A 56,100-nucleotide genomic window follows, 5' to 3' on the forward strand; every position below is an offset into this window, starting at 1 on the left:
ATGCAGCAAGTGGTGGTAGAATCACGAGTGGAAGAAACACCAGTGCAACAAGTGGTAGTAGAACCACAAGTGGAAGAAAAGCCAATGCAGCAAATGGTGGTAGAATCACGAGTGGAAGAAACACCAGTGCAACAAGTGGTAGTAGAACCACAAGTGGAAGAGAAACCAATGCAGCAAGTGGTGGTAGAATCACGAGTGGAAGAAACACCAGTGCAACAAGTGGTAGTAGAACCACAAGTGGAAGAGAAACCAATGCAGCAAGTGGTGGTAGAATCACGAGTGGAAGAAACACCAGTGCAACAAGTGGTAGTAGAACCACAAGTGGAAGAGAAACCAATGCAGCAAGTGGTAGTGGAACCACAAGTGGAAGAACGCCCAGTGCAACAAGTAGTGGTAGAGCAAGTACAAAAGCCAATTTCAAGTACGGAAGTACAAGAGAAAGCATATGTTGTAAATCAAAGAGAGAACGATATGCGAAATGTATTGCAAACACCACCGACATATGCAATTCCACCATTAACATTGCTATCGATTCCGCAACAAGCAGCGCTAGATAATACGGAATGGTTGGATGAGCAGAAGGAATTATTAGATACAACGTTTAATAATTTCCATGTTGGCGCACATGTTATTAACGTATCGCAAGGTCCAGCAGTAACTCGTTTTGAAGTACAGCCAGACCCAGGTGTGAAAGTAAATAAAATTACAAATTTAAGTGATGATATTAAGCTGAGTTTAGCAGCAAAAGATATTCGTATTGAAGCGCCGATTCCAGGGAAGAGCGCGATTGGAATCGAAGTTCCAAATAAAGAAAGTAAGCCCGTATTTCTTCGTGAAATTTTAAGAAGCCCTGTGTTTACAAAGAGCGAATCACCGCTTACAGTTGCGCTAGGACTTGATATTTCAGGTGATCCAATTGTAACGGATATTCGAAAAATGCCACACGGACTTATTGCGGGGGCAACAGGTTCTGGTAAAAGTGTGTGTATTAACGCAATTTTAACGAGCATTTTATATAAAGCGAAACCGCATGAAGTGAAATTAATGTTAATCGATCCGAAGATGGTTGAGCTTGCACCATACAATTCTGTTCCACATCTTGTAGCACCTGTTATTACGGATGTAAAAGCAGCGACAGCGGCTTTAAAGTGGGCAGTTGAAGAAATGGAGCGTCGTTATGAATTGTTTGCGCACGCTGGTGCTCGTGATTTAACTCGTTACAATACGATTGTAAGTGAGCGAGAAATTCCAGGAGAGACATTACCTTATATCGTTATTGTCATTGACGAGTTAGCCGACTTAATGATGGTAGCACCTGGTGATGTTGAGGAAGCAATTTGTCGTATTGCGCAAAAAGCACGTGCTTGTGGTATTCATTTATTAGTAGCGACGCAACGTCCATCTGTAGATGTTATTACAGGTTTAATTAAGTCAAACATTCCAACGCGTATTGCGTTTACTGTATCATCTCAAGTTGATTCGCGTACGATTATTGATATTGGAGGCGCGGAGAAATTACTTGGCCGTGGTGATATGCTATTTTTAGGGAACGGTACATCTAAGCCTGTTCGTGTACAAGGTGTATATGTATCGGATGATGAGATTGAAAAGACAGTTGATCATGTGAAAAAGCAAATGAAGCCGAATTACTTATTCAAGCAAGAGGATTTATTAGCGAAAACAGAACAGGCTGAGTCGGAAGACGAATTGTTCTTTGAAGCATGTCAATTTGTTGTAGAACAAGGGGGAGCGTCCACATCTTCTGTACAGCGAAAATTCCGCATCGGTTATAATCGTGCAGCACGTCTCATTGAAGAGATGCAATCGCAAGGAATTATTTCTGAAGCAAGAGGAACGAAGCCAAGAGATGTCCTTATTTCTGAGGATGAATTCGCTGCTATGCAGGAAACAAATGTATAGTAAACGGTTTTGCTGTATACTAAGAGAAAATGTTGGATAGTAAAGTAGGGAGTAAAGCGACATGAAAGAAATTGAATTAAAATTAAAAGGTGAAATAAATAGACTAACAAATAGAACATTTAAATTTGACGAACGTGTTGGAGAAGGTTGGTTCTCTGCCGTTTACTTTTTAAAGACTAGAGAAATCATTGAAGAATTTCGCCCGAAAAGTGTTGTAACGATGCAATTTTTCCAAAAGGAAAATGCAGTTCTTTGCGGAACAGATGAAGTGATTGCATTGCTACAAACATTCGCTAAAAATCCTGAGGAACTTGAAATTAACTCTTTAAAAGATGGCGATAATATTAGTCCGTTTGAAACAGTGTTAACAATTCATGGTCCTTATGAAAATTTCGGATTTTTAGAAGGTGTCATTGATGGGATTTTAGCTCGTCGTACATCAGTTGCGACAAACGTATATAACGTTGTCCAAGCTGCGCGTAGCGTAGATAAAGAAAAACCAGTTATTTTCATGGGAGACCGTGACGATCATTATACACAACAAGCTGGTGACGGTTATGCAGCATACATCGGAGGTATGAGCGCACAAGCGACGCATGCGATGAATGAATGGTGGGGCAGAAGTGGTATGGGGACGATGCCTCACGCATTAATTCAAATGTTTAATGGTGATGTTGTGGAAGCGGCAAAAGCATATCATAAGAAATTCCCAGAAGATGAATTAGTTGTATTAATTGATTACAATAATGATGTCATTACAGATGCACTTCGCGTAGCGCGTGAATTTGGATCAACATTAAAAGGTGTACGTGTAGATACGTCGCGCACGATGATTGATCAATACTTCATTCGCCACCCAGAAGTACTTGGAACATTCGATCCACGTGGTGTAAATCCATCGCTTGTATTCGCACTTCGTAAAGCGCTTGATGAAGAAGGATTCCAGCATGTAGATATCGTTGTAACTGGTGGATTTGATGAGAAGCGTATTCGTGAATTTGAAGCTCAAAACGTACCTGTTGATATATACGGAGTAGGAAGTAGCTTATTAAAAATGAATATTGGCTTTACTGGTGATAACGTAGAATTAAATGGAAAACCCGAAGCGAAAGCTGGTCGTAAATATCGTCCAAACCCACGTCTAGAGCGTGTTCAATTAGAAAAAAGAGAAGATATGTAAAAGAGAGAAAAACTGATAGGTGATTGACCCTATCAGTTTTTCTGTTATCATAGTATAGCGGCTTCTTTTTTGCTATAATGGATTTGTTATGGACATAAAAAAGAAGTACGTACGAGTTTATCCTGATAAGTGAAGGGAAGAATAACTTCACTACATCAAAAATGTATGATGATTACCAAAATAAGAAAAGATTCATATACTGTCTTATAGATAGGCCGTTGTATTAGTTCGAAATGTTGGAGGTTCTTTAAGATGACAGTTTACCATTTTGTAGGAATTAAAGGAACAGGAATGAGTTCATTAGCTCAAATTCTTCATGACATGAAGCATACTGTTCAAGGGTCTGATTATGAAAAGCGTTTCTTTACACAAACAGCGTTGGAAAAGCGTAATATCTCGATCCTTCCTTTTGATAAAAATAATGTAAAAGAAGGACAAGTGATTATTGCAGGAAATGCATTTCCTGATACGCATGAAGAAATCGTAGCAGCAAAAGAATTAAACATACCGGTACATCGTTACCATCACTTCTTAGGTGACCTTATGAACCAATACACAAGTGTTGCTGTAACTGGTGCACATGGAAAAACATCAACAACTGGTTTGTTAGCCCATGTAATGCAAGGTGCACATCCTACATCTTACCTTATTGGAGATGGAACAGGGCATGGGGTAGAAAATAGTAAGTATTTTGTATTTGAAGCTTGTGAGTATCGTCGTCATTTCTTGTCTTACAATCCAGACTATGCGATTATGACAAACATTGATTTTGATCATCCAGATTACTTCTCAGATATCAATGATGTATTCAATGCATTCCAAGAGATGGCATTGCAAGTGAAAAAAGGCATTATTGCATGTGGAGATGATGAAGAACTTCAAAAAATTCAAGCGAAAGTACCTGTTATTTTCTATGGATTTGGAGAAGATAATGATTTCCAAGCACGTAACATTCAAAAGAGAACAGATGGTACTATTTTCGATGTATTCGTTCGTAATACGTACTATGACACGTTCAAAATTACAGGATACGGCAACCACAGCGTATTAAATGCATTAGCAGTAATCGCACTTTGTCATTATGAAAACGTTGATGTAGAAGCAGTTAAGCATCAGCTAACAACTTTTGAAGGCGTAAAACGTCGCTTTAATGAAAAGCCAATGGGAGAGCAGGTTATCATCGATGACTACGCGCACCATCCGACAGAAATTAATGCAACGATTGAAGCAGCTCGTCAAAAACATCCAGAGCGTGAAGTTGTCGCTGTATTCCAGCCGCACACATTCTCACGTACAGAAAAATTCTTAGATGAGTTTGCTGAAAGCTTAAGCAAAGCTGACCAAGTATACTTATGTGATATTTTCGGATCAGCGCGCGAAAACAAAGGTGAATTAACAATCGAAGATCTGCAAAAGCGTATTGACGGTGCAGAATTAATTACAGATACAACAACGGATGTATTAAAGAAACATAAAAACGGCGTTCTAATTTTCATGGGCGCAGGCGACATCCAAAAATTCGAAGCAGCTTACGTAAAAGAAGTTCAAGTTGCAGAGAAGTAATAGAAAAGACGCATAGCTGTGGCTGTGCGTCTTTTTTGTTGTGTTCAATATATTTTAAAAAGCGTTGATATGTTGGTATTGTTCATTCTTTTTGTATAGTTGTTTTAATAAGAAGATATATAGTGAACTAAAAAGTACATATCCAATTAAATAATAGAATGAAAACATATCGAATTGTTTTGTTATCATAATTCGAATCGCGAAAAATGCAAATGGAAGTGCGATTAAAACGCTAGTACTAAAGGAAATCATTGTTTTTAAAAATTTTAATTGCTTTGTATTCCAATGGTTTTCTCTACAGATGAACCAAATATTGCTTGCGATAAAGGCTAATAAAAATGGTAAATTAGCTGAAATATTTATAAAGCCAAGTGCGATAGGTACTGATAAAGCCACAAGTGGAGCAACAGATAGTCCTGTAAAGTATTTAATAAATGTATTTGTAGATTGCTGTGCATCTTGAATAACATCTGTATATTCTACTGCAATTTCCTTTGCTAATTCTTTTGGAGGAAGAAATTCTTCAATCACGTGTGAAGGGATGATTTCTAATGGTACCCCTTCGCTGTCTTTACTTAATGCATTTTCATATAAATCTGATTTGATTTCTAGTACATGTTGTTCTCTTGCTGATATAGGTAAGTTTATTAAACCTTTGTCGAAATCCTGTAAGAAAGAAGTAATGAGTTCATTTGCAAAGAATTGTTCCTTGTTCATTTTTTATCCTCTCCTTTAGCTAGTAACATTAGAGCATGATACACTGCATCATAATCATGTAGGCGACTATTTAAAATTTCTCTCCCTTGGTCTGTAATTCGATAGTATTTTCTTTTTGGACCATCACCGGACTCTTCCCAATAGGAAACAGCCCAATTGTTTTTCGTGATTCGATTTAATATAGGATAAATCGAACCGTTTGGGATATGAAATACAGGGATATCTTGTAATGCACTTGTAATTTCGTATCCGTACATAGGTTGTTTACTTATTAAAGACAAAATAGCGAGATCAAAAACACCTTTACGTAATTGAATTATAAAATTATCATTTTTTTCCATACTTTAACTATATATGATTCGTATCTAGATATCAATCATATATAGTAGTTGTTCATATATAAAATTCAAAAGGAAGTGTGAATATTTAACAATTTATACCTATAAGTGTTAGAATAATAAGAAAACTAAAAGGGAGCTAACAAGTATGTTCACACTTCGAGTAGACGATGAAATCGAATTACAGTTATTAGAGAAGCATCATAAAGAGGACCTATATCAATTAATAGACCAGAACCGTAATCATTTACGAAGATGGCTTCCTTGGGTAGATGGGGTAAAATCTGCTGGTGCGTATGATGAGATTTGTCCGATGTGGTTAAAGAAGTTTGCAGAGGGAGACGGTTTTGAAAGTGGCATACGTTACAAAGGAAAGCTCGTTGGGATGGTAGGTATTCATCCGGTAAGCTGGGGGAAGAAAGCGGCAAGTATCGGGTATTACCTTGCAGAAGATGCTGGCGGGAAAGGTATTATGACGCGTAGCGTGAAGGCTGTACTTCACTATGCATTTGAGAATTTAAAATTAAATAAAATGGAAATTAGATGCGGTGTTGAGAATGTGAAAAGCCGCGCTATTCCAGAGCGTTTAGGTTTTAAGTTAGATGGTATTTTAAGAGATGATGAATGGCTATATGATCATTTTCAAGATATTGCTGTGTATAGTTTACTAGCTTCAGAATGGAAGGAGATTCGATGAACGAGAAGATACGCATTATTCCGTATGAAAGTACGTTTCAAGATGAAGTAGTAGATCTTATCGTTCATATTCAGCAAAAAGAGTACAATGTTCCCATTACGAAAGAAGAGCAGCCAGACTTACTTGAAATAGAAACGTTCTACCAAAGGGATTATGGAAACTTTTGGGTTGCAACTTATAATGATAAAGTAATTGGAACAGTGGCGTTATTAGATATTGGGAATCAGCAAGTAGCGCTAAGAAAAATGTTCGTAAAAAAAGAATTTCGCGGAAAAGAGTGGGGTGCATCACATAAGTTGCTCCAAACAGCAATTTCGTGGGCTGAGAATAAAAAGCTGAAAGATATTTACTTAGGAACGACAGTGAAATTTTTAGCAGCACATCGCTTTTATGAAAAGAATGGTTTTCAAAGTGTGAGTATAGACGAGTTGCCGAAAAATTTTCCAGTGTTAGAGGTAGATAAGAAATTTTATAGGTACATCGTGTAAAAGGTCATTCAGAAATGGCCTTTTTTATGGACTAAAACGGAAAAAGTGGTATAATTTAGGTTGGGTGGTGCGTGTATGAACATTCCGATTCAAAGAAGTAAATCGGCAGTAATTTTCGTTTGTCTCACGTTAGGTTTTATGTTCGTATATCCACTTGTCATGCTTTTCGCAAATAAAGAGCAGTGGATGTCAGCGTTAATTGGGATGGGTTTATGTTTCCTTGTAAATGTGCCACTCGTTTGGGAAGTATTTATTAAAAAGCATAAAGTAGAAAATGGCGTGTTAAAGTACGGTATTTTAAATGACGATATCGTATTGAAAGAGATAAGAATCATTCGTCAAGTTGGGAAATGTCTTGAAATTACAACAAATGCGTATAAAGTACATATGGTTGCGATACCGCAACAAATGGAGCAGTTTTTATTGCTTATAGAACAAGAGAATCCACATGTAAAAATAGAAATGGCAGGTAAGAAATGAAATATGTAAAACCTTTGTTTTGTTTGGAAATATTGCTGGTGCTTGCTATTTGCACTAGAGTATATATGAAATGGGATCTGCCCTTATATGAACCAATATTAATAGGTACTATCGCAGTGGTGCTTTTATATTATTTTCATTTTCAGCAAACAAAAAACGAAAAAAGTAGCTCTATGTAGTTAGGGGGATTAGAAATGAAAAAAGTCCTTATGTTATTTGTACTTCTGCTAACCGCATCCGTTCTTTTAATAGGGTGTAGTGCGAAGAAGGAAAAGGCTGATATGAACTTTGAAAAGGCACAAAGGGTTGAGATTGAATCACTTACAGATTCAAGTGATAAAAAAGTAATTACCGATAAGAAAGAGATTGAAAAGCTGTTTGAAGTCATGAAAATGGATAAGTGGGAAATGCAGTCGGCTCCTTTAGATACTCCGCAAGGGAAGACATTTAAAATGTACCAAGAGGATACAACAAAATTATCAGAGTCGAGTAAAGATAAAAAGGAATTACATGAAATTGGTACGATGACAGTATATAAAGATGTTCCGTATATTGAAGTTGAAATGAAAAATAAGAAAATGAGTTTTAAAGTGCCAGAAGATGTGGCGAAAGACTTATTAAAGTATTAAAAAACGCTCGGAGAAAATTCCGAGCGTTTTTATTATTATTTTAAGTTCTCTGGATTTAAAGCTTCTAATTCAGATACAACGAAGCGTCCGTCTTTACGGATTAGTACGTCATCGAAGTAAATTTCGCCGCCGCCGTATTCAGGGCGTTGGATGCATACTAAATCCCAGTGAATGTTCGAGTTGTTGCCGTTCCATGCATCGTCGTAAGCTTGTCCAGGAGTGAAGTGGAAGCTGCCATCGATTTTTTCATCGAATAGGATGTCTCCCATTGGATGTAAGATGTATGGGTTTACGCCGATTGCGAACTCACCAACGTAGCGCGCGCCTTCGTCTGTATCGAAGATTTTGTTAATGCGCTCTGTATCGTTTGCAGTTGCTTCAACGATTTGACCGTTCTCAAATTTAAGTTGTACATTTTCAAATGTATAACCGTTGTAAGGAGATGGTGTGTTGTAAGAAACTGTACCGTTAACAGAATCGCGAACTGGTGCAGAGTATACTTCACCGTCTGGAATGTTTAAATGACCTGAGCATTTAATAGCTGGAATGTCTTTAATAGAGAATGTTAAGTCAGTTCCAGGGCCAGTTAGACGAACTTTATCTGTTTTATTCATTAATGTAACAAGGCTATCCATCGCCTTATCCATTTTACCGTAGTCTAAGTTACAAACTTCGAAGTAGAAGTCTTCGAAAGCTTCTGTGCTCATTTTAGCAAGCTGTGCCATAGAAGCATTTGGGTAGCGAAGAACAACCCAGCGTGTTTTCGGAACGCGGATGTCTCTATGAACTTTCTTACCAACTGTTTGACCGTGAATTTGCATTCTTTCACTTGGCACGTCAGCTTGTTCGTTAATGTTATCGCCAGAGCGAAGACCGATATAAGCGTCCATATCTTTCATTACGCTTGCTTCATATGCAGCGATTTGTTCGAAATGTTCTTCAGTAGCACCCATTAATAAAGAGCGATCTACTTGATGATCTTTTAAAGAAACGAATGGGAAACCACCAGCTGCATATGCTTCTTTTACAAGTGCAGTTACAAGTTCTTTTTGTAAGCCAAAGTTTTCAATTAATACTTTTTCGCCTTTTTGTAAGCGGATAGAGTAGTTAATTAAATTGTATGCTAACTTTTCAATGCGTGGATCTTTCATATGTAAAGCCTCCCTACTAATTATGTATCCTCTCCTATTGTAACCTACTTAGTGGAATTTGTTGAATCATTTATGTTAAAGTTAACGAATAAGTATGAAAATTCTAATGAAAAGATAGGGATTAGAACGAAACGGAAAATGATTGTATAATAGGAGAAAGTATGAAAAAGATAAAGGAAGTGATGAAATGCAAGTTCTTTTATATGTAAGTGCGGCTATTATCGCGGTTGCTTTCGCTGTATTAGTAGTGTATGTATGCAGAACGTTGTTATCTGTTCAGAAGACGTTAGAAAACGTTGCAAGCACGTTAGAAGGTTTAGAAAAGCAAATGCAAGGGATTAGCGTAGAGACGGAGCAATTATTACATAAAACAAATGCGTTAGCTGATGACATTCAACAGAAGTCACAATCATTAAATAAAGTAGTATCGGGTGTAGATGGAATTGGAACGACAATCCATTCCTTAAATACGAAACTTCGTAATGTATCAGAGTCTGTTACGGACGAAATTGAAAATAATGCAGATAAAGTAGCGCAAGTTGTACAGTGGAGTAGCGCAGCAATTGAAGTATACAATCATTATCGTGCGACAAGACAAGAGAAAAAGGTTGAAAAAGAAGAGCGTAAATTAGAAAGACTTGAGAAAAAAGCTGAAAAGAAAGAGAAGCGCTCTAGACTTCGTATGAGAGGTGAATCATGATGAATATGACAAAAGTTGAAACAATTGAAGAGCTTGAAGTATTAGTAGAAAAAAACGAGCCTTATGTTCTTTTTAAACATAGTACGACATGCCCGATTAGTCATGGTGCATATACAGAATTTCAAGCGTATTGTAGTGAAGAAAGAGCAGTACCAGCGTATTACTTATACGTACAAGATGCGAGAGATGTTTCGAATCGTGTTGCAGAACAGTACAGCATTAAACATGAATCTCCGCAAGTGTTATACATAAAAGATGGGATGGTAGTGTGGAATACGTCTCATTGGAACATTAAAAAAGACGCTTTAGAAGAGAATATTAAGTAAAAAGAAGCAAGCTAAAGGTGCTTGCTTCTTTTTTTTGTTTTTGTTGAAATATATTTAATGGTACACTGTTAATAGTTCAAATTAAATAACTAGATTGTTGAAAGTAGGTTTTAAGTAATGAAGAAAATGGCATTATCCTTCGCGGTCGTAAGTTTATTACTAGGAGCTTGTAGTAATAATACGATTAGTAAGAAGGATGAAGTTATACAGAAGGATACGAAAGAAAAAAGTATGATTCCGAGAACTGCTGTTTCTAAAGATTATTATAGAACTGTAATTCCTTTAAAAGAACAAAAGGTTATAAATACAGCCAATATAAAAACAAATTCTAAATTAGATTTAGCAGAGTATGAAAATGGTTTAATGAGTATTGCAAAAGAGCAATTTGATACAGAAAATCATGTACTGCAATTAAATCAGTATATTCCAGAGAAGTTAATTGATGAGCTAGTTGCGAAAGTAGAAGCGCCAGTTTTGACAAATATTATAGAACAAGACTATTTCGGGAAGCAGAACTCAAATGAATTAAGTTTATCTGGTGTGGTGATTGGGTTAGCGATGTCTTCAAGTGTATCGAATGAAGAAGCAATGTCTAAGGGTGCTGAAGTTGCCAAGCAACTTACTGAAGCTATTAATAAAAATGACAAGTATAATAAATCTCAAATTACGTTTGCTATCTTTAAGCAAGAAAGTACAAGTTCTTTAAAAAATGGTACGTATATTGCTAGTGCTACCGTTCAAAAGAATGATACGAACCTTGGAAATTGGAGTACGATCGATGAACAAGCGTATTCATATCCTTCTGATGAATTCACAAAGACATATGGTGAAGATAATACAAAAATAAATGAATTTGCGGATTTAATAAAAAAGTTTTCTCCAGCAGATTATATCCCAGTCAATGCTAAAGTTTCTTACAAGAAAAACCAGATGGATACATTAAATATGAATATCGTTATTAAATACAATGGTAAAACAGAATTAATGGCTCTTACCCAAATGGCTGCTCAAAGTATGTTAGAAAAATTACCTAAAGATGCAAAAGTGCAATTGCAGATCAAGTCTGAGAGTAAAATTGAGGCAATTATTATAAAAGAGAAAAACAGCGATAAACCGTTTGTTTCCTTCTTATAAAAAAGACAGTGTTTAAACTGTCTTTTTTTATTGTAAATGAAAGTGTATGTTGGAAAAGAACGATGCGTAATACGCTTCATATTTCCGCTGTGCCGATTTTAAAGAAGGAAACACATTTACCTGTCGTTGCCGATGTAACGTATTCTATAGGGCGATGTGACCTTCTATTATGAGCTGTAAAAGCAACGATGACAATTGATACAGATACGATTATTGCTGAAGTACTTCCAGATCCAGCACATCAAATTAATATCATTGTCGATTTTTATTGGTAAGTCGATATATTTAAAAAATCGCTGATATAAATTTCATTAACGTACGGCTTAATATACAGTTTCTACCCATAAGATATCTATTTTTTTACAAAAAATGCCCTTTTTTTCATAAAAAATACGAAAATACGAGAAAAGAAGCGAATTTTTTCGAAACTTTTGCGGGAAAATATTGTATGAGCCTGCGTTTTTATCGTATCATTAGTAAAAGGAAGAACTCGGGACGATTGGTGGCATCTGCAAATAGAGTTGATGTCTTTTTTTCATTCAAGTAACCGATACATAAAAATAGATAACAAAAATAGAAGGAGTGTGCGATGAGATGAACGTAACAATCTATGATGTAGCGCGCGAAGCGAACGTTTCAATGGCTACCGTATCACGCGTTGTGAACGGTAACCCAAATGTAAAGCCTACAACAAGAAAGAAAGTATTAGAAGCAATTGATCGTTTAGGATACCGCCCAAATGCGGTAGCACGTGGACTGGCAAGTAAGAAGACAACTACAGTAGGTGTTATTATTCCTGATATCTCAAATACGTTTTATGCAGAACTTGCTCGTGGAATTGAAGATATCGCAACAATGTACAAATATAACATCATTTTAAGTAACTCTGACCAAAACAAAGAGAAAGAGTTCCATTTATTAAATACGATGCTTGGAAAACAAGTGGACGGAATTGTTTTCATGGGTGAAGATATTACAGACATTCACATTGAAGAATTCAAAAAGTCTCCAGTACCAATCGTATTAGCAGCGTCATTTGATGAGCAAAATGAAACGCCATCAGTAAATATTGATTACACACAAGCAGCTTACGACGCAATGAAACACTTTATTGAGCAAGGACATACGCGTATCGGTTTCGTTTCTGGTCCTTTCATTGATAAAGCTGGAAGCGCGAAGAAGTTACAAGGTTACAAAAAAGCTCTAGAAGAAGCAGGTATTTCATATGATGAAAATCTTGTAATCGATGGAGATTACACATATGATTCAGGTATCGAAGCATTCGAAAAGCTTTGGAGCAGTGATGAAAAGCCAACAGCAATCTTCGTATCTTCTGACGAAATGGCACTAGGTGTAATCCATGCAGCACAAGACGCTGGATTAAATGTACCAACTGATGTAGAAGTACTTGGTTTCGATAATACACGCCTTGCATTAATGGTTCGTCCACAACTTTCAACAGTTGTACAACCAATGTACGATATTGGTGCAGTAGCAATGCGTCTATTAACAAAGTATATGAACAAAGAAAAAGTGGAAGATCACACTGTTATCTTACCTCACCGTATCCAATTTAGAGATTCAACGAAGTAAGTATAAAAAAGCTCACAGCGATTGCTGTGAGCTTTTATTCGTAGTCAGGATAGTATGTTTTAACTACTGTATCTACCGTTTCATTTTTCTTAACGTGTAAAAATCTTGCGTACAATTCTTTTCCAGTTTCAAATGGTGTATCGTCTAATTCAAACACATGCAAAACTGTTCGAAACTTCCATGTGACTTGCTCACCATACACATTGTCGTACGATTCTTCAGACTGTATAGCTATCTTTTCACCTAGTTCATGAGCTTCTTTTAAACTGTTTGCTTTAACCAGAATAATACTTTCTTCAAAAAGTGTATCGTTACTTTCTTCATAATGCTTATCCATTTTCGTAGGATCAGGCTCACCTGAATGAACAGATTCAAACAATAATTTTACAGCGTACATATTATGCTGCATGTTTCACTCTATAAATAATACTTGCGACAAGCGAAGCAGGTATTGTAAATACGTTACTTTGGTAATGATAATGTATTTGGGATTCTTCATAAGACATGTTGTCATATAGCTCGTTTTGTGACACGTTCATTTTTTTCTGTTTTGTCTTTAGCATCTTAATATAGTTATACTGTATTGGGACGAGAATGATGAAATAGGCTAATACGATTAGTGAAATCCAAAGCATTATGAACACTCCCTTATAAATAATATTTATATATAGTAATTATATCGATTTATATGAAAAATATCCATTTATTTCTAGTGGTCAATTTCCTTTCCAAAATGCAAAAAGTTCTTCAGGACTTCGTAAATTATGTTCCAGGCATGTTTGTGCAGTGCGTTTGAAGCTTTGTATTAATTGTTCTAACCTAGAAGGATTGTATTGTTTCACATTGCCAGCAATAATAGTTTCATCCTTGTCTAAGTTAAGTGATACTTTTAGCAAAGTTATATTTGTTTCTAGTTGTACAACTTCGATATAAAAAAACTTTTTGTCTAAGTCGATTGTAATATAATCGAATCGCTCTACTTGTTTAAAATATCCTACATTATCATCTTCCAATTGAAATCCTCCCTAGTATATAGCTTATCTGGAAGACTTCTCTATAGATTGTATGATTCCTTGTTATATGTCACATAAGTGCAAATTTAACTATTATAGGGCAATGTCATGTATAATAGAAAGAAAAGGCTTGTGAGGGGGGAGAAGAGATGATCGTTCTTTGGATAATTACGCTTTGTATGACTGCTATTTTTGCATATATGACGTTAAAACAAAATGGCTTAAAGCGATTAGTTCCAGGAAGTATTCTTGCAGGAATTGCCCTTATCACGTATGTAATTTCTATTTTTATTGAAAGTGTATCAGTGGACATGAGCACAAGTTTAATGTTCATCGGTATTACACTATTTGCAGGTAGTATTATGGTACTTATGGTTGCAGGTATAATTTTATTTATTCATATGAATTCGGAAACGTTATAGCATATAGAAAAGGCATGTCCCCGAGGGACATGCCTTTTTATCCGTTCAATTATGCTCTATCTTTAGAAGAGTTTTGTTGTTTTAATAAGTCGCGAATTTCGCTAAGAAGAACTTCTTCTTTTGTTGCTTTTTCTTCTTTCTTTTCAGCTTCTCTTTTTAAAGTCATTTTGTTAAAGACTTTAACGAAAATGAAGATTGCAAATGCAACGATTAGGAAGTCGAAAATCGTTTGGATAAAGTTACCGTATTTAACAGAGGCCTCGCCTACTGTAAATTTTAATCCTGTGAAGTTAATTCCTCCCATTAATAAACCGATTAATGGTGTAATGATATCTTTTACTAAAGAACTAACGATTTTACCGAATGCAGCACCGATTACAACCCCGACAGCTAAATCAATTACGTTTCCCTTTAAAGCGAACTTTTTAAACTCGTTCCACATGTGTTAATCCCATCCTTTCCACGATTCAATATGAAGTTTATAATTCCTATCAACATATTCTATAGAAATTTGCGAGAGAAATAAAGAGGAAATGGGAATGAAAGTAAATTCTGAAAAATGTATCCGTTTTAATTTTTATTTATATCATCTAGTAGAGATTGCAGCAGTTGTTGCGTTTTTAATCCTTCTAATCCATCTACAACAGGCTTTGTATCACCGTGTACACATTCGATAAAATGATGAACAGCATCTTCAAAACCGCGCTGTTTCAACGTCGTATCCCATGATGGGGAAACGCTTTGTGAAACTGAATTTTCCTGCTCAATTTCAAATGTGTTCATATTTTTTACGCGAATGATTTTCCCTGTCGTTACAAGTTCAATTTGTTCTAAATTTGTACCAGCATGGCGATGCATTGCAGTAGAAAGCAACAGTCCACTTGGCGTTGTATATGTATGATGTCCGTACAGAAGTTCATTCTTTTCATTAGTTTGCATCATATTATGAACGACGTTAAGATCATCGTTAGCTAACCAGCGAGCAGTATCTACAATATGTAAGTAATCATCTAACATAGTAAAGTCATACGTATATGGTCCTACTTTATTTGTACGATGCTTTTCAATTCGAACCCATGAAATATTATGAGCTTGCTCTTTTGCAGCAACATACATAGGAACGAATCGGCGATTAAATCCGACCATTAACTTTCGGTTATACTTTTCGCTCAACTCGACTAGTTTCTCAGCTTGTTCTACTGTAGCTGCTAGCGGCTTATCAACATAAACGTCAATTCCTTTTTGCAGAAGTTCAGAAACGATTTCATAATGTGTAGCAGTTGAACTATGAACGAAGATTGCATCACATTCCGACGCTAACGTTTCAATAGAATGGAAGTCTTGAATCCGGTATTGTTGGCAAATGTGTTTCCTTTTCTCCGTGCTAGGTGTAAATGCCCCTACAAAATTCCAATCTGTTTCTTTTGTAAGTGTTGGAAGGTAGGCTTTTTGCGCAATGCTTCCAAGTCCAATCATCCCAATTTTAGGTTTGTTCATGTGTATTCCCACCCTATTAATAGTAATGTAACGGGTTAAATGTAGCATAGGGCGGGGAGGAAGGCAAAGATTAGCTTTTTTACTTACGCCCTTCTAACAAAATCTTCTCTATCTCTTCAAAGTTATGAGCGCGAGCATGCTCTAACGGGGTAATCCCATCGTTGTCTGGAATATTCACATCTGCACCGTGCTCAATAAGAAGGCGAATGACTTGTTGCTGTGTTTCGTTTCCGTTACTTAGTACGATGGCTTCCATTAAAGCGGTCCATCCGAGATTATTTACATGGTTAACATTAATAGATGTCCGGGTGAGGAGTTCGTTAATAACATCGATATAGCCATGTTCTGAGGCGGGGATAAGAGCTGTTCCGCCGTAACGATTCGTAAGTGATGGATCTGCGCCAGCATCAATCGTTAGTTTTAAAATATCCAAGTACCCTTCAGCACCGGCGTATAGAAAAGGATTATTTTTCACATCATCTTGGATGTTTACGTCAGCACCAGCTTCGATAAGTACTTTTGCGGTTTTTACATCATTTTTGTATGTAGCAATCATAAGAGGGGTACGTCCTTTACTGTCCGTTATATTTATGGCAGCCCCTTTTTTGAGTAATGAGATAACAGTATTTGTTTCTTGTTTCTCAGTAGCTGCTAGTAGCGCTGTCTCCATGTTTGTCATCTCCTTTTTAACTTCTTGTTCTTGTGAGCAACCTTGCAAAAAAATTACGCAACAGATCATGCTTAATGTTTTTTTGAACATGGAATTTCAACCTCCTCAATTCAACTGTAAAAGAAGAACATTAAATTTTTATAAACTGACGCTAAAATTACTATAAAATCGCTTGAGTATTTGAACATATATTTTTATGCTTAGGAATAACAAGGTTTGATAAAGTGAGGATGTAATATATGTCTATTAAAACAAGATTTTTATTCTCTTATATCGCTGTTATTCTCGTTTCCATCACGCTCATATTAGTCGCGGGGTTTTTAATTGTTTTTTCCATAACAGGAGACTTGGAATCAGTGAAAAATTTCTATAAAAGTTCCTATATTCAAAAGCCGCTTACGCCAGAAGAAGAGAATACGTATATTGAGTTGAAATTAGCGGCAAAGAAAAATCAATCACAACTATTAGATGAATCGTTCGTTTCATCACTTGAAAAAGAAGGTGTGAAAATAGTTGTAAGAAAGGGAGAAACCATTTCTTATGCTACAAAAACATTTGAAAGTGTATCTTTAAAAGAAGCCCTTCCGAAATTTGAATCAGCAAATATTAATAGTCGTGGTACAACGGAACTAGGCGATACATTTTATCGATATGTAAAATTTGATTTTTATTTTCCCGGGGATGAAGAAGGGAGTATATTTGTACTAAAAAGACAAAGTTCATTTGTAGATCTTACACAAAAGTTATTTCCGATTTTGTTCGTAGCGCTTTTACTGTTAGCTATTTTACTTATAGGGCTAGTAAGCTATTTCGTCTCAAGAAGCGTGATAAAGCCAATCTTTGTATTGAAAGATGCGACTGGGAGAATTAAAGAAGGGGATTTAGATTTTCAAATTCCAGTTACATCTCATGATGAGATTGGGCAATTAAATCAAGGGTTTGAGGAAATGAGAAAGAGATTAAAAGAGTCAATAGAGATACAAACACAGTATGAAGAAAATCGAAAAGAGCTCATTTCAAACATATCTCATGATTTAAAAACACCGATTACATCTATTATCGGATATGTAGAAGGCATAAAAGATGGAGTCGCAAATACGCCAGAAAAAATGGATAAGTATTTAACAACGATTCATACGAAGGCAAAACATATGGATACACTCATTGATGAGCTCTTTTTGTTTTCGAAGCTAGATTTGAATCGAGTTCCTTTTCAGTTTGAAACGATAAAACTAAACGTGTTTATGCAGGAATTATTAGAAGAGATGCAAATGGATTTAAGTGAGGAAGGTATAGAAGTTCACTTACAATTACATTCATCACCACTATATGTAACGGCCGATTGCGAAAAGATAAATAGAGTGATATCCAATTTAATTCATAATAGTGTGAAGTACATGGATAAAGAAGAGAAGAAAATTACTGTAACCGTATTAAATGATAAAAGTAAAGCTATTGTGAAAGTAATGGACAATGGATCAGGTATAGAAGCTGATACGCTGCCGTATATATTTGAGCGTTTTTATCGTGCGGAGCAATCGCGAAATTCTAGCACAGGTGGAAGTGGACTTGGCTTAGCGATAGCGAAGCAAATTGTTGAAGAACATGGCGGGGAAATTTGGGTGGAAAGTAAGCTTGGGGAAGGTACAAGTATTTTCTTCTCATTGAAAAAAGTACAGGAATGTGGTGAGTAGAATGAAGAGAATTTTACTAGTAGAAGATGAGATAAGTATTGCAGAATTACAGCGAGATTATTTAGAAATTAGTGATTTTCAAGTGGATGTAGAACATTCAGGGGAAATAGGTCTACAAATGGCTCTTCAGGAAGACTATGACTTAATTATTTTAGATATTATGCTTCCGAAAATGAACGGATTCGAAATTTGTAAACAAATACGTGCTATAAAGGATATTCCAATTTTACTTGTTTCAGCAAAGAAAGAAGATATAGATAAAATTCGCGGACTCGGTTTAGGGGCGGATGATTATATAACGAAACCGTTTAGCCCGAGTGAATTAGTCGCAAGGGTAAAAGCGCATATTTCTCGTTATGAAAGATTATCAGGAAATGTGAGTAAGCAACGCGATACATTATACATTCACGGAATTTCTATTGATCAGCGAGCGAGAAAAGTTTTTATAAATAATGAAGAAATCGCGTTTACAACGAAGGAATTTGATTTATTAACATTCTTTGTAACGCATCCAAACCAAGTATTAAATAAAGAACAGTTATTTGAACGTATTTGGGGACTAGACTCAGCTGGCGATTTAGCTACTGTCGTTGTTCACATTAGAAAACTACGTGAAAAAATTGAAAGAGATCCTGCTCACCCGCAATACATTGAAACAGTGTGGGGAGCTGGTTATCGTTTTAATGTGTAATATACCTGCCGAGTAATTGGCAGGTTTTTTTATGTTATTCTAACGAAAAGGAAAAAATAGGTAATTTATGTTAAAATATAAAGAGAGATAAAACATAGGTGAGTATGAGAGGGCGTGCTGCATTTTGGGAGATACATTAAAAGATAATAAATTAAACAAGGCTTTAAAGATTGGAACTAATATCGTACTTATTTTATTAATTATTGGTGCAATACAAATGTTTTATGATGAAGACCCTACAAATGATCATTTCGGTGGGTTATTTATGATGGTCTTTTTTGGAATTAAAATAATTTCTAATTTTATGATGAGTATAAAAGAAGGAGATAAAAAGTCGATATTCATTGATGTAGGTTTAATGATTTTTTTGTTTTTCTTGCTGTTTTTAGTATGAAATATTTCTTTTGAAAAAAGCTCATAGTCTTATAGAGAATGTGAGCTTTCCTTAATAATAACGGTACTGGCGTAATGATTTATAAAATGTTTGAGTAGTAGAAGTAAACTGAGCAGCTTCTTCTAAAAAAGGATAATGGTTGCTGTTCTCAAATGGAATGAAGATAGAATTACGTATACCCTTATGCATTTCGATAGAATATTGAATCGGGCACTGTACATCATATTTTCCGCAGATAATAAGTGTCTTTGTTTGGATGGAAGGTAAATGCTCTCTTAAATCAAATGACGGATATTCGTTGGCGAAAGCGTTCATCCGGCTAGCGGACATAGTTTTTTGGATTGGTTTACAAAAATAAGAGTTGTAGTTTTCTGGTTTATGCAATGATAATTTTGTTCTCTTAGTAGATAGCTCTTTCCGTTCTTCACTTGTAAGGTGAGGGCTTTTTAAGTTTTCGATGAGTTTTTGCATATAATGAAACTGTGGATGTGCTGGGTGATAAATGGAAAATGATGTTTCGGTATAATTACTTGCTGCAGCTCCGGCGACGACTAATGATTGTAAGGAATGTGGATATGTAATTGCGTATAAAAGTCCAAGCATACCACCTGTTGAATGACCAGCGAAATGCCATGTTGGGAGTTGTAATGCTTCTCGTATTGCGTCTAAGTCGTGAACCGTTTCAACCATACTTAATTCGTTTTCTGAATTGGCTTTTGCGGATTTACCAGCATCTCGTAAATTAATAAGAAATACACGATGCGTAGCAGTGAAAACATCCGCAAAGTAATCACCAGTTTCATTAAATTGTGAATAGTGATGTGTAATACAAAGTGGTTCGCCATTTCCTTTTGTAAAGAGTTCAAATGTGCCACGTTGTGTGTGAATCATTTGTTGCTTCCACATAATATCACGACCTTTCCTCATAAAAGTTGGACCGGCTAATTCTTAAATAAAATATATCAGCGATTTTCGAAATATATCGACTTACCGACAGAAGTCGACAATAAATAAAAGGAGGCTATTAAAAAACGAGCCTCCTTTTCGTTTAGTACAAAGATTTTGTCATATTATTCCGAATAATCTCAAGGGATTTCGCTACAGTTAATGCATTCTTTTCTTCAATTTCTGGTTTACGGGGGATAGGCTTATACATGTTGTCTGGATCTTCCCATGTGAGGGGAAGTTCTGTTTCGGCTTGTCCTTTCCAAGCGTCAATCCATTCTGGAGGGAGATAACCTGAGATGTTTTGGATGTTGTTCATTTCGAGCCAAATGAGTGCCCAAGCTCTTGGGACGACGCGCCAGTGGTCATAGCCACCGCCGCCGACAGCGATCCAGCGACCTTCGCAATATTCATTAGCGATTTCGCGAGCGAGCTTCGGTATTTCACGGTAAATATTCATCGTTGCGCAAAGGTGTGTAAGTGGGTCGTAATAATGTGCGTCAGCGCCATTTTGCGTTAAAATAATATCCGGTTTAAAGTATGCGGCAACTTCTTTTACGACAGTTCGATATGAATCTAAAAACGATTCATCTTCTGTAAAAGCATCGAGTGGAACGTTAAAAGAATAACTATAGCCATTACCTTGTCCGCGTTCATTTACAGCGCCAGTTCCAGGGAATAAATAACGCCCAGTTTCATGGAGTGAAATAGTGCATATGTTAGGATCATCGTAAAAGGACCACTGTACACCATCACCGTGATGAGCATCTGTATCAATATATAAAACACGTAAACCATATTTCTTCTGTATATATTTCATTGCGATGGAACTATCGTTATAAATGCAAAAGCCAGATGCCTTGCCGCGAAAGCCGTGATGTAAGCCGCCACCCAAATTAAGTGCGTGTTTTACTTTCCCGGAAAGAACAGCATCGACAGCAGTTAACGTACCGCCAACGAGTAATGCGCTTGCTTCGTGCATATTTGGAAACATCGGTGTATCTTCTGTTCCAAGTCCATATGTCATCGCAATTGATTTTTCTAACTTACCTTCTCCAGCACGTTTTACCGCATTTATGTATTCCTCTGTATGAATGTAGGCAATCTCTTCATCTGTAGCCATCCGTGGTGAGATGATTTGGGAAGGAGAGATAAAACCACCCTTTTGTAATAAATCATACGTGAGTGTGACACGCAGTTGGTTAAAAGGATGATCAGGGCTAAATGAATAGCCCCGAAAGTCATCTGAATAAATAAATGCGCTACTCATGCTTGCATCCCCATGATATTTGGCCATAATACGCGGTAGCCTTCTGCTTCAAGTGCATCAATCACTTTTAGCGGATTCATCGTTTGAATGCGGAAAACGAGTACTTTATCATTCTCATCTTTTGCTGGGTAGACGAGAACGCTCACGATATTGATTTGTAACTCACTAAAAATGGCAACGACTTTTCCAAGAATACCAGGTTCGTTCTTTACTTGAATTTCAATTTGTGAACTCGGTTGATGTGCTCCTGTTAACTTCACTAACGTGTGCAGTACAGTAGATTCAGAAATAATTCCAACTAACTTCCCAGCCTTTGTAACAGGAAGACAGCCAATTTTATTTTCAAAAAATAAAGTAGCAATTTCCTCAACGAAATCGAGAGGATGGCAAGTCATAACAGGATGTTTCATAATAAGTTCAAGTGGTTGCTTCAGCATATCGAGTGAAACTTGTTCATCTAAAATAGACGGACTTGCATCTCTTACATCCCGATCAGAAATAATGCCTACGACATGATTATTTTGATCGACAATTGGAATGTGCCGAATGCCTTTCGTGCGTATCGTTCGGATTGCTGTTTCGATTGTATCGTTTGGATGTAGTGTCACCACAGCTTGATTCATAATTTCTTCTACAATCATTCCAGTTGCCCCCTTTATTAATACATAAAACGATTGTGAAAACGTAGACGATCAAATGCTTGAATAGAATCCGTATCAACACGTTTACCGATGCGGACCATTAAACAATTAGCAGGATGTGAACAAATTTCAGGATCATCTGTAGCCATCCATTGTAACCCGCCAGCATTCATCATTTTTTCCATTACTTTTCGGTACTCCCAAACATTTAAGCCTGTTTGTTTTAAATCCCAGTGCCAATAATATTCAGTCGTTAATATAATGTAATCTTCCATATAATCGTCCATCATTGAAACTTCTAATAAGTTTTTTCCGACAGCGCAACCGCGGAAGGCAGGGACAACTTCAATCGCCCCGAGTTCAATTAAGTTTTCTATCTTTCCTTCTGACCATCGCTCGAGTGGATCAGGATACAAGTATGTAACATATCCAACAATCGTTTGGTCATGTCTAGCAATAATGAGACGAGCTTCTGGTAATTTAGAAATTTCGACAATTGCTTTATATTGTTGCTCGGCAGGACGAAACGCAACTAAATCTGGATGAAATTCATACATTTCTAAGTTATGTGTAGAGACAGGACCTTCAATAATTAAAGTGCCTTTCGCTGTTTTCAAGTTTCTGGCATTATATATTTTTTTATGAATCAATGTATTGCTCACCACCTTGAGGGTTTGTGAATCTATTAATATCGTACTTTATAATATATGCGATGTGAATCGAAATTTGTCATTAAAAATTTGTCTAAAAATCAACAAATATACTGAAAATTTTAAATAATGTTATTATAATAGATAATAGAATACATAGGAGGGGGATGTAAAGTATGAAAGTAGAAACGCTTCCTGTCATTAAAGGAGAAAATAATTTGCCGAATTATGATGAGGCATACGCGAATTTTAACTGGGAAGAGGTTAATAAAAACTTTACTTGGAATGAGACAGGCCGAGTGAATATGGCGTATGAGGCAATTGATAAGCATGCGAAATCCGATCGTAAAAATAAAGTAGCCCTTTATTATCAAGATGGATCGCGAAAAGAGAAGTATACATTTAAGGAAATGAAGGATTTTTCTAATAAAGCAGGAAACGTCCTGAAAAATTATGGCGATGTAGAAAAAGGCGATCGCGTTTTTATTTTTATGCCGCGTTCCCCAGAGTTATATTTCGCACTTTTAGGTGCAGTGAAATTAGGGGCAATCGTAGGTCCACTATTTGAAGCATTTATGGAAGGTGCAGTCCGCGATCGTTTAGAAGATAGCGAAGCGAAGGTGTTAATTACAACGCCTGAATTGTTAGAGCGTGTACCATTAAATGATTTACCTGCTTTAAAAACAGTCTTCCTTGTTGGAGATAATGTAGAAGAAGGCGGTAAAACGGTAGCGTTCAATCCTTTATTCGAACAAGCTTCAAAAGAATTACATATTGAATGGTTAGGCCGTGAAGACGGTTTGATTCTACATTATACGTCTGGTTCTACCGGTAAACCAAAAGGTGTTCTACATGCGCAGAACGCAATGGTTCAGCACCATCAAACGGCGAAATGGGTATTAGATTTAAAAGAAGACGATGTATATTGGTGCACAGCTGATCCAGGCTGGGTAACTGGAACGGCTTACGGTATTTTCGCACCGTGGTTAGTTGGGGCATCAAATGTTGTTTTAGGTGGCCGCTTTAGTCCAGAAGCGTGGTATGAAGCGCTGCAAGATTACGGTGTAACAGTTTGGTATAGTGCGCCGACAGCGTTCCGTATGTTAATGGGAGCTGGACAAGACGCAATTAAAAAATATGATTTATCACAAGTTCGTCACGTATTAAGCGTGGGTGAACCGTTAAATCCAGAAGTAATTCGCTGGGGTATGAACGCATTTGGACTTCGTATTCATGATACGTGGTGGATGACAGAAACAGGTGGACAAGTTATTTGTAACTACCCTTGTATGGAAATCCGTCCAGGTTCAATGGGGAAACCAATTCCAGGTGTGAAAGCAGCGATTGTTGATAATGAAGGAAATGAAGTGCCTCCATACACAATGGGTAACTTAGCAATTGGTAAGGGGTGGCCAGCGATGATGCGTGGAATCTGGAATAACAAGCAAAAGTATGAATCTTACTTTATGCCGGGAGATTGGTACGTATCGGGTGACTCTGCTTATATGGATGAAGATGGATACTTCTGGTTCCAAGGACGCATTGATGATGTAATTATGACGTCAGGTGAGCGCGTTGGTCCATTTGAAGTAGAAAGCAAATTAATCGAGCATGCTGCTGTTGCAGAAGCTGGTGTAATTGGTATTCCTGATCCAGTGCGCGGCGAAATCATTAAAGCATTTATCGCGCTTCGAGCAGGATACGAACCATCTGATGAATTAAAAGAAGAGATTCGTCAATTTGTAAAGAAAGGCCTAGCGGCTCATGCAGCGCCAAGACAAATTGAATTTAGAGATAAATTACCGAAAACGAGAAGTGGTAAAATTATGCGCCGCGTATTAAAAGCGTGGGAATTAAACTTACCAACAGGTGACTTATCAACGATGGAAGATTAAGAGAGGAAGGTCTGAACGAAACAACGTTCAGACCTTTTTTTATGTTATTATAAACTTATATATATAAGTTGTAGGGGGATAGTATGATGAAAACAGAAAAAGAAAAGATGATACTTGGGGAAATGTACATACCAGCTGATCCTGTTTTGATTCAAGAGAGGGAGCAAGCTCGTATACTAACGAGAAAATTAAATGAAACACCAGAAGTGCATTTAAAAGAGCGTAGCGAAATCGTAAAAGAATTATTCGGAACGACTGGAGATAACATTCATCTTGAATCTTCTTTCAGATGTGATTATGGCTATAACATTCACGTTGGTGAAAATTTTTACGCGAACTTTGATTGTACAATTTTAGATGTATGCCCGGTGACAATCGGAGTGAACTGTATGTTAGCTCCAGGTGTTCACATTTATACAGCAACACACCCGCTTGATCCAGTAGAGCGCATAAGCGGATCAGAATACGGAAAACCAGTTACAATTGGCGATAACGTATGGATTGGCGGAAGAGCGATTATTAATCCTGGTGTCACAATTGGAGACAACGCGGTGATCGCATCGGGTGCTGTTGTAACGAAAGATGTGCCGGACAATGTAGTAGTTGGCGGAAATCCTGCAAAGATTATTAAAAAAATAAAATAATATTTGAACGAAGCGCCTTCCTCGTCTGTATACATTTATGAAAGAATAGATGAGGGAGGCTTTTTTATGTCTAATAAATTACTTCTTGCTTTTGCTTTACTTGGAATTATAGTCGTATTTTCTTGTGGTTTGCTATTACCGATGCCAATCGGATTTAAAGTATCAATGATTACAGCCGGTGTCATGATGATTGTTATGTTTTCAATCATTATTCCGTTTGATAGAAAACATATAGTACGGAAAAAAGGATATAAAATTGATTTTACAAAAACAAAAGTGTATTTTCGCTGGAATGTATTTGATACGATTTCGGCTTGTCTTGCAGTGTATGCATGTATATGTGTGCAAGCATTAAATATTTTAGTTTCAACGGGACAGACAATTCAAAACCCGTATGTTCAATTTTTTACGAATCAATCACAAGTATGGATTATTGTCGCAAGTTGCTATTTAATTTCCCGCATTTCATTAACGTTAAAAGGAATAAAGGAGATCAAAAATCATGGCGCAGATTGGGATTGAGGAGGAACTCATGCTTGCGTATCAAAATGGAGATAAACAGGCGGGAGAAAAACTATATGTTTTGATCAAACCAGCGCTATACACATTTTTATATCGATTTAACCGAGATGAACAATTAAGTATCGATCTCGTGCAAGATACATTTTTGACATTAGAACGAAAGAAACATATGTATGAACTTGAAAAAGGAAAAATAAAAACGTATTTATTTCAAATTGGTTATCGGCTTATGATTAATAAATTAAATAGAAGAAAAAAGTGGCGTACGCTTTTGCCATTTTTAGTGCCGATTCAGGAAAAAGAATTTTCTCACGAAGATCGGCTCACAGTAAGAGAAGCAATTTTGAAAGTTCCGGAAGAGCAGCGAGCTGTCCTTATTCTTTCTTATTATCATGATATGCAGCAAAAAGAGATTGCGGAGATATTAAACATTCCGATTGGAACAGTGAAATCGAGACTTCATAACGGGATAAAGAAATTGAAACAATTGCTGGAGGTGGATGAAATTGAGCGAAAATCCCTTTAAGAGTGAATATAAATTAAAGCAGCATTTAGATAGTGATCATGTAGAAATACCGGATTTTTCAAAAACGGTAAGTCGCTTCGACCGATTAATCGGATTTCTTGGTTCTCCAGCGAAAGACCCTGTGGAGGCGACGATTGGGAATGATTTATCGGTTGTGTTTCATGTATCGCTATTAGTTGGGGTTCCAATTCTTTCTCTTATTACGATACTCTTTGCGACGTTGTAAAGGATTGGTAAGAAGAGAACACCTGCCTCTATTTGACACGCCTATATAAATGATGGTATAAAGAAAAGTATATGAATAATTGAGCGTGGAAAGGGAGAAGTAGTGATCATTTCCCTGTTTTAGAGAGCTGATGGTCGGTGGAAATCAGCACATAGATGATCGCGAATTACGCCCCTAGAGCATCTTTTTTCGATTGAATTGTATTCAAAAGGGAAAAGACGGTGCTAAGCCGTTATGTAAATAAGGTGGTAGGCTTTTTTGGCCTGCAACTAGGGTGGTAACGCGATAATCAAAATCGTCCCTTATTTGAAGGGGCGATTTTTTTATGTTTTCAACCTTCACGCCAGTAATGAACTTAAAGGAGAGTATGTAGGATATGGGTATTTTACAAGATCTTGAATTTCGCGGTCTAATTAATCAGCAAACAGATGCTGAGGGACTTGAGCAATTATTAGAAAAAGAAAGCGTTAAATTATACTGTGGTTTCGACCCGACAGCGGATAGCTTACACATCGGTCATATGTTACCAGTATTAATGTTACGTCGTTTCCAATTAGCTGGTCACCAACCAATCGCACTTGTTGGCGGTGGTACTGGTATGATCGGTGACCCAAGTGGTAAAAAAGCAGAGCGTACATTAAATACGAAAGATACAGTTGCTTACTACACAGAAAGCATTAAAAACCAACTTTCAAACTTCTTAGAGTTCGAAAACGTGGACAACCCAGCAACAATGGCTAATAACTATGATTGGCTTGGTAACTTAGATGTAATTTCATTCTTACGCGATATCGGTAAAAACTTCGGTTTAAACTATATGTTAGCAAAAGATACAGTAGCATCTCGTTTAGATACTGGTATTTCATTCACTGAGTTTAGTTATATGATTTTACAATCATACGACTTCTTAAACTTATACCAAAACCATAATTGCCGCTTGCAAATCGGTGGTAGTGACCAATGGGGTAACATTACAGCTGGTCTTGAATTAATCCGTAAATCAGAAGAAGATGCGAAAGCATTCGGTTTAACAATTCCACTAGTTACAAAATCTGACGGTACGAAGTTTGGTAAAACAGAAGGCGGCGCAATTTGGTTAGACCCAGAGAAAACAACTCCTTACGAGTTCTACCAATTCTGGATTAACACAGATGACCGCGACGTTGTTAAATACTTAAAATACTTCACATTCTTATCTCATGAAGAAATTCTTGAGCTTGAAAAACAAGTAGCTGAAGCACCAGAAAAACGTGCAGCACAAAAAGCATTAGGTTCTGAAATGACAAAACTTGTTCACGGTGAAGAAGCGTTAGAGCAAGCGATTAAAATTTCAGCTGCATTATTCAGCGGTTCTGTAGCAGAACTGACTGCAAGCGAAATCGAGCAAGGATTCAAAGACGTACCATCTGTAGAACGTACTGCAGAAGATACAGTATTAATCGACTTACTAGTAGAAAGCAAAATCTCTCCATCAAAACGTCAAGCACGTGAAGATGTAACGAACGGCGCAATCTACGTAAACGGTGAGCGTACACAAGCATTAGACTACGTTGTAACAGAAAACGATCGCATCGAAGGTAAATTCACAATCATTCGCCGCGGTAAAAAGAAATACTTCTTAATTCGCTACTAATCAGAAACGAATATAAAACAAATAGTACCCCGAATTGTAGGATGAAAAGTCTATGATTCGGGGTTTTTTATGTATGAATTTAGATTGCCTTACGAGTTCTTGTAAATAGAATATGAAGAATTAATACGATCATATAAAGTAAGCTAATGAGCATAACAATAAATGCTGTTGGATAAAACTTTGCCGCATATATAAAGAAATCGATTTGATAAATATCTTGGTAATTTGAAACGGTGCCTTTAAAGTAATTCGTAAATTTAGCGCTATATTTCCATTCATCAGGATAATCTATTAAATTACTCCCCTGATACCAACTCATAAGTGCTGAAGTAATAAACAACATAAATGAACTTCCGAGTTGAACCATTTGGTTTATTGTCAAAAAGAATCCACCTCCTATTTTATGGTTATTATAGCGTGCATTCATATTTCTGTAACCTTTTTGTTGTAATCTCCTTTTCGAGTTCATACGGAAATCACATGTAAGCGGTATGATAAATGTATAACAACTAGAAAGGAGTGGTAAAACAAAATGTCACTAGAAGCGCTCATTATTTTTTCTTTGCTAAACGCGGGTCAGCTTGCAGAGAATTCGAAGGTGGATGTACATAAAGAGCAGAAAGATGCTTATGTATATGTTCAGAAAGAGGAAAATAAATAATTTTATTTTATATATAAACGAAAAAAGCCAATCCACAGGATTGGCTTTTTGTCATTAACGAGAGTAGAACTCTACGATTAATGCTTCGTTGATTTCAGCTGCTAACTCAGAACGCTCAGCGTGACGAGTGTAAGTAGCTTCTAATTTATCAGCATCGAAAGTTAAGTATTCTGGTACGAAGTTGTTAACTTCGATCGCTTCTTTAACAACAACAAGGTTGTTAGATTTTTCGCGAACGCTGATTGTTTGACCAGGTTTTACACGGTAAGATGGGATATCTACGCGAGCGCCATCAACCATGATGTGACCGTGGTTTACTAATTGGCGAGCTGCGCGACGAGTGCGAGCTAAGCCCATACGGTAAACTAAGTTGTCAAGACGAGCTTCAAGAAGGATCATGAAGTTTTCGCCGTGCTTACCAGGCATTTTACCTGCTTGGTCAAATGTGCGACGGAATTGACGCTCAGTCATGCCGTACATGTGACGAAGTTTTTGTTTCTCTTGTAATTGTAAACCGTATTCTGAAAGTTTCTTACGTTGGTTAGGACCGTGAGGACCTGGTGCGTAAGGGCGTTTTTCTAATTCTTTTCCTGTGCCGCTTAGAGAGATTCCAAGACGACGAGACAGTTTCCAAGCTGGACCTGTATAACGAGCCATAGTTGACTCCTCCTTTAAAAATGTTTTTATTTACGTAAAATAAAAACAGACGTAATCGATATTTACGGGCATTTTGTTTTCATGTACCTTCGCTCCAGCAGCAGGGAGTTACGAGATACACCTCCGTAGAGGAACAAAATACAAACGATAAACTCACATTACAAGGCTGCCTTTTTATTTTACACAAACGCTATTATATCTTTTACCCAGAGTTTCGTCAAGCAAGTACGTTTTTGTTTTATGCATATAAATTTTGGAAATTAATAAGAAGGAATTTAAAACGATATAAAAGAAGTGATAGAAACACAAATAAAACGCTTACATAAAATGTAGTAAAAAATGTTCATTAATTTTTTGTTGATGAATATGCGGCAGTAAAAACATAAAAGGGGATGTTTTTATGAAAAAGAAGCATATGGAGACAGCGTTAATTCATCACGGGTATACATCAGAGGAACATAAAGGAAGTTTAACACCACCGTTATTTCAAACGTCTACATTTACATTTGAGACTGCGCAGCAAGGGGAGGCGAGTTTTGCGGGAGTGGATCCGTCTTATATTTACTCAAGACTTGGAAATCCAACCGTAAAATTATTTGAAGAACGTATGGCGGTGTTAGAAGGAGGAGAAGAAGCTCTTGCTTTCGGATCCGGTATGGCAGCTATTTCAGCAACGTTAATTGGTTTTCTAAAAGCTGGAGATCATATTATTTGTTCAAATGGATTATATGGGTGCACGTACGGTTTTTTAGAAGTGTTAGAAGAGAAGTTCATGATTACGCATTCGTTTTGTGATATGGAGACAGAGGATGATGTCGAAAATAAAATCCGTCCAAATACAAAGGTTATTTTCGTTGAAACACCGATTAATCCAACGATGAAATTAATCGATTTAAAACAAGTGATTCGGGTTGCGAAGCGAAATGGCTTACTTGTCGTTGTTGATAATACGTTTTGTTCACCTTATTTACAAAGACCGCTTGAGCTTGGTTGTGACGCTGTTGTGCATAGTGCGACAAAATATATTGGCGGTCATGGCGATGTAGTGGCGGGTGTAACGATTTGTAAAACGAAAGCGTTAGCTGAAAAAATTCGCCCGATGCGAAAAGATATCGGTGGTATTATGGCGCCGTTTGATGCATGGTTATTGTTACGCGGGTTAAAGACGTTAGCGGTAAGAATGGACCGTCATTGTGATAATGCCGAAAAAATTGTATCGTTCCTGAAAAATCATGATGCGGTAGAAGGCGTTTGGTATCCAGAAGGTGAGTTAGCATCTCACCAAATGAAACGAGGCGGCGGTGTGATTTCTTTTTCAGTAAAAGGAGGAAAAGAAGAGACGCAAGCGTTTATCAATGACCTTCACTTTATTACAATTGCGGTAAGTTTAGGGGATACAGAAACGTTAATTCAGCATCCGGCAACGATGACGCACGCTGCGATTCCAGCTGAGCTAAGACAAGAAATGGGCATTTATGATAATTTAATACGTTTATCTGTCGGTTTAGAATCATGGGAGGATATCGTTTCTGATTTAGAGCAGGCACTAAAGAAAATATCTACTGTTAGTAATCAATAAAAAAGAGTGAGCTATCGGTTTCGTACGTGATGTACGCAATCGATAACTCGCTCTTTTCTTTTTTAAATATGTTTTAGGAGTGTTTCCACAAACTTTTCTAAATAGCGCTGATCTACTTCATCAAAACGATTTTTTTCAGGGCTATCAATATCAAGTACACCAATGACAGTTTCTTCTTTCACGATCGGTACAACGATTTCTGAATTCGAAGCACTATCGCAAGCGATATGTCCTGGGAATTGGTGAACATCTGCTACAAGCTGCGTTGTTTTCGTTTCAGCTGCAACGCCGCAAACGCCTCGCCCAAATGGAATGCGCACGCAAGCAGGCATTCCTTGGAATGGTCCAAGAACAAGCTGATTTCCTTCTGTTACGTAAAAGCCAACCCAATTCACACGATCTAAAAATTGGTTTAATAATGCGGACGCATTTGATAAGTTTGCGACTACGTTCGGTTCGCCAGTTAATAATGCATCCAGTTGTTTAATTACTGTCTCATATTGCTGCACGCGAGAACCTGCATAACTTTCTTTTGTAAACATGGAAACAACTCCCTTTTTATCGAGATGTGTAAAATATTAGCAAAATACGATGTATTTCACATGACTTTGTCGATAGAAAAATAAAGGAATTTGTCTTAAAAGTCAAGAAATTTACACTATAGCTGTTCAGTGAGAGGAAGTGAGCGCATGAAACAGACGAAACAAAAAGTAATTGATGCGGCAATATCGTTGTTTAACACGAAAGGTTATGATGGAACGTCGGTGCGAGACATTGCAAAGCGAGCGGATGTGAATGTAGCGAATATTTCATATTATTTTGCTGGAAAGCAAGGCCTATTAGAGCAGCTTATTACGGATTTTTTAGAAGGGTATATTCATGTGATTGAAACGTCCTTTGAACAGAGAGAATATTTGCCGGCTAAAGATGTGATGGTGCAAATGGTGCGTGGGATTTTACGATATCAATTTGAAAATAGGGAACTGACACGTTTCTTCTACCGAGAGCTTTCACTAGATACGACATTAATTCGCGAAGTGATGACCATTTACTTTTCTAAAGAAAGATATTATATAGAGCAAATCATAAAGCAAGGACAAATGAAACGAGAGTTTAAAAAGGTATCTTTTACAATGTTTATGACGCAATTAAAAGGCATGATAAATATGCCGTTTTTATATCCGCAATATATATCAGAAGTGCTGCACTCTTTTCCGTCTGAGACATTTTTCATAGAAATGTACACGAAGGAAATTGAACAATGGATGGAACAAACATTATGTATAACGAATATGTATCAAGAATGGCCAAGAGCTGTTCATATGTGAAAAATCCCCACCTAACGAACTGAGGTGGGGATTTTTGTACTTTCTTTTCTTTGCCATATATTGTTGCATAATAGCGCGATAATTGTTAAAGCTGCTCCGGAAATTTCAATTTTGTCGACTGTATAACCTCGAAAGATGGAACCGATAAGTGCAAGTACAGGAACTAAATTCATAAATAATATGCCGTTAATAGATGAAATATAGCGATTTCCTGTGTTCCAGCAAAATACAGCGATAACACCTGCAATAATCGACATATAAAGGAGCTCAAAACGAACGTTCATAATTGTACGAAGTGACGGCACAGTAACGATGTTTGTATAAGTGAAGAAAGTGACAATAACGCTGAGTGAAATCGAGCCGAATAAACAAGTTAACGTCGTGTACCTAAGTGGTGACCAAGATTGAAAACGAGCACCGCCGTTCGTGTAAATGACCCAGCAGGTAACGCCGCATAGCATAAATATATTTGTTGAGAGGTGACTCGCAGCTCCAAATAATAAGTGAATATTTCCCTTTGAAATGACAAGCATAACACCGAGCAATGCAACAAACATACAAAGGAATGTGTAGTTTTGTGGGCGTTTGTTTTTCGTTATCCACTGTAATAATAAAGCGATGAGTGGCATAAGAGATTGAATCATCGCGGCATGGATGGCTCCAGCAGGTCCGGCAAGTTGTTGACCGTAAAAAATGAGAAAACCATATCCAGCGAAACCGACAGTTCCGTAAAAGAATAAAGGAAGTGTTCTTTTTTCTAGGCGGAGTGAAGCTTTTCCTTCAGTAATGAATAGCAACATAAGAAAAATAATAGCTGCTGATCCGTATCGGATAGTTGTGAAGAAGAACGGATCGATAAACTGCAGGGCATTTGCCATGACAGGAAACATAAATCCCCAAGCCGTTACAGCAAGTAAGCATAGGAGGGATCCGAGTAGTATTTGTTTTTTGTCCAAGAGTATCTTTCCCCTTTACATTTCGTTATAGTAAGTTGATGAAATAAGTATAAAGAGTAATTGTTTATAGAAGGAAATATCGATTTTTTATGACAGTTATAACTTTTTGTTAGAGGTGTGTACGATGGATTTAGAGGCAGTACGATCGTTTATTGAAGTGAAGAATACGCGAAGCTTATCGAAGGCGAGTAAGCTTTTACATATTTCTCAACCGGCGCTTAGTAAGCAAATTCAAAGGTTAGAAGCGGATTTAGAAGTTATTTTACTCAAGCGTTCCGCGCAAGGAGTAGAGTTAACAAGCGCTGGAGAGTTATTCATAACAAGAATGTTACCGGTTTTGGAACACATACATGAAGTGAAAACCGAAATGAAGAATTTTCAAGAAAAGCGGAAAATTTCTATAGGCATATTGCCAAGTTTAGCGGCGCATTATATATCAAAATTTAAAGATGTATTAGGTGATGGGTTCGAAGTAGAATGGAAAATTGAGCATACGAAAGTATTAATGGGACTCTTTAAAGAACGAAAGATTGAAGCGATGTTCATCGATTCGGTAGTAGAAGACGCTGCGTGTATAAAAGAAATACGAGAAGAAAAAATTGTTTGTGTCGTTTCAAATGATCATCTTTATAAAGAGAAAATAGTAATTCAAATGGAAGATTTGCAAAATGAAAAGTTAATCGTATATCCAGAAATCTGTGATGTAAGAAAAATGATTATGAACATGTTTCATGGGATAGGTGCGAAACCAATCATTGCATTTGAAACTTCTTATGCAGAACCGATGCTTGCGATGGTCGGTGCTGGACTTGGTATTACGTTACTTCCAGAAATGTCAGTAGAGCAAGCAGTAAGGCAAGGAAATGTGCATGCGATTTCTATTGAGCCACCACTTGTGCGCAAAATTTATTTCGCATCTCATATGGAAGAGTACCTATTATTACAATCATTTGACGATGAGAGGTAATCCAAACGGAATATTGAGAAAGATTACAATTGCATTGAAAGAAACATGAAATTTTAAAAAAAACTAGGTCAAAAACAAGCCATTACATGGTATGATTAGTACATTGTTAGTTGTTAAATATAGGGGAATTCCCTTTTTATACATAATGCCTTCCATTTCATAAACGGAACGGACAAAAAAAGAGATATAACTAGGAGGCTTTTTTGCATGGATTCTATCCTGACGATCGTTATCATTGTAGTAAGCTCTATTCTAGTGCTGCTCATGATAGAGCTTGTGATAAGAAATCGTTCATATAAAGATATTGAAGCACTGGAGCAGTGGAAGCAAGAGATAAAAGATAAACCTGTGGCAGATGAACTAAAACGGGTAAAAGATTTAAATATGACGGGTCAAACAGAAGAGCTGTTTGGTAAATGGCGTGAAGAATGGGATGAAATTGTATCAACAACCCTTCCGAAAGCTGACAAAGATTTAGCGCAAGCGCGAAAATTCGCCTCGCAATTCTCCTTCCGCAAAGCAAAGCATGCGATGAATGAATCCATAAGTGGTTTAGATGACGCTGATAATCGTATTACAGATATTTTAAATGAATTACAGCAATTGTTAGAAAGCCATGAAAAAAATAGCTCGGAAATTGAAGAGTTACGTGATACATATCGTAGTATGAAGAAGAGTGTTCTTGCTCATAGACATATGTATGGAGCAGCAGAACAGAAAATTGAAGAGATGCTAGACGCTGAATCTAATAAATTTAAAAGCTTTGAAGAGGCAACAGATAATGGTGACTATTTAAAAGCGAGAGAAATTGTTATTAGTTTAGAAGAAGGTTTGGCAAGCTTAGAAATCATTATTCACCAAATTCCAGATTTATTGGTAGAGTGTCAAGCGACGTTACCAGTACAGCTGGAAGATTTATTGCACGGACATAATGATATGGTAAGACAAGGTTATGTATTAGAGTATTTGGAAGTCCCTAAAGAAGTTCGTGATATGACGACACAACTACAAACATGTTTAATGGATATACAGGAGCTTCATATAACGGAAGCAGCTGAAAAAGTAGAAAACTTAAAAACGCGTTTAGATGGCTTCTATGATCAACTGGAACAAGAAGTACATGCGAGACATTATGTGGAGCAAAAAACACTTTCTGTTTATGAAGACTTAGAAGAAATTCGCACAGAAACGATTGAAACAAAAGCAGAAACACAACTTGTGAAACAAAGTTATCAGTTACAAGATAAGGACATTGAGTCTCAAAAAGTAATTGAAAAGCAAATGCACATTTTAATGAAACGTTTTGAAATGTTGCAATTACGTGTTGCTGAACAAGATATTGCCTTCTCTATCATTCGTGAGGAACTAGAAGAAGTTTATGAGCAATGTGAAACGTTAAAAGTACTTCATGCAGAATATAAAGAAATGCTGCAAACGATGCGTAAAGAGGAATTTGAAGCGCGTGAGAAGTTGCAAGAAATGCGGAATATCATTTTTGAAACGAAACGTTTTATGCAAAAGTCGAATTTGCCAGGTCTTCCAGAAAGCATTATGGAAGATTTAAAAAGAGGACAAATGGCAATGCAAGCTGTATATGAACAGTTAGAAGTGAAACCGCTAAATATGAACGCTGTAAATAGCAGTTTAGAAGAAGCGTACACAACTGTTAATGGTGTAGCTGAAATGACAGAAGAGTTAATTGGACAAGCGTATTTAGTTGAAAAATTAATTCAATACGGTAATCGTTACCGCAGTCATGATGAGAGCCTTGCAGAGAGCTTAAATTATGCGGAGAAATTATTCCGTGAATATCAATACGATGCAGCTTTAGAACAAGCGGCTTCTATACTAGAGCAACTTGAACCTGGCGTTGTTCAAAAAATAGCTGAATATGTAGACAATGAACAAACCCTTTCATAAGGGTTTGTTTTTTTGTGTAATTTTGGGGACGATGTTGCTATAATGAATAGCGGAATACAGTAAGGTTATTCGTTTTAATATAAGGTGAAACTGTAATCGGTAGAGCCATCCTCACTAATTATTGGCATTCACAATCGGGATAAAATGGAACCTTTGAGTAGTCTTAGCGTAATTACACGTATTTGTGATATGATTATATGATGTGATAGCGCTGAAAGGGGAAGAACGATGATCTATTTTGATAATAGTGCGACGACAAAGCCATATCCAGAAGCTCTTCAATCGTACGTAACGGTTGCAGGGAAATATTTTGGGAATCCTTCTTCTATTCATTCGCTTGGAGGAGAGGCAGAGCGTCTATTAACACAATCAAGAACGATTGCAGCGCAGCTTCTTCACGTTAAACCTTCTGAGATTATTTTCACATCAGGTGGAACGGAAGGGAATAACCTTGCGATTAAAGGAATAGCGATGAGGAATCGTTCGCGCGGTAAACATATCATTACAACAAATATTGAACACGCGTCTGTGTTTGAAGCATATAAACAACTAGAAGATCTCGGTTTTGATGTAACATATTTACCGGTTAATGAGCATGGTGTTGTATCGGTAGAGGATGTAAAACGAGCACTTCGTGAAGATACGATTCTTGTGTCAATTATTCACGTGAACAACGAGACTGGAGCAGTTCAGCCTGTTGCTGAAATTGGAACGTTATTATCGAATTATCCGAAAATAAGATTCCATGTGGACCATGTACAAGGGATAGGAAAAGTACCGCTTGATTTATATGCTTCTCATATTGATCTTTGCTCAATATCTGGACATAAATTCCACAGTGTAAAAGGAACGGGTCTTCTTTATGTGCGTGATGGCGTAAGGTTAGATCCAATTTTATCAGGTGGTCAACAAGAGCTTAAGTATCGCTCTGGTACAGAAAATTTACCTGGCATTGTAGCGATGGTGAAAGCACTTCGTATGACAATGGAACAAGTGAAAGAAAAGATAGCTCATTTGCACAATTTACAAACAGAGCTTGTCCGTTTTTTTAAAGAGATGGAAGATGTAACGATCAATACGTCGCTTGCATATGCAGCACCGCACATTTTAAATGTATCATTTGTTGGTTTAAAACCAGAAGTGGTTGTTCATGCTTTAGAAGAGCACGGTGTATATGTATCGACGAAGTCTGCTTGTTCTTCAAAAGCAAATGAAGTGAGCAGAGTGTTAGTGTCAATGGGAGTACCGCATGCCGCTGCTGCAAGTGCCATTCGCATTAGTTTGGCACCAGAAAACACGATGGAAGAAGTAAAACAATTTGAAGGTATTGTGAAAGAGACGATGCCAAAATTATATGAAGTGATGAGGTAAAGAAATATGATGACATATGAATATATTTTAGTTCGTTATGGAGAGATGACGACTAAAGGTAAGAACCGTTCTAAATTTGTAAGCACATTAAAAGATAACGTAAAGTTCAAACTGAAAAAGTTCCCAAATATTAAAATCGATGCAACACATGATCGTATGTACATCCAATTAAATGGCGAAGACCATGAAGCAATTTCTGAAAGATTGAAAGATGTATTTGGTATTCATAAGTTTAACTTAGCGATGAAAGTACCATCAGAATTAGAAGATATTAAAAAAGGTGCATTAGCAGCTTTCTTACAAGTAAAAGGCGATGTGAAAACATTTAAAATTACAGTGCACCGTTCTGATAAACGCTTCCCAATGAAGACGATGGAGTTACTTCCAGAAATCGGTGGGCACATTTTAGAAAACACAGAGGATATCACAGTAGATGTTCATAATCCAGATGTGAATGTACGTATAGAAATTCGCAGTGGTTACACATATATTATGTGCGGTGAGCATATGGGAGCTGGCGGTTTACCAGTTGGCGTTGGTGGAAAAGTAATGGTACTTCTTTCTGGTGGTATCGATAGCCCAGTAGCAACGTACTTAACGATGAAACGCGGCGTGTCTGTGGAAGCAGTTCACTTCCATAGCCCACCTTTCACAAGTGAGCGTGCAAAACAAAAAGTAATCGATTTAGCACAAGAGTTAACGAAGTACTGTAAACGTGTAACACTTCACCTTGTTCCATTTACAGACGTGCAAAAAACGATTAATAAAGAAATTCCATCTAGCTATTCAATGACAGTTATGCGCCGTATGATGATGCGTATTACAGAGCGTATCGCAGAGGAGCGTAATGCACTTGCAATCACGACTGGTGAAAGTCTTGGACAAGTAGCAAGCCAAACGTTAGATAGTATGCATACAATTAACGAAGTAACAAACTATCCGGTTATTCGTCCGCTTATTACGATGGATAAATTAGAAATTATTAAAATCGCTGAAGAAATCGGCACATATGATATTTCAATTCGTCCGTACGAAGATTGCTGTACAGTATTCACACCAGCAAGCCCAGCGACGAAGCCGAAGCGTGAAAAAGCGAATCGTTTTGAAGCGAAATACGATTTCACATCATTAATCGATGAAGCTGTAGCGAATAAGGAAACCATGGTATTACAAACAGTAGAAGTAGTGGCGGAAGAAGAAAAATTCGAAGAACTTTTCTAAACCCATAAATTACCATATATAAAACGTGTATGAAGTCATGTTATTTATCACACTCTATACTCACAAGGAGGTGATATAACATGTCACGTAGCACAAATAAATTAGCGGTTCCTGGTGCTGAATCAGCATTAGACCAAATGAAATACGAAATCGCTCAAGAGTTTGGTGTTCAACTTGGAGCAGATGCAACAGCTCGCGCTAACGGTTCTGTTGGTGGTGAAATCACTAAACGTCTAGTTTCACTAGCTGAGCAACAATTAGGCGGTTTCCAAAAATAATCCCATATATGATGGCTTAGAAAGAGCGGGTTCTCCCGCTCTTTCTTTTTGTTGTTTGCACCGTTATACATTCATTTCGACATAGATATGAAAAATTTGTCAAAAGAAGAGGGTTCAAAATAGACAGAAAATTCTTTATTATATAAGGGAGGCATAAAGAAAAAGGAGGATGTTTATGAAGAGAGAGGAATTGTTGGCGCCGCCGTCTTATAATTTAGTTTCTGAAATAGAGAAATATACAGGTGATAAAGGGAAACTAGCTTTAATTTGGCAAGATGATAAAGGGAATAGACGAGAAGTTACATACGCTGAGTTAATGAAAGGTGCGAATAAAATTGGAAACGCTTTTATAAAGAGTGGCCTACAAAAAGGGGACAAGCTTCTTATTATGATGCCGCGTTTAATTGAAGCGTACATGACGTATATCGCTGCAATTAAAGCAGGATTTGTCGTAATTCCGAGTTCGGAAATGTTGCGCAAAAAGGATATCGAATATCGCATCGGGCACGGGGAAGTAAAAGCAATCGTAAGTTATGAGCCGTACATTGGACAGTTTGATGATATAGAAGCGATGGAATCTCTTCAAAAATTCGTTCTGAGCGAGCAGTCAGTAGATGGATGGATTAATTTAAAAACAGCGTTAGAAACAGAAAGTGACCTGTTAGAAATGGCGAAGACAGATAAAGAAGATATGGTCTTTTTATCTTACACGTCAGGGACGACAGGAAATCCAAAAGGTGTTGTTCATACGCATGCGTGGGCATACGCTCATTTACGTACGAGCGCTCCAAACTGGCTCGGAATTGAAGAAAATGATGTTGTATGGGCAACGGCTAGTCCAGGTTGGCAAAAGTGGATTTGGAGCCCGTTTTTAGCAACTCTCGGATCAGGGGCAACAGGATTTGTATACAACGGTAAATTTGAACCAAAAACGTATTTAAATTTATTAGATAATAATAAGGTGAATGTGCTTTGTTGTACGCCGACTGAGTATAGATTAATGGCAAAGGTAGAAGATTTAAGTGAATACAATTTAGAGGCGTTACATAGCGCTGTATCCGCAGGTGAGCCGTTAAATAGAGAAGTCATTGAAACATTCCAAAAGCACTTTAAAATTACAGTGAGAGACGGCTATGGGCAAACGGAAAATACATTGCTTGTTGGTGTAATGAAAGGAATGGATATTAGACCAGGATCAATGGGAAAACCAACGCCAGGCAACCACGTCGATATTGTAGATGAGGAAGGTATTCCGGTACAGGTAGGAGAAGTTGGTGATATTGCAGTTCACATTGAAACACCAGCCCTCTTTAAACAATATTATAAAGACGATGAGCGCACAGCGATGCAATTCCGCGGTGATTATTATATTACTGGTGATAAAGCGAAGAAAGATGAAGACGGCTATTTCTGGTTTGAAGGGCGCGGTGATGATATTATTATTAGCTCTGGTTATACAATCGGACCGTTTGAAGTAGAAGATGCACTTGTAAAACACCCTTACGTAAGAGAGTGCGCAGTTGTCGCGAGCCCTGATGAAATTCGCGGAAGTGTCGTGAAGGCATTTATCGTATTAAGAGAGAATATAGACAAGAACGAAGAAACATTAATTCCAGCACTCCAACAACACGTCAAAGAACTCACTGCACCATATAAATACCCTCGCAAAATTGAATTTGTAGATGAACTACCAAAAACGATTTCTGGAAAAATTCGCCGTATTGAACTTAGAAAACAAGAGATGGAGATTCCGTCAAAATAATTTCGAAAATAGTTGAATGAACTGTAAACAATATGATATTATAAAAGCGAACATTAGTTCGATTTTATAAATTAAAAAAAGAGGTGTCCGTATGATTTTAGGTATTAATCCGTACTTAGTTTTAGATGGTAGTGGGCAAGAGGCTGTACAGTTTTATAAAGAGGCGTTAGATGCAAAAGTAGAAGTCATGCAAACTTTTGGTGACATGCCTGAAAATCCAGAATATCCGATTCCAGCTGAAGCGAAAGAGCGCGTTTTACATGCTACTTTAAAAGTTGGGAATACGGACCTTATGATTTCTGATACATTCCCAGGTCAAGGGCATGCAATCGGATCTCAAGTAACAATCGCAATTCAAATTAGTAATGCAGAAAAAGCAAAAGAAGTATTCGAAAAGTTACAAGAAGGTGGCGAAGTTATTATGCCACTTCAAGAAACGTTCTGGAGCCCAGCATACGGACAACTAAAAGATAAATTTAGCATTGAATGGCAAATTACAACGTCTACTACTGAACAAAATTAATTTTTGGAAAAGCACCATTTTTAATTGAAATGGTGCTTTTTTTATACGGACTAATTTCGTAGACTAAGGAAAAAGGGGATGAGCATATGGGAGAAATTTGGTATGGCGGCACCATTTACACAATGCGAGAAGAGAATGAAAAAGTGGATGCTGTTTATGTTGAAAACGGTATGATCGTTGATGTCGGAAGTAAAGAAGAGTTAGAAGACCGATATGCTACGGTTAAATTGCACGATTTAGAAGGCAAAACGATGATTCCAGGTCTCGTTGATAGTCATATGCATCTTATTGGGCATGGAGAGAGGTTACTCCGTCTAGATTTATCAAGTTGTACATCGTATAGCGAAGTGCTGACTTTCGTTCGGAAACGAGTAGAAGAAGCGCCAAAAGGTTCTTGGATTATTGGAGAAGGCTGGAATGAAAATAACTTTACAGATACAAAACAAGTTCACGTACATGATCTAGATGAAATTTCTAAAGAACATCCGATTTTATTAAAGCGTGTTTGTCGCCATGTGACATGGGTGAACTCATACATATTGCAAGAAGCGAACATAACAGAAATGACGCAAGACCCGAAAGGCGGGAAAATCGGCCGGGATTCATCAAATATGTTAACAGGCCTTTTATATGAACAAGGGCAAGAGTTAATTAAACATGTGCAGCCAGAAATTGATGAAGCTTATTTACAAAGAGCCCTGCAAACAGCAATTAAAGATTGTTGGCAATATGGACTTGTTGGCGGACATACGGAAGATTTAAATTATTACGGTGGCTTTAGAAAAACGCACAATGCGTTTTCTTATGTTATAAAGGAAATGCCATTTAAAGCACATTTACTCGTTCACCATGAAGTAGCACATGAACGAAAAGAATATGAAAATGAACACTATATTGAATTTGGGGCGATGAAAATTTTTTCAGATGGCTCTTTTGGCGGAAGAACAGCTTTATTAAGTGAACCGTATGAAGATGCGCAGGAAACAAATGGAGTTGCAATCTTCTCACGTGAAGAGCTTGCGGAGTTAGTGAAAAAGGCACGAGATTTACATATGCCAGTTGCGATTCATACAATTGGTGATTTGTCGCTTGAATATGTCATTGATGCACTTGAATTATATCCACCAGCAGAAGGATTACGCGACCGCATTATTCATTGTCAGCTAGCTCGTGAAGAGTTGATTGAGAGAATGAAACATTTGCCGGCTATTATTGATATTCAGCCCGTCTTTGTGTCATCGGACTTCCCATCAGTCAGTGAAAAACTAGGCGAGCATCGTCTTCGTTATGCATACGCGTGGAAGACGTTACTAGAAGCAGGATTACACTGCAGTGGTGGATCTGACGCACCAATTGAACAAGTGGATCCGTTTTTAGGCATATATAGCGCTGTTACACGCAGAAGTTTTATTGACGGTGTATGCTATATGCCGGAGGAAAGATTAACAGTATACGAGGCTATCTCTCTGTTTACAACAGGAAGTGCCTATGCAATTGGAAAAGAAGCGAAGCGAGGACAAATCGCGAAAGGATATGAAGCGGACTTTACGATAGTAAATCGCAATATTTTTGAAATAGAGGCAGAAGAAATAAAAGAAGTACAAGCAGAAATGACTGTAATTGATGGCCAGATTGTTTATAGAAAAGATGCGTGAAAATATAGCGACTTACCGATAAGAAATGATAAGAATAGTGGCTGATAGCGAGAGAAATAAAAAACCGCTGAATTATCGAATCTCATAATTCAGCGGTTTTTTTCATGCTATAAAAACGTTCTCTGTACTTTTTCCCAGAAGGAATTGTTTTTTAATTTAACTGTTTTAATTTGTTTATCGCTTAAGCGTACAACAACTTTTTCCACTTGTTTAATGCTAAGTGCTTCGTTATCCATACCGATAACAGGATAATCGTTACCGTCTGGTTTTAGTTTTAAAGTTAGTGTACGCTTGTGATTTAAAATGAACGGTGAACCGAGCGTACGGTATGTGTTGTTATTTAATGATGCTAGTTCGCTTATTTGGAAGCATGGGATGAGCGGATCAACAACCGCACCATGTAATGATTTATTGTAAGCTGTACTTCCTGTTGGGGTAGAAACAACTAAACCGTCCCCTCTAAATGTTTCGAAATATAGATCATCAACGTGAACATCTACAACGAATGTTTTAATAATACTAGAACGCAATGACAACTCATTTAAACAATGGAAAGATGTACCGTGATCTACATCTACCTGAATTGTTGGATATTTTCGCACTTCAATTTCATTTTTTGTAATTTCTTGAAGGGCTGTATCAATGTGATCAATATGGAAATCGCAGTAGAACGAAATTTCATCTTTCGTAGAAATCCCTGCATATAAGCAATCTTCTCTAAAACCAGTTTTACGAACGGCTTGTAAGAAAGTTGCATCATCTCCAACACTGACGATAGCGTTTGCATTTTTTGGATGATCTAATATGGTAAATCCATTCTCTTCTAAAATACGATAGATTGGTTTCATTTTTTCAACGAGCGTTGCTTTTTCATCACCATAAAAGAAAAATAAATTGCGACGATCTGCCATTATGTATCCCTCCACTGCAGTTAAATTTTCTGTTTTTCGTGCTACATATCATCCAAATACGTTCCCCGACGATATGTTCAAATAATATATTTCGATATAAAATGTCAAAATCCCTTTTTATTTTTAGAAAAATTTTTATATTCAATCTTATGGGATTCTGTTTAATGATGAATAAACTTGTCGATAATGGGTACGGAGTGAAAGGATGATACGTATGAAGTGGCTCGTAATTGGAATAATAATTCTTCTCCTTTTTATTTTGCTTATACTATTGTCGAAAATAAAGCTTAAAGTGACATTTTTATATTCAGAAATGGAAAAGCAATGTTTGTTTCAAGTGAAAATATGGATGATTCGATATACATTCGATGTGTTGGAAAGAATGGAAAAGCAACAGAAGAAGACGGGACAAAAGATTAAGAAGGCTGAAGAGGATGGCGGATTAGATAATAAAATTATGGCGCAACTTGATAGTATGGGGGAGCTGATAAAAAAGCTGCAAGAGGTTCATACTATTGTTAAAGATTTTCTCAAACGAGTGAAAATCAATGGTTGGAGATGGCATACGCAAATTGGTGCAGGTGATGCAGCGAGTACTGGAATTGTCACTGGATATGCATGGGGGACAAAAGGAATGGTTGCTGGAGTTGTAGGACAATATATGCATATTGTCGATGTACCAGAGTTTGAAATTACCCCTGTTTTTCAAGGGAAAGGATTCGCGTCAAGATGTGAGTTAACGGCATCTTTTCGTATATTCCGGGCTATAAAAACAGCGGTGAAATTGCTCATGTTTATGAGAAAGCAAAGATCTGGTATGACAGAAAAATCTGTTCAAGCATAGGGGGGATATAGAATGGACCATCCAATTCAAGGTTTAATGACAACCGCAATGCAGCATTTAAAACAAATGACTGATGTAAATACAATTGTGGGTGACCCAATTAAAGCGGCAGATGGAAGTGTAATTCTTACCGTTTCGAAAGTTAGTTTCGGCTTTGCCGCTGGTGGAAGTGAATTTGGTAAAGAACAGGCAGGCCGTCATCCATTTGGCGGAGGAAGTGGTGGAGGAGTTTCTATTAATCCTGTTGCTTTTCTTGTTATAAATGGAGACGGTGTAAAAGTGTTACATTTAGATAAGCAAACACACGTCATCGATAAAATAATTGAATTAGCGCCACAAGCTGTTGATAAAGTGAAAGAAATGATGGATAAACGAAAAGAAGACGATCCTGAATTTCAAATTTAACGAATAAAGAAGCTGATCAATGGATTAGCTTCTTTAATTTTTTTGTAAATAAAGCGATTTTATTTGCATTATCGATAGGGACAAACTATCATTTACATTGTACATATTTTGTTTAAATAAGGGAGGATTTTCAAGTGGCAAACGTAACTTTTAAAGGTAATCCAATGACTTTAGTTGGAACAGAAGTTAAAGTTGGCGATCAAGCGCCAAACTTCCAAGTATTAGCAAATGACTTATCTCCAGTAAGTTTAGAAACATACAAAGGCGAAGTGAAATTAATTAGTGTTGTACCTTCAATCGACACAGGTGTGTGTGATGCACAAACACGTCGTTTTAACCAAGATGCAGCAGGTATTGAAAATGCGAAAGTATTAACAATTAGCGCTGACTTACCATTCGCTCAAAAACGCTGGTGTGCGGCAAACGGTTTAGAAAATGTTGTAACACTTTCTGACCACCGTGACCTTTCATTCGGTGAAGCTTATGGCTTAGTAATGAAAGAGCTTCGTTTACTTGCTCGTGCAGTATTCGTAGTAGATAGCAACGACAAAGTAGTTTACGCAGAGTACGTAAGCGAAGGTACAAGCCATCCAAACTATGAAGCAGCATTAGAAGCAGCTAAATCTGCAAAATAATGTGAAGGAAATGACCTCTTATAAAGAGGTCGTTTTTTCTCATATATTGCTGCGCAACGGTGCCAATATATGAGAAAAAACGTTATATCGTATATAACTGAAAGGGGAGCTCTTTGCAGGAGGTCGCTTTTTCTTTTTGGAAAAAAACACTTTGTGGTATGATATAAGTTATGTGTAAAAGAGAGAAGGAGGAATGTACGTGAGTCAGACAGTAGAAACATTATTTTCTATTTTTGATTCTTCTGCGGTAGTTTTACGTAAAGAATTAGATGTAACATATTTAGAGGCGCTTGTAGAAACAGGTGATAACTTGTTTGAAGGAGCGATTTTACAAGAGGAATTATCTGAGTCAGCAATTGAAAGGCTGAATCGTGAATATAGTACGTTTAATGAAGAAACATATAAAGGTGAAGAAATTCGTAAAGCATTTCAGTTAGCCATTTTAAAAGGAATGAAAGAAGGCGTACAAGCAAATCACGAAATGACGCCTGATGCAGTTGGTATGTTCATGAGCTACTTATTCCATAAATTTATGCAAGGTCAAAATGAAATTACGGTGTTAGATCCTGCAATTGGAACAGGTAACTTAATGACTACAGTGTTTAACAGCGCCAAAGAAGGACTAACAATGAGTGGGTTTGGTGTAGAAGTGGATGAAGTGCTAATTAAACTTGCTTTAGTAAATGCGAATTTACAAAAGCATGCAATCGAATTCTTCCATCAAGATGGACTAGCGCCACTTTATATCGATCCGGTTGATGCAGTCGTTTCAGACTTGCCGATTGGTTACTATCCAAATGAAATCGGTGCAAGCGAATATAAGTTAAAAGCAGATGAAGGAATGTCGTATGCACATCACCTATTTATTGAACAAAGTGTGAAACATACGAAAGAAGGCGGGTACTTATTCTTCCTAGTACCAAACTTCATTTTTGAAAGTGATCAAGCACCAAAATTACATGCATTTATTAAAGAAACATGTTTTATTCAAGGGCTATTACAGCTACCTGTTTCCATGTTTAAAAACGAGAAAAATGCAAAAAGTATATTTGTTCTCCAAAAGAAAGGTCCTAGTGTAACGATGCCAAAACAGGCGTTATTAGTGGAGTTACCTAAATTCTCCAACATGAAGGCGATGGAGAACATTATGGATCAATTAAATACTTGGTTTGCAACGCATAAATAAGGCAAGGTATATGTAACAGAGTTAGTAATTCATGTAGTACAGTTTTATATAATATGTCATATTTTTAAATATATACTAGATTAAACTGAATTTTTTTGAAATCTGTAATATATATTTTTTCTTGGTGTTACAATTTTTTCACTTGAAATATATGTCGGACGATGTTTAAATTAAAATCGTGAGTATAAAATTTGCTAATGATGAAACGTTTTCATATGTAGTAAATTTGATCAGATAAAATCGAGCGATTTGTGGACATATCCACACAACTACCAAGAGAAAAAGGGGCGAAAGACTAGATGTCAAAAATCATCGCGATTAACGCAGGAAGCTCTTCCTTAAAATTCCAATTATTTGAAATGCCAAGTGAAACAGTATTAACAAAAGGTTTAGTAGAACGTATCGGTTTAGAAGATAGTATCTTCACTATTACTGTAGATGGCGAAAAACAAAAAGAAATTACAAACATTCCAGATCACGCAGTAGCAGTTAATATGCTTCTTAAAAAATTAACTGAAAACGGAATCGTTAAATCTCTTGATGAGATTGGCGGTATCGGTCACCGTGTTGTTCACGGCGGCGAAAAATTTGCTGACTCTGTTTTAATTACTGATGAAGTATTAGCTGATATCGAAGAGTTAAGCGATTTAGCACCACTTCATAACCCAGCAAACATTGTTGGTATTAAAGCATTCCAAGAAGTATTACCAAACGTACCAGCAGTAGCAGTATTCGATACAGCATTCCACCAAACAATGCCGGAATCTGCATTCCTATACAGCTTACCATATGAGTACTATGAGAAATTTGGCATCCGTAAATACGGTTTCCACGGAACTTCTCATAAATACGTAACTGAGCGTGCGGCTGAATTATTAGGTCGTCCACTTGAAAGCTTAAGCTTACTTTCTTGTCACTTAGGTAACGGTGCAAGTATCGCAGCGGTAGAAGGCGGTAAATCTATCGATACTTCTATGGGCTTCACTCCACTTGCTGGTGTAACAATGGGTACACGTTCTGGTAACCTTGACCCTGCGTTAATTCCATACATCATGGAAAAAACAGGCCAAACAGTAGAAGAAGTAGTTAACGTATTAAACAAGAAGAGTGGTATGTTAGGTCTTACTGGTTACTCTAGTGACCTACGTGACATCATTGCAAAAGAAGAAGAAGGCGACCACCGTGCGAAAGTAGCACTTGATGTATTCGTAAGCCGTATCCACAAATACATCGGTTCTTACACTGCTCGTATGAAAGGTGTAGACGCAATCATCTTCACAGCTGGTGTAGGTGAAAACAGTGCGATTATTCGTGAGCGCGTATTAGAAGGCCTTGAGTACATGGGCGTATACTTCGACGTAAAACGTAATAACGTATTTGGTGAAGAAGCATTCATCAGCTTCCCACACTCTCCAGTAAAAATTATCGTAATTCCAACTGACGAAGAAGTTATGATCGCTCGTGACGTACTACGTCTAGGAGATATTGGTTAATATACTATATGAAAAAGACGAGATCCTATAGGATTTCGTCTTTTTTCTTTTGGATATAGTTTAAAATTCCATCTGGATATAGTACTTTTTCCTTCTGAATAAAAGCTGTAATGGGAATCCATTTTGCATACGATACGGTTTGCGCATCTTGTATATTCATTTTTTTCATTTCATATAGTGATGTGTCTAATAAGCGTACAGAATATAGCTGAATGATTTCATGACCAATTTCTTCATCAAGATGAAAGATGTTTTCTAAGCAGCCTAAATAATTGCAGATTTCCACTTCTGTATGAAGCTCTTCTTGAAATTCACGAATAACGGTATGTGCTGATTTTTCACCAAGTTCAATTGAACCGCCAAGAGGTCGGTAATATGTTTCATCGGTTGTATGATATTCTTGTACGAGAAGGCAACCTTGATGTGTAGCAAAACCAAAGGCTTTTGCACGCGGATACATATACAATCACTCCTTATTTATTTTGTATAAGGATGATTATAATGTATTTTGTAATAAAAGGTGTCGTGTATTTAAGAATGCGGTCTAATCGTAATTCCATCAAATAAGTCATTCCAAAATGCTTCATTATACTGAAATACATCCATAATAGGGCATTTTATAGCGCAAATGTTTTGCAATCCCCAATCTTCTTCTACAACAGTGGGTACATCTTCAGGAATGAGTAACAGGACAGAGAATGTATGTTTAACTATTTGAGATAAAATGTGTTCCAAGGAACGTGCTTCTTCGTATGTTCCTCCAGTTCGAATAAACAATATGGATTCTTCCGTTTCAATTGTAGTTAGAAAACGATGAACTCGATGCTCATAGTTTAACTTAATTTCTGTATAAGAAGGCCAAGAAGTTGGTGTGTTTACATCTGTTTTAAAATCGTGGCAGGAGTCGATTTCATATAGGTTATCACGGAGTCTTAATTTCACATTATCATCCCAAAATGAGATGAAGGATAAGTTTTCCAACTGTAAAAAACGGTCAAATCGATTTTGTAATAATACATTCACTTTTTCTAATGAAGGGCTTAGCATAAAATCGATAACACCAAAAAATGGTGATAATTCGAATTGATATAAAGCCCAAGCAGGCCAGCAGTTTTGTCCTAAGCTGAATACTGCATGATATTCTTTTTTTATATTGGATAGATTCATGTGATTTATCTCATCCTTTTTGCTAATATTTTATGTCATTTAAAAATGGTATGTGAATAAAGATAGACAAGCATATTTGCAAAGAATAAGCAGAAATATGTTACAATAGAAAAAAATCGAACGAGGTGGTTGTTACGATGCGATCGAAGCGAGAACAAGCCATTTTAGACAATATAAAAGAATGGGAATTGCAATTAGTTGAGCAAGAGGCGACTGATTTTCAAAAAATGTTTGATAAATGGGTACATACTACAATTGCGAAACTACCTGAGAAAAAACGAAAAGATTTCTTTACGAAAGCAGATGGATGGCTCTTTCATTTGCATGCATTGATTCAAAGTTCACAATCACAGTTAGATGCGCGTAATCGTATTTTAGGAACGTCGAGATTGTTTGATGAATCGATTGAACAACTGGAAGATTTGAAAGCATTATCTATTGATCAATTAACATACATAGCAGAGCAGCAAACAGCACGACATCGTTTATATTCATTCGTACAAGGCGGAGCAACGGGGGCTGGAGGTTTATTATTATTAACAGCTGATTTTCCGATTATGATTGCGTTAAATGTGAAGGCTGTCCAACTTATTGCCACTTCATTTGGACATGATGTGAACAAGCCTTATGAAATGATGCTTGCGTTAAAGGTGTTTCATGCGTCATTACTACCAGGAAGGCTTCAGCAATACGCATGGTACAATTTACTGCAAGAGCTAGAGCAAGAAGATTCTTTCTTCTACGAAGGAGACGAAGCGGTATTACAACCAGCTTCTACTGAAGTTGTGTTAAAACAAATTTTGAAAACATTTTCGATTTATGCTCTTCGTCGTAAATTATTCCAAGGTATTCCGGTAATTGGAATGGCAATTGGGTCTACAGTGAATTATCGTTTAACAAGAAACGTTACTGAATTTGCAAATAGATTTTATCAAGTGCGCCACATAGTCGAGAAGGAAAAAAGAGCATAAAAAAAAGCGAGAGGCCGAAGCCTTTCGCTTTTTTAATTTGTTGCATGCTTTTTGGACATTGGAATAGATACTGGTTGCTTTTCTTCTGCTTTTTCTGTTTTTGGATAATAAATTAAATCCAATGTTTTTGCCTGTACGGCAATCGAAAGAATAGTAAATGCAATTTCTGTCCAATTTAAATAATATAATGAAAGCGCAAGAACAATCGCGTCAAAGACGAAGAAAATTTGCCCAATTGTAAAACGAGTTCGTTTACTTAATACAATTGTTAAAATATCGTCTCCGCCGGTTGCACCGCCAAATCGCAATATAAAACCGAGTCCAATACCAGCTAATGCACCGCCAACTACTGCAGCTATAAATAAATTGTTTGATAAATCAACCGTAAATGGAGAATAATTCTCCATAAGAGAATAAAATACTCCGAATGAAATTGAACCTAAGAATGAATAGCCAACCATTTTTTTACCTAAAAATGAAGCACATAGTAAAATAATTGGGATATCCATAATTACAGTTGAAATAGATGGTGAAATATCATAAAAATTTTGGATGAATAGTGCGATACCTACAAAGCCACCTTCTGTTAAGTGGTTTTGGAAGTGAATGTGATATAGCGCTGCTGCTAAAATAAATGAACCGATTAAAACCATAAAAATTTCTTTAATAATTTGTCGACTTTGGATGTTCCTCATCGTTATTCCTTCTTTCCGTAGTTAGTAGTCCTTTTTGTGTTGTAAACTAACTACGAGCTCACATGTAGCTTCAGTTAGTTTACGAAAAAAACTAACTACGCTATATGTCGCTGAAGAAATAACGAATAATCCTCTCGTCCATCAATTCTCCCTACCTTCGTTTTAGTTTAAGTCTTAAAACGACTAAACAAAACGTGGAGTAAGATTCTTCATTTAGCAATCCTGCTCTTCTTTGTTTTGTTTAGCTAGTAACAATTAAGTCCTAAACAAAACGCTATGTGTAAGAAGAGTCTTTTTTTTGCCAAATTATCCTTCGGGCAATCATAATTTCCCCACTCTCGTATTTTTTTCGCTAGACTAAAAGTATCTGAGCTGAAAAATACGCTACGTGTATGATTCGTCAATACGATGCCACATGCTCCTTCGAGCGATCATGATATCAAAATCCCTTCCTTCAAGATTTATATTATTATATCATACTTTCAAAAAATGTATGCGGATGGAAACCGACAATAAACGGAGGAAATCTACAAAAATTGTTATGTTTAAATATTTTTGTAGAAAAGCCTAAGTTATTTCTTACTTATTGGACAGCTTTTAACGGTTTGTCCAATAAGTAAGAAAAGAAGAGTTTTTATTCAGCTGTATTCTTATCATCACTTTTATCTTTAAAAAACGCATCCCAGCTAATTACACTTAAAAAAGTTAAAGCGATAATAACGAAAGCACGCATAAGTTTGAACCTCCTTTTGTACATAGTATATGAATCATTCACTTTGTAATGTGTCATTTTTTACAAGTCTTAACTATTATGAGAGTATATTAATATAGATAGATGAAGGGGGAATTGAACATATGCTAAAAGACATGTTCAAAAGAAAAGAATTAATATGCGTTTCATGTCAGAAAAAGATTCAATATGAAGAAGAGCTCGTTGCTTTTGTAAAGTTGCCGAAAGAAAGAAGTATATTAGTTGGTCCATTTGATGTATGTTTGGCGAAAACAGCACAAGAAGTATATTGTAAATCGTGTTACGACAAAAAAGCATGACCCAAACTAATTGAGGGGCATGCTTTTTTCATTGGTGTGCCTTCCCCTCAGATACATTTTGAGTGAGTCGATACCAAAGCCAAAGGTCATTAATGATGGAAGCGAGATCGGCAATTTCTGAATTAAGTTTGCAAGAAATTTCGAAGTCTTCTTCGTTATTTAAATGATGCTGTTTTGCATTAATAGAGTGCTCGAGTTCTTTTATTCGATCAGGAATCCTTCCGCGAACTTGTTCCCATTTCAATAAAATAGCATGCTGCATTTTTTGGGGGATATTTTCCCAGTCTTCTTGTAAATGCGGAATTTCAATTCCTAGATGATCATCGTATAAGAAATACTTTTTCATAAGTTCACCCCCGTTTTCCTGCTTATATTGTACATAAAAACAGAAAGAAGTTCGACGAAATTGTTTGAAAAAATTTGAAAATGACTCTTGATACATTTTGAAAAAGGTGTTAAAGTGTGAATTATTATAAAAGAAAATGAATATTTATTCTTTAGGGGGATGCAAAATGGAGAAGAAAAAAGTTGTATTAGCATATTCCGGAGGTCTTGATACTTCCGTTGCAATTAAATGGTTACAAGAGAAGAATTATGATATTATCGCGCTTTGTTTAGACTTAGGGGAAGGTAAAGACTTAGCATTTGTAAAAGAAAAAGCACTTTCAGTAGGTGCAATTAAATCATATATGATTGATGTTCAAGAAGAATTTGCAAATGAATATGCATTGATGGCGATGCAAGCGCACACGTTATACGAAGGGAAATACCCTCTCGTTTCAGCGTTATCACGTCCGCTTATCGCGAAGAAATTAGTAGAAATTGCAGAACAAGAAGGGGCGACTGCAGTTGCACATGGATGTACAGGGAAAGGGAATGATCAAGTTCGTTTTGAAGTTTCTATTCAAGCATTAAATCCTTACCTAGAAGTGATTGCACCTGTACGTGAATGGAAATGGTCACGTGAAGAAGAAATTGCCTATGCAAAAGAAAACAATGTACCAATTCCGATTAATTTAGATAGCCCATTTTCAATCGATCAAAATTTATGGGGACGCAGCAATGAATGTGGTATTTTAGAAGATCCATGGGCAGCGCCGCCAGAAGATGCATATGAGATGACATTGGCATTAGAAGATACACCGAATAAACCAGAGTTTGTAGAAATCGGATTTGAAGCAGGCGTACCGACGACTTTAAATGGTACTGCATATTCACTTTCAGAACTAATTAAAACGTTAAATGCGCTGGCTGGAAAACATGGCGTTGGACGTATCGATCACGTAGAAAATCGCCTCGTTGGTATTAAATCGCGCGAAGTATATGAATGTCCAGCGGCAATGACGTTAATCACAGCACATAAAGAGCTGGAAGATTTAACGCACGTAAAAGAAGTAGCGCATTTTAAACCGGTGATTGAGCAGAAAATAACAGAACTTATTTATAACGGTTTATGGTTCTCTCCTTTAAAACAAGCGCTTCATGCATTTTTACAAGAAACGCAAAAGAATGTAACAGGTACAGTGCGTGTGAAATTATTTAAAGGCCATGCGATTGTAGAAGGACGTAAATCTGAGTACTCTTTATATGACGAAAAATTAGCAACATATACTGCTCAGGACGAATTTAATCATGATGCAGCAGTTGGGTTCATTTCATTATTCGGTCTACCGACGAAAGTATACAGCCAAGTGAATCAAAAGAAGGTGGAAGCGTGAGCAAACTTTGGGGCGGACGTTTTACAGAAGAAGCGGAAGCGTGGGTTGAAGAGTTCGGAGCATCCATCTCCTTTGATCAACAATTAGTAAATCAAGATATAAAGGGAAGTATTGCACACGTAACGATGCTAGCAAAGCAAGGCATCGTTACGAAAGAAGAAGCAGAGAAAATAAAGATAGGTCTTCAATATTTATTGGAAGAAGCGAAACAAAATAAATTGCATTTTTCAGTTGAAGCGGAAGACATTCATTTAAATATCGAAAAGATGTTGATTGAAAAAATTGGTGAAGTAGGAGGAAAACTTCATACTGGCCGAAGCCGTAATGATCAAGTAGCGACAGATATGCATTTATATTTAAAAGAAAAAGTAGAACATATTATAAAAGCTACAAAACAATTACAAACTGTTCTCGTTCATCAAGCAGAAAATAATATTGAAACTATTATGCCTGGTTATACGCATTTACAGCGTGCCCAGCCAATTTCATTTGCGCATCATATTCTCGCTTACTTTTGGATGTTAGAGCGCGATGTGAATCGTTATGAAGATTCATTAAAGCGTATTAACATTTCGCCATTAGGAGCAGGAGCATTAGCTGGGACAACATTCCCGATTGACCGAGAATATAGTGCGGAGCTTCTTGGATTTAATGGAATCTATGAAAATAGTTTAGATGCAGTGAGCGATCGTGATTTCATACTGGAGTTTCTAAGCAACTCATCTATGCTCATGATGCACTTATCACGCTTTTGCGAAGAACTTATTTTATGGAGTAGTCAAGAGTTTCAATTTATTGAAATGAGCGATCAATACGCAACGGGAAGCAGTATTATGCCGCAAAAGAAAAATCCAGATATGGCGGAACTTATTCGTGGTAAAACAGGCAGAGTATATGGTAATTTATTTAGTTTACTTACAGTCATGAAAGGATTACCGCTCGCTTACAATAAAGACTTGCAAGAAGATAAAGAAGGAATGTTTGATACAGTAAAAACAGTAGAAGGGTGCCTTCATATTATGGCAGGCATGCTAGAAACGATGACTGTCAACAAAGAAAAGATGGGGCAAGCTGTAACCAAAGATTTCTCAAACGCAACAGAAATTGCTGACTACTTAGCAAGCAAAGGACTACCGTTCCGTCAAGCTCATGAAATTGTTGGGAAGCTAGTGCTACACTGCACACAAAAAGGAATTTATTTAGTAGATGTACCACTTGCAACGTATAAAGAAATGAGCTCGTTATTTGAAGAGGATTTGTATGAAGTTCTTTCACCGTATGCGGCTGTAAAGCGTCGTAACAGTGCTGGCGGGACTGGATTTAAGCAAATTGAAAAAGCTTTGGAGAAGGCGAAGGGATTAGTTGGAGAGTTTGTGGGAAGTTGATTGATAAGAAAGAAGGTACGCTAACCTTAGTAGAGGGAAGTGTACCTTCTTTTGTAATTTCTATGAAAACTAAATTATTGTTGATTTGTTTTCCTTAATTTTCGTTCTTTCATAAGTTTCCTAATATCTTTAATCACATAAATAGTAAATCCAAGCATCATTACAATATGAAAAATTTGCCAAACGGTATGTATCCATGTACCTTTTGCTTCTTGAATGACAAATAGTCTATCAATTAACATAGAGCCAAAATAAAATGAGAAAAGTAATAGGGCAGTATCTTTCTTCTTACCCATGAAAAACAGTATTAAAAACATAATAGAAAGCCCCATGGGCCAATACATACTTTCGAACATTGAAATTATAAACCACCTTTTATTTATGCATATATATTTGAAGAAATAAGAATGTTTATTAAGGTACATTATCTTTCTTGGTTATACATTTGCATTATATTTTGCAACAATTGTCCTCTTACTTAGTTTGATGCATAACACAGTATATACTACATAT

At 36.8% G+C, this 56,100-nt stretch carries 65 protein-coding genes, 1 pseudogene and 1 other annotated feature; of the genes and pseudogenes, 43 read left to right on the top strand and 23 right to left on the bottom strand.

What is annotated here, in order from left to right; genetic code table 11:
- From FS742_RS10020 to murC, 3 genes are all read left to right on the top strand, one after another.
- The coding region (locus FS742_RS10020) for a DNA translocase FtsK (protein WP_144612218.1) at window positions 1-1,920 on the top strand (1,920 nt) is incomplete at its 5' end.
- Between the two features lie 61 nt (window positions 1,921-1,981).
- A complete protein-coding gene (locus FS742_RS10025; protein WP_000658380.1) occupies window positions 1,982-3,100 on the top strand; it encodes a nicotinate phosphoribosyltransferase in 1,119 nt (372 codons plus the stop codon).
- A gap of 252 nt (window positions 3,101-3,352) precedes the next feature.
- Window positions 3,353-4,663, top strand: coding sequence for a UDP-N-acetylmuramate--L-alanine ligase (murC, locus tag FS742_RS10030; RefSeq protein ID WP_000219461.1), 1,311 nt, complete (start codon window positions 3,353-3,355; stop codon window positions 4,661-4,663).
- A 54-nt stretch (window positions 4,664-4,717) separates the two neighbouring features.
- On the opposite strand, the gene FS742_RS10035 is transcribed toward murC, so the two are convergent.
- Together FS742_RS10035 and FS742_RS10040 are read right to left on the bottom strand one after the other, a co-directional pair.
- Entirely contained in the window at window positions 4,718-5,380 is a 663-nt protein-coding gene (locus FS742_RS10035) for a hypothetical protein (RefSeq protein WP_144612219.1), read from the bottom strand.
- Window positions 5,377-5,721: a PadR family transcriptional regulator gene (locus FS742_RS10040; protein WP_144612220.1), complete on the bottom strand. Its 345-nt coding sequence runs from the start codon at window positions 5,719-5,721 to the stop codon at window positions 5,377-5,379. Before FS742_RS10040 ends, FS742_RS10035 begins: the two co-directional genes overlap by 4 nt.
- Before the next feature lie 145 nt (window positions 5,722-5,866).
- On the opposite strand from FS742_RS10040, the gene FS742_RS10045 reads away from it, so the two are divergent.
- The 5 genes from FS742_RS10045 to FS742_RS10065 all read left to right on the top strand — a co-directional run bounded on the left by FS742_RS10045 (window position 5,867) and on the right by FS742_RS10065 (window position 8,012).
- Window positions 5,867-6,415 (top strand): GNAT family N-acetyltransferase, encoded by a 549-nt coding sequence (locus FS742_RS10045; protein ID WP_144612221.1) that lies wholly within the window; start codon window positions 5,867-5,869, stop codon window positions 6,413-6,415.
- Window positions 6,412-6,903, top strand: coding sequence for a GNAT family N-acetyltransferase (locus tag FS742_RS10050; RefSeq protein ID WP_144612222.1), 492 nt, complete (start codon window positions 6,412-6,414; stop codon window positions 6,901-6,903). The genes FS742_RS10045 and FS742_RS10050 overlap by 4 nt, the downstream gene beginning before the upstream one ends.
- Before the next feature lie 75 nt (window positions 6,904-6,978).
- Window positions 6,979-7,383 carry a PH domain-containing protein gene (locus FS742_RS10055; RefSeq protein ID WP_144612223.1) on the top strand — a complete coding sequence of 135 codons (405 nt, stop codon included), beginning with the start codon at window positions 6,979-6,981 and terminating at the stop codon, window positions 7,381-7,383.
- Window positions 7,380-7,562 carry a hypothetical protein gene (locus FS742_RS10060; RefSeq protein ID WP_144612224.1) on the top strand — a complete coding sequence of 61 codons (183 nt, stop codon included), beginning with the start codon at window positions 7,380-7,382 and terminating at the stop codon, window positions 7,560-7,562. The genes FS742_RS10055 and FS742_RS10060 overlap by 4 nt, the downstream gene beginning before the upstream one ends.
- A gap of 15 nt (window positions 7,563-7,577) precedes the next feature.
- Complete coding sequence (locus tag FS742_RS10065) at window positions 7,578-8,012, top strand: hypothetical protein (protein ID WP_144612225.1); 435 nt, start codon at window positions 7,578-7,580, stop codon at window positions 8,010-8,012.
- Between the two features lie 35 nt (window positions 8,013-8,047).
- On the opposite strand, the gene FS742_RS10070 is transcribed toward FS742_RS10065, so the two are convergent.
- A complete protein-coding gene (locus FS742_RS10070) occupies window positions 8,048-9,163 on the bottom strand; it encodes an aminopeptidase (RefSeq protein ID WP_000654740.1) in 1,116 nt (371 codons plus the stop codon).
- A 187-nt stretch (window positions 9,164-9,350) separates the two neighbouring features.
- On the opposite strand from FS742_RS10070, the gene FS742_RS10075 reads away from it, so the two are divergent.
- The 5 genes and pseudogenes from FS742_RS10075 (at window position 9,351) to ccpA (ending at window position 12,916) form a co-directional block, all read left to right on the top strand.
- The gene (locus FS742_RS10075; RefSeq protein WP_001197726.1) at window positions 9,351-9,863 is read left to right on the top strand and encodes a DUF948 domain-containing protein; all 513 of its coding nucleotides are present in this window, start codon (window positions 9,351-9,353) and stop codon (window positions 9,861-9,863) included.
- Window positions 9,863-10,189, top strand: coding sequence for a bacillithiol system redox-active protein YtxJ (gene ytxJ / locus FS742_RS10080; RefSeq protein WP_001057490.1), 327 nt, complete (start codon window positions 9,863-9,865; stop codon window positions 10,187-10,189). The genes FS742_RS10075 and ytxJ overlap by 1 nt, the downstream gene beginning before the upstream one ends.
- Before the next feature lie 117 nt (window positions 10,190-10,306).
- Window positions 10,307-11,323, top strand: coding sequence for a CamS family sex pheromone protein (locus FS742_RS10085; RefSeq protein WP_144612226.1), 1,017 nt, complete (start codon window positions 10,307-10,309; stop codon window positions 11,321-11,323).
- A gap of 50 nt (window positions 11,324-11,373) precedes the next feature.
- Window positions 11,374-11,562, top strand: a pseudogene (locus FS742_RS28015) (bifunctional 3-deoxy-7-phosphoheptulonate synthase/chorismate mutase); the annotation flags it as partial.
- A gap of 355 nt (window positions 11,563-11,917) precedes the next feature.
- A complete protein-coding gene (gene ccpA, locus FS742_RS10095) occupies window positions 11,918-12,916 on the top strand; it encodes a catabolite control protein A (protein WP_144612227.1) in 999 nt (332 codons plus the stop codon).
- A 34-nt stretch (window positions 12,917-12,950) separates the two neighbouring features.
- Here the strand turns inward: ccpA and FS742_RS10100 are convergent, their stop codons facing one another.
- The 3 genes from FS742_RS10100 to dhp61 all read right to left on the bottom strand — a co-directional run bounded on the left by FS742_RS10100 (window position 12,951) and on the right by dhp61 (window position 13,929).
- A complete protein-coding gene (locus FS742_RS10100) occupies window positions 12,951-13,313 on the bottom strand; it encodes a DUF4288 domain-containing protein (RefSeq protein ID WP_144612906.1) in 363 nt (120 codons plus the stop codon).
- Window position 13,314: 1 nt separating this feature from the next.
- On the bottom strand, window positions 13,315-13,551 hold the full coding sequence (locus FS742_RS10105) for a DUF3949 domain-containing protein (protein ID WP_144612228.1): 237 nt from the start codon (window positions 13,549-13,551) through the stop codon (window positions 13,315-13,317).
- An 81-nt stretch (window positions 13,552-13,632) separates the two neighbouring features.
- The gene (gene dhp61, locus FS742_RS10110) at window positions 13,633-13,929 is read right to left on the bottom strand and encodes a protein Dhp61 (RefSeq protein ID WP_144612229.1); all 297 of its coding nucleotides are present in this window, start codon (window positions 13,927-13,929) and stop codon (window positions 13,633-13,635) included.
- A 149-nt stretch (window positions 13,930-14,078) separates the two neighbouring features.
- On the opposite strand from dhp61, the gene FS742_RS10115 reads away from it, so the two are divergent.
- Window positions 14,079-14,351 carry a DUF3917 domain-containing protein gene (locus FS742_RS10115; protein ID WP_097840838.1) on the top strand — a complete coding sequence of 91 codons (273 nt, stop codon included), beginning with the start codon at window positions 14,079-14,081 and terminating at the stop codon, window positions 14,349-14,351.
- A gap of 49 nt (window positions 14,352-14,400) precedes the next feature.
- Here FS742_RS10115 and mscL read toward each other — a convergent pair whose 3' ends face one another.
- The 3 genes from mscL to FS742_RS10130 all read right to left on the bottom strand — a co-directional run bounded on the left by mscL (window position 14,401) and on the right by FS742_RS10130 (window position 16,608).
- On the bottom strand, window positions 14,401-14,793 hold the full coding sequence (gene mscL, locus FS742_RS10120; RefSeq protein WP_144612230.1) for a large conductance mechanosensitive channel protein MscL: 393 nt from the start codon (window positions 14,791-14,793) through the stop codon (window positions 14,401-14,403).
- A 128-nt stretch (window positions 14,794-14,921) separates the two neighbouring features.
- Complete coding sequence (locus tag FS742_RS10125) at window positions 14,922-15,848, bottom strand: Gfo/Idh/MocA family protein (protein ID WP_144612231.1); 927 nt, start codon at window positions 15,846-15,848, stop codon at window positions 14,922-14,924.
- A 79-nt stretch (window positions 15,849-15,927) separates the two neighbouring features.
- Window positions 15,928-16,608: an ankyrin repeat domain-containing protein gene (locus tag FS742_RS10130; RefSeq protein ID WP_144612232.1), complete on the bottom strand. Its 681-nt coding sequence runs from the start codon at window positions 16,606-16,608 to the stop codon at window positions 15,928-15,930.
- Between the two features lie 149 nt (window positions 16,609-16,757).
- On the opposite strand from FS742_RS10130, the gene FS742_RS10135 reads away from it, so the two are divergent.
- From FS742_RS10135 to FS742_RS10145, 3 genes are all read left to right on the top strand, one after another.
- The gene (locus tag FS742_RS10135; protein ID WP_144612233.1) at window positions 16,758-18,212 is read left to right on the top strand and encodes a sensor histidine kinase; all 1,455 of its coding nucleotides are present in this window, start codon (window positions 16,758-16,760) and stop codon (window positions 18,210-18,212) included.
- A 1-nt stretch (window position 18,213) separates the two neighbouring features.
- Window positions 18,214-18,903, top strand: a complete 690-nt coding sequence (locus FS742_RS10140) for a response regulator transcription factor (RefSeq protein ID WP_000821764.1) — start codon at window positions 18,214-18,216, stop codon at window positions 18,901-18,903.
- A 124-nt stretch (window positions 18,904-19,027) separates the two neighbouring features.
- Window positions 19,028-19,297, top strand: coding sequence for a hypothetical protein (locus tag FS742_RS10145; protein ID WP_144612234.1), 270 nt, complete (start codon window positions 19,028-19,030; stop codon window positions 19,295-19,297).
- 51 nt (window positions 19,298-19,348) lie between these two features.
- Here the strand turns inward: FS742_RS10145 and FS742_RS10150 are convergent, their stop codons facing one another.
- The 4 genes from FS742_RS10150 to acuA form a co-directional block, all read right to left on the bottom strand.
- The gene (locus FS742_RS10150; protein WP_144612235.1) at window positions 19,349-20,224 is read right to left on the bottom strand and encodes an alpha/beta fold hydrolase; all 876 of its coding nucleotides are present in this window, start codon (window positions 20,222-20,224) and stop codon (window positions 19,349-19,351) included.
- A 121-nt stretch (window positions 20,225-20,345) separates the two neighbouring features.
- Window positions 20,346-21,512 carry an acetoin utilization protein AcuC gene (acuC, locus tag FS742_RS10155; RefSeq protein ID WP_000092795.1) on the bottom strand — a complete coding sequence of 389 codons (1,167 nt, stop codon included), beginning with the start codon at window positions 21,510-21,512 and terminating at the stop codon, window positions 20,346-20,348.
- On the bottom strand, window positions 21,509-22,153 hold the full coding sequence (locus tag FS742_RS10160) for an acetoin utilization AcuB family protein (protein ID WP_144612236.1): 645 nt from the start codon (window positions 22,151-22,153) through the stop codon (window positions 21,509-21,511). The genes acuC and FS742_RS10160 overlap by 4 nt, the downstream gene beginning before the upstream one ends.
- Window positions 22,154-22,170: 17 nt before the next feature.
- Complete coding sequence (acuA, locus tag FS742_RS10165; RefSeq protein ID WP_063222474.1) at window positions 22,171-22,803, bottom strand: acetoin utilization protein acetyltransferase AcuA; 633 nt, start codon at window positions 22,801-22,803, stop codon at window positions 22,171-22,173.
- 176 nt (window positions 22,804-22,979) lie between these two features.
- Between acuA and acsA the strand changes: the two genes are divergently transcribed.
- The 6 genes from acsA (at window position 22,980) to tyrS (ending at window position 28,249) form a co-directional block, all read left to right on the top strand.
- A complete protein-coding gene (gene acsA, locus FS742_RS10170; RefSeq protein ID WP_046958714.1) occupies window positions 22,980-24,698 on the top strand; it encodes an acetate--CoA ligase in 1,719 nt (572 codons plus the stop codon).
- 83 nt (window positions 24,699-24,781) lie between these two features.
- A complete protein-coding gene (locus FS742_RS10175; protein ID WP_144612237.1) occupies window positions 24,782-25,342 on the top strand; it encodes a maltose acetyltransferase domain-containing protein in 561 nt (186 codons plus the stop codon).
- A 66-nt stretch (window positions 25,343-25,408) separates the two neighbouring features.
- The gene (locus FS742_RS10180) at window positions 25,409-25,864 is read left to right on the top strand and encodes a hypothetical protein (RefSeq protein ID WP_098076387.1); all 456 of its coding nucleotides are present in this window, start codon (window positions 25,409-25,411) and stop codon (window positions 25,862-25,864) included.
- Window positions 25,845-26,390 (top strand): RNA polymerase sigma factor, encoded by a 546-nt coding sequence (locus FS742_RS10185; RefSeq protein WP_144612238.1) that lies wholly within the window; start codon window positions 25,845-25,847, stop codon window positions 26,388-26,390. The genes FS742_RS10180 and FS742_RS10185 overlap by 20 nt, the downstream gene beginning before the upstream one ends.
- Window positions 26,371-26,616 carry a hypothetical protein gene (locus FS742_RS10190; RefSeq protein WP_144612239.1) on the top strand — a complete coding sequence of 82 codons (246 nt, stop codon included), beginning with the start codon at window positions 26,371-26,373 and terminating at the stop codon, window positions 26,614-26,616. Before FS742_RS10185 ends, FS742_RS10190 begins: the two co-directional genes overlap by 20 nt.
- A gap of 77 nt (window positions 26,617-26,693) precedes the next feature.
- Window positions 26,694-26,922 (top strand) — a binding site (T-box leader).
- Between the two features lie 70 nt (window positions 26,923-26,992).
- Window positions 26,993-28,249, top strand: a complete 1,257-nt coding sequence (gene tyrS / locus FS742_RS10195; RefSeq protein ID WP_000512075.1) for a tyrosine--tRNA ligase — start codon at window positions 26,993-26,995, stop codon at window positions 28,247-28,249.
- Window positions 28,250-28,328: 79 nt separating this feature from the next.
- Here tyrS and FS742_RS10200 read toward each other — a convergent pair whose 3' ends face one another.
- A complete protein-coding gene (locus FS742_RS10200; protein ID WP_144612240.1) occupies window positions 28,329-28,631 on the bottom strand; it encodes a YjdJ family protein in 303 nt (100 codons plus the stop codon).
- Window positions 28,632-28,781: 150 nt separating this feature from the next.
- Here FS742_RS10200 and FS742_RS10205 point away from each other — a divergent pair, with 150 nt between their 5' ends.
- Window positions 28,782-28,910 (top strand): hypothetical protein, encoded by a 129-nt coding sequence (locus FS742_RS10205; protein WP_000050944.1) that lies wholly within the window; start codon window positions 28,782-28,784, stop codon window positions 28,908-28,910.
- Window positions 28,911-28,964: 54 nt separating this feature from the next.
- On the opposite strand, the gene rpsD is transcribed toward FS742_RS10205, so the two are convergent.
- On the bottom strand, window positions 28,965-29,567 hold the full coding sequence (rpsD, locus tag FS742_RS10210; protein WP_001970982.1) for a 30S ribosomal protein S4: 603 nt from the start codon (window positions 29,565-29,567) through the stop codon (window positions 28,965-28,967).
- Between the two features lie 400 nt (window positions 29,568-29,967).
- On the opposite strand from rpsD, the gene megL reads away from it, so the two are divergent.
- Complete coding sequence (gene megL, locus FS742_RS10215; RefSeq protein ID WP_144612241.1) at window positions 29,968-31,146, top strand: methionine gamma-lyase; 1,179 nt, start codon at window positions 29,968-29,970, stop codon at window positions 31,144-31,146.
- A 62-nt stretch (window positions 31,147-31,208) separates the two neighbouring features.
- On the opposite strand, the gene FS742_RS10220 is transcribed toward megL, so the two are convergent.
- Window positions 31,209-31,688, bottom strand: a complete 480-nt coding sequence (locus FS742_RS10220; RefSeq protein ID WP_144612242.1) for a GAF domain-containing protein — start codon at window positions 31,686-31,688, stop codon at window positions 31,209-31,211.
- Between the two features lie 147 nt (window positions 31,689-31,835).
- Here FS742_RS10220 and refZ point away from each other — a divergent pair, with 147 nt between their 5' ends.
- Window positions 31,836-32,474, top strand: a complete 639-nt coding sequence (refZ, locus tag FS742_RS10225) for a forespore capture DNA-binding protein RefZ (protein ID WP_144612243.1) — start codon at window positions 31,836-31,838, stop codon at window positions 32,472-32,474.
- Between the two features lie 11 nt (window positions 32,475-32,485).
- Here the strand turns inward: refZ and FS742_RS10230 are convergent, their stop codons facing one another.
- The gene (locus FS742_RS10230; RefSeq protein ID WP_144612244.1) at window positions 32,486-33,430 is read right to left on the bottom strand and encodes a DMT family transporter; all 945 of its coding nucleotides are present in this window, start codon (window positions 33,428-33,430) and stop codon (window positions 32,486-32,488) included.
- A gap of 124 nt (window positions 33,431-33,554) precedes the next feature.
- Here FS742_RS10230 and FS742_RS10235 point away from each other — a divergent pair, with 124 nt between their 5' ends.
- The 8 genes from FS742_RS10235 to FS742_RS10270 all read left to right on the top strand — a co-directional run bounded on the left by FS742_RS10235 (window position 33,555) and on the right by FS742_RS10270 (window position 43,127).
- The gene (locus FS742_RS10235; protein ID WP_144612245.1) at window positions 33,555-34,397 is read left to right on the top strand and encodes a LysR family transcriptional regulator; all 843 of its coding nucleotides are present in this window, start codon (window positions 33,555-33,557) and stop codon (window positions 34,395-34,397) included.
- Between the two features lie 207 nt (window positions 34,398-34,604).
- Window positions 34,605-36,317, top strand: a complete 1,713-nt coding sequence (ezrA, locus tag FS742_RS10240) for a septation ring formation regulator EzrA (protein ID WP_144612246.1) — start codon at window positions 34,605-34,607, stop codon at window positions 36,315-36,317.
- A 228-nt stretch (window positions 36,318-36,545) separates the two neighbouring features.
- Complete coding sequence (locus FS742_RS10245) at window positions 36,546-37,688, top strand: cysteine desulfurase family protein (RefSeq protein WP_144612247.1); 1,143 nt, start codon at window positions 36,546-36,548, stop codon at window positions 37,686-37,688.
- A gap of 6 nt (window positions 37,689-37,694) precedes the next feature.
- A complete protein-coding gene (thiI, locus tag FS742_RS10250; protein ID WP_098238043.1) occupies window positions 37,695-38,909 on the top strand; it encodes a tRNA uracil 4-sulfurtransferase ThiI in 1,215 nt (404 codons plus the stop codon).
- Window positions 38,910-38,989: 80 nt separating this feature from the next.
- On the top strand, window positions 38,990-39,187 hold the full coding sequence (locus tag FS742_RS10255) for an alpha/beta-type small acid-soluble spore protein (protein WP_000091639.1): 198 nt from the start codon (window positions 38,990-38,992) through the stop codon (window positions 39,185-39,187).
- 175 nt (window positions 39,188-39,362) lie between these two features.
- Complete coding sequence (gene mbcS, locus FS742_RS10260) at window positions 39,363-40,949, top strand: acyl-CoA synthetase MbcS (protein ID WP_144612248.1); 1,587 nt, start codon at window positions 39,363-39,365, stop codon at window positions 40,947-40,949.
- Between the two features lie 91 nt (window positions 40,950-41,040).
- Window positions 41,041-41,472: a VOC family protein gene (locus tag FS742_RS10265; RefSeq protein WP_046956207.1), complete on the top strand. Its 432-nt coding sequence runs from the start codon at window positions 41,041-41,043 to the stop codon at window positions 41,470-41,472.
- Between the two features lie 86 nt (window positions 41,473-41,558).
- The gene (locus tag FS742_RS10270) at window positions 41,559-43,127 is read left to right on the top strand and encodes an amidohydrolase (protein ID WP_144612249.1); all 1,569 of its coding nucleotides are present in this window, start codon (window positions 41,559-41,561) and stop codon (window positions 43,125-43,127) included.
- Window positions 43,128-43,234: 107 nt separating this feature from the next.
- Here the strand turns inward: FS742_RS10270 and FS742_RS10275 are convergent, their stop codons facing one another.
- Entirely contained in the window at window positions 43,235-44,038 is an 804-nt protein-coding gene (locus FS742_RS10275; protein ID WP_144612250.1) for an NAD kinase, read from the bottom strand.
- Window positions 44,039-44,243: 205 nt separating this feature from the next.
- Here FS742_RS10275 and FS742_RS10280 point away from each other — a divergent pair, with 205 nt between their 5' ends.
- The 5 genes from FS742_RS10280 to ackA all read left to right on the top strand — a co-directional run bounded on the left by FS742_RS10280 (window position 44,244) and on the right by ackA (window position 48,601).
- A complete protein-coding gene (locus FS742_RS10280) occupies window positions 44,244-44,882 on the top strand; it encodes a DUF2953 domain-containing protein (protein WP_144612251.1) in 639 nt (212 codons plus the stop codon).
- A gap of 12 nt (window positions 44,883-44,894) precedes the next feature.
- Complete coding sequence (gene ytfJ / locus FS742_RS10285) at window positions 44,895-45,287, top strand: GerW family sporulation protein (RefSeq protein ID WP_063260710.1); 393 nt, start codon at window positions 44,895-44,897, stop codon at window positions 45,285-45,287.
- A gap of 134 nt (window positions 45,288-45,421) precedes the next feature.
- The gene (gene tpx / locus FS742_RS10290) at window positions 45,422-45,922 is read left to right on the top strand and encodes a thiol peroxidase (RefSeq protein ID WP_000024525.1); all 501 of its coding nucleotides are present in this window, start codon (window positions 45,422-45,424) and stop codon (window positions 45,920-45,922) included.
- 199 nt (window positions 45,923-46,121) lie between these two features.
- Complete coding sequence (locus tag FS742_RS10295; protein ID WP_144612252.1) at window positions 46,122-47,108, top strand: class I SAM-dependent methyltransferase; 987 nt, start codon at window positions 46,122-46,124, stop codon at window positions 47,106-47,108.
- Between the two features lie 299 nt (window positions 47,109-47,407).
- A complete protein-coding gene (gene ackA / locus FS742_RS10300) occupies window positions 47,408-48,601 on the top strand; it encodes an acetate kinase (RefSeq protein WP_000034570.1) in 1,194 nt (397 codons plus the stop codon).
- 25 nt (window positions 48,602-48,626) lie between these two features.
- On the opposite strand, the gene FS742_RS10305 is transcribed toward ackA, so the two are convergent.
- Window positions 48,627-49,061, bottom strand: coding sequence for an NUDIX hydrolase (locus FS742_RS10305; RefSeq protein ID WP_144612253.1), 435 nt, complete (start codon window positions 49,059-49,061; stop codon window positions 48,627-48,629).
- 71 nt (window positions 49,062-49,132) lie between these two features.
- Window positions 49,133-49,768 carry a DUF1796 family putative cysteine peptidase gene (locus tag FS742_RS10310; protein WP_144612254.1) on the bottom strand — a complete coding sequence of 212 codons (636 nt, stop codon included), beginning with the start codon at window positions 49,766-49,768 and terminating at the stop codon, window positions 49,133-49,135.
- 137 nt (window positions 49,769-49,905) lie between these two features.
- Here FS742_RS10310 and FS742_RS10315 point away from each other — a divergent pair, with 137 nt between their 5' ends.
- On the top strand, window positions 49,906-50,739 hold the full coding sequence (locus FS742_RS10315; protein WP_144612255.1) for an EcsC family protein: 834 nt from the start codon (window positions 49,906-49,908) through the stop codon (window positions 50,737-50,739).
- Between the two features lie 32 nt (window positions 50,740-50,771).
- On the opposite strand, the gene FS742_RS10320 is transcribed toward FS742_RS10315, so the two are convergent.
- Window positions 50,772-51,434: a YitT family protein gene (locus FS742_RS10320; protein ID WP_088028375.1), complete on the bottom strand. Its 663-nt coding sequence runs from the start codon at window positions 51,432-51,434 to the stop codon at window positions 50,772-50,774.
- A gap of 855 nt (window positions 51,435-52,289) precedes the next feature.
- On the opposite strand from FS742_RS10320, the gene FS742_RS10325 reads away from it, so the two are divergent.
- Entirely contained in the window at window positions 52,290-52,484 is a 195-nt protein-coding gene (locus FS742_RS10325; RefSeq protein WP_060486558.1) for a hypothetical protein, read from the top strand.
- Between the two features lie 28 nt (window positions 52,485-52,512).
- On the opposite strand, the gene FS742_RS10330 is transcribed toward FS742_RS10325, so the two are convergent.
- Window positions 52,513-52,830, bottom strand: coding sequence for a radical SAM protein (locus tag FS742_RS10330; RefSeq protein WP_144612908.1), 318 nt, complete (start codon window positions 52,828-52,830; stop codon window positions 52,513-52,515).
- Window positions 52,831-52,996: 166 nt separating this feature from the next.
- On the opposite strand from FS742_RS10330, the gene FS742_RS10335 reads away from it, so the two are divergent.
- Window positions 52,997-54,202, top strand: a complete 1,206-nt coding sequence (locus FS742_RS10335; RefSeq protein ID WP_061679881.1) for an argininosuccinate synthase — start codon at window positions 52,997-52,999, stop codon at window positions 54,200-54,202.
- The gene (gene argH / locus FS742_RS10340) at window positions 54,199-55,587 is read left to right on the top strand and encodes an argininosuccinate lyase (protein WP_144612256.1); all 1,389 of its coding nucleotides are present in this window, start codon (window positions 54,199-54,201) and stop codon (window positions 55,585-55,587) included. The genes FS742_RS10335 and argH overlap by 4 nt, the downstream gene beginning before the upstream one ends.
- Before the next feature lie 74 nt (window positions 55,588-55,661).
- Here argH and FS742_RS10345 read toward each other — a convergent pair whose 3' ends face one another.
- Window positions 55,662-55,943 carry a hypothetical protein gene (locus tag FS742_RS10345; protein ID WP_000464112.1) on the bottom strand — a complete coding sequence of 94 codons (282 nt, stop codon included), beginning with the start codon at window positions 55,941-55,943 and terminating at the stop codon, window positions 55,662-55,664.
- Between the last annotated feature and the right edge of the window lie 157 nt (window positions 55,944-56,100).

The sequence above is a fragment of the Bacillus cereus genome (assembly GCF_007678085.1).
Lineage (GTDB): Bacteria > Bacillota > Bacilli > Bacillales > Bacillaceae_G > Bacillus_A > Bacillus_A cereus_BE.

What these genes read in the sequence shown, in the direction of transcription:
- FS742_RS10025 (WP_000658380.1), top strand. Translation starts at nt 1,982, where the DNA reads ATGAAAGAAATTGAATTAAAATTAAAAGGTGAAATAAATAGACTAACA.
- FS742_RS10205 (WP_000050944.1), top strand. Translation starts at nt 28,782, where the DNA reads ATGTCACTAGAAGCGCTCATTATTTTTTCTTTGCTAAACGCGGGTCAG.
- FS742_RS10335 (WP_061679881.1), top strand. Translation starts at nt 52,997, where the DNA reads ATGGAGAAGAAAAAAGTTGTATTAGCATATTCCGGAGGTCTTGATACT.
- FS742_RS10140 (WP_000821764.1), top strand. Translation starts at nt 18,214, where the DNA reads ATGAAGAGAATTTTACTAGTAGAAGATGAGATAAGTATTGCAGAATTA.
- FS742_RS10075 (WP_001197726.1), top strand. Translation starts at nt 9,351, where the DNA reads ATGCAAGTTCTTTTATATGTAAGTGCGGCTATTATCGCGGTTGCTTTC.
- ytfJ (WP_063260710.1), top strand. Translation starts at nt 44,895, where the DNA reads ATGGACCATCCAATTCAAGGTTTAATGACAACCGCAATGCAGCATTTA.
- FS742_RS10045 (WP_144612221.1), top strand. Translation starts at nt 5,867, where the DNA reads ATGTTCACACTTCGAGTAGACGATGAAATCGAATTACAGTTATTAGAG.
- FS742_RS10040 (WP_144612220.1), bottom strand. Translation starts at nt 5,721, where the DNA reads ATGGAAAAAAATGATAATTTTATAATTCAATTACGTAAAGGTGTTTTT.
- ezrA (WP_144612246.1), top strand. Translation starts at nt 34,605, where the DNA reads ATGGATTCTATCCTGACGATCGTTATCATTGTAGTAAGCTCTATTCTA.
- FS742_RS10050 (WP_144612222.1), top strand. Translation starts at nt 6,412, where the DNA reads ATGAACGAGAAGATACGCATTATTCCGTATGAAAGTACGTTTCAAGAT.
- FS742_RS10235 (WP_144612245.1), top strand. Translation starts at nt 33,555, where the DNA reads ATGGATTTAGAGGCAGTACGATCGTTTATTGAAGTGAAGAATACGCGA.
- megL (WP_144612241.1), top strand. Translation starts at nt 29,968, where the DNA reads ATGAAAAAGAAGCATATGGAGACAGCGTTAATTCATCACGGGTATACA.
- FS742_RS10265 (WP_046956207.1), top strand. Translation starts at nt 41,041, where the DNA reads ATGATTTTAGGTATTAATCCGTACTTAGTTTTAGATGGTAGTGGGCAA.
- FS742_RS10255 (WP_000091639.1), top strand. Translation starts at nt 38,990, where the DNA reads ATGTCACGTAGCACAAATAAATTAGCGGTTCCTGGTGCTGAATCAGCA.
- FS742_RS10270 (WP_144612249.1), top strand. Translation starts at nt 41,559, where the DNA reads ATGGGAGAAATTTGGTATGGCGGCACCATTTACACAATGCGAGAAGAG.
- FS742_RS10305 (WP_144612253.1), bottom strand. Translation starts at nt 49,061, where the DNA reads ATGTATCCGCGTGCAAAAGCCTTTGGTTTTGCTACACATCAAGGTTGC.
- FS742_RS10325 (WP_060486558.1), top strand. Translation starts at nt 52,290, where the DNA reads ATGCTAAAAGACATGTTCAAAAGAAAAGAATTAATATGCGTTTCATGT.
- FS742_RS10135 (WP_144612233.1), top strand. Translation starts at nt 16,758, where the DNA reads ATGTCTATTAAAACAAGATTTTTATTCTCTTATATCGCTGTTATTCTC.
- murC (WP_000219461.1), top strand. Translation starts at nt 3,353, where the DNA reads ATGACAGTTTACCATTTTGTAGGAATTAAAGGAACAGGAATGAGTTCA.
- FS742_RS10185 (WP_144612238.1), top strand. Translation starts at nt 25,845, where the DNA reads ATGGCGCAGATTGGGATTGAGGAGGAACTCATGCTTGCGTATCAAAAT.
- FS742_RS10065 (WP_144612225.1), top strand. Translation starts at nt 7,578, where the DNA reads ATGAAAAAAGTCCTTATGTTATTTGTACTTCTGCTAACCGCATCCGTT.
- FS742_RS10280 (WP_144612251.1), top strand. Translation starts at nt 44,244, where the DNA reads ATGATACGTATGAAGTGGCTCGTAATTGGAATAATAATTCTTCTCCTT.
- FS742_RS10180 (WP_098076387.1), top strand. Translation starts at nt 25,409, where the DNA reads ATGTCTAATAAATTACTTCTTGCTTTTGCTTTACTTGGAATTATAGTC.
- FS742_RS10060 (WP_144612224.1), top strand. Translation starts at nt 7,380, where the DNA reads ATGAAATATGTAAAACCTTTGTTTTGTTTGGAAATATTGCTGGTGCTT.
- FS742_RS10320 (WP_088028375.1), bottom strand. Translation starts at nt 51,434, where the DNA reads ATGAGGAACATCCAAAGTCGACAAATTATTAAAGAAATTTTTATGGTT.
- FS742_RS10035 (WP_144612219.1), bottom strand. Translation starts at nt 5,380, where the DNA reads ATGAACAAGGAACAATTCTTTGCAAATGAACTCATTACTTCTTTCTTA.
- FS742_RS10245 (WP_144612247.1), top strand. Translation starts at nt 36,546, where the DNA reads ATGATCTATTTTGATAATAGTGCGACGACAAAGCCATATCCAGAAGCT.
- FS742_RS10105 (WP_144612228.1), bottom strand. Translation starts at nt 13,551, where the DNA reads ATGCTTTGGATTTCACTAATCGTATTAGCCTATTTCATCATTCTCGTC.
- FS742_RS10310 (WP_144612254.1), bottom strand. Translation starts at nt 49,768, where the DNA reads ATGAATCTATCCAATATAAAAAAAGAATATCATGCAGTATTCAGCTTA.
- tyrS (WP_000512075.1), top strand. Translation starts at nt 26,993, where the DNA reads ATGGGTATTTTACAAGATCTTGAATTTCGCGGTCTAATTAATCAGCAA.
- thiI (WP_098238043.1), top strand. Translation starts at nt 37,695, where the DNA reads ATGATGACATATGAATATATTTTAGTTCGTTATGGAGAGATGACGACT.
- FS742_RS10125 (WP_144612231.1), bottom strand. Translation starts at nt 15,848, where the DNA reads ATGAACAAACCTAAAATTGGGATGATTGGACTTGGAAGCATTGCGCAA.
- mscL (WP_144612230.1), bottom strand. Translation starts at nt 14,793, where the DNA reads ATGTGGAACGAGTTTAAAAAGTTCGCTTTAAAGGGAAACGTAATTGAT.
- FS742_RS10275 (WP_144612250.1), bottom strand. Translation starts at nt 44,038, where the DNA reads ATGGCAGATCGTCGCAATTTATTTTTCTTTTATGGTGATGAAAAAGCA.
- FS742_RS10315 (WP_144612255.1), top strand. Translation starts at nt 49,906, where the DNA reads ATGCGATCGAAGCGAGAACAAGCCATTTTAGACAATATAAAAGAATGG.
- FS742_RS10130 (WP_144612232.1), bottom strand. Translation starts at nt 16,608, where the DNA reads ATGTTCAAAAAAACATTAAGCATGATCTGTTGCGTAATTTTTTTGCAA.
- acsA (WP_046958714.1), top strand. Translation starts at nt 22,980, where the DNA reads ATGAAAGTAGAAACGCTTCCTGTCATTAAAGGAGAAAATAATTTGCCG.
- FS742_RS10160 (WP_144612236.1), bottom strand. Translation starts at nt 22,153, where the DNA reads ATGATTGTAGAAGAAATTATGAATCAAGCTGTGGTGACACTACATCCA.
- rpsD (WP_001970982.1), bottom strand. Translation starts at nt 29,567, where the DNA reads ATGGCTCGTTATACAGGTCCAGCTTGGAAACTGTCTCGTCGTCTTGGA.
- FS742_RS10150 (WP_144612235.1), bottom strand. Translation starts at nt 20,224, where the DNA reads ATGAGGAAAGGTCGTGATATTATGTGGAAGCAACAAATGATTCACACA.
- acuC (WP_000092795.1), bottom strand. Translation starts at nt 21,512, where the DNA reads ATGAGTAGCGCATTTATTTATTCAGATGACTTTCGGGGCTATTCATTT.
- ccpA (WP_144612227.1), top strand. Translation starts at nt 11,918, where the DNA reads ATGAACGTAACAATCTATGATGTAGCGCGCGAAGCGAACGTTTCAATG.
- FS742_RS10085 (WP_144612226.1), top strand. Translation starts at nt 10,307, where the DNA reads ATGAAGAAAATGGCATTATCCTTCGCGGTCGTAAGTTTATTACTAGGA.
- FS742_RS10055 (WP_144612223.1), top strand. Translation starts at nt 6,979, where the DNA reads ATGAACATTCCGATTCAAAGAAGTAAATCGGCAGTAATTTTCGTTTGT.
- FS742_RS10070 (WP_000654740.1), bottom strand. Translation starts at nt 9,163, where the DNA reads ATGAAAGATCCACGCATTGAAAAGTTAGCATACAATTTAATTAACTAC.
- ytxJ (WP_001057490.1), top strand. Translation starts at nt 9,863, where the DNA reads ATGAATATGACAAAAGTTGAAACAATTGAAGAGCTTGAAGTATTAGTA.
- refZ (WP_144612243.1), top strand. Translation starts at nt 31,836, where the DNA reads ATGAAACAGACGAAACAAAAAGTAATTGATGCGGCAATATCGTTGTTT.
- FS742_RS10330 (WP_144612908.1), bottom strand. Translation starts at nt 52,830, where the DNA reads ATGAAAAAGTATTTCTTATACGATGATCATCTAGGAATTGAAATTCCG.
- FS742_RS10175 (WP_144612237.1), top strand. Translation starts at nt 24,782, where the DNA reads ATGATGAAAACAGAAAAAGAAAAGATGATACTTGGGGAAATGTACATA.
- mbcS (WP_144612248.1), top strand. Translation starts at nt 39,363, where the DNA reads ATGAAGAGAGAGGAATTGTTGGCGCCGCCGTCTTATAATTTAGTTTCT.
- FS742_RS10345 (WP_000464112.1), bottom strand. Translation starts at nt 55,943, where the DNA reads ATGTTCGAAAGTATGTATTGGCCCATGGGGCTTTCTATTATGTTTTTA.
- ackA (WP_000034570.1), top strand. Translation starts at nt 47,408, where the DNA reads ATGTCAAAAATCATCGCGATTAACGCAGGAAGCTCTTCCTTAAAATTC.
- FS742_RS10220 (WP_144612242.1), bottom strand. Translation starts at nt 31,688, where the DNA reads ATGTTTACAAAAGAAAGTTATGCAGGTTCTCGCGTGCAGCAATATGAG.
- FS742_RS10100 (WP_144612906.1), bottom strand. Translation starts at nt 13,313, where the DNA reads ATGTACGCTGTAAAATTATTGTTTGAATCTGTTCATTCAGGTGAGCCT.
- FS742_RS10115 (WP_097840838.1), top strand. Translation starts at nt 14,079, where the DNA reads ATGATCGTTCTTTGGATAATTACGCTTTGTATGACTGCTATTTTTGCA.